This is a genomic window from Streptomyces sp. NPDC060205 (assembly GCF_042728395.1).
Classification (GTDB): domain Bacteria; phylum Actinomycetota; class Actinomycetes; order Streptomycetales; family Streptomycetaceae; genus Streptomyces.
Genome location: NZ_JBHWZP010000003.1, coordinates 1 through 57,219 on the forward strand (window position 1 = coordinate 1; position 57,219 = coordinate 57,219).

Genomic DNA, 57,219 nt, shown 5'->3' on the forward strand with positions numbered 1-57,219 from the left:
CCCGAGTCAGTGACGGGAAGGGTAGGGGCGGCGGGGGCGAAAACCCGTCCCTCCGACCCCGTCAGGTCACGTCAGGAAGTCCTGCGCGATGCGTTCCGCCACCCGTTCCAGGATCGGCCCCGCATCAGCGATGCACCGCCCGACATCCGGCTCGACATCCGTCAGCGGATACACCCGCCGAATCCCGGCCCGCCCCAGCGCCTCAGGAGCGAGCGCCAACCGCCCGCACACGGCGATGACCTCCTTGCCCGCGGCCCGCGCCGCCGCCGCAACCCCGGCGGGAGCCTTCCCGTGGAGGGTCTGCTCGTCCAGCGACCCCTCCCCCGTGATGACGAGCGTCGCCCGCGACAGCGCCGGCCCGAAGCCCAGCACGTCGAGCATCACCTCGATACCGGGCCGGAAACGCGCCCCGAGCCCCACCAGGGCCCCGTACCCGATACCCCCCGCGGCCCCGGCCCCCGGCGCGACCGCGTACTCCGCGGCCCTGCTCCCGATCGACTTCTCCAGGATCGCGGCGAAGTGGGCGAGCCCCGCGTCGAGCACGGCGACATCGTCCGGGGAAGCGCCCTTCTGCGGCCCGTACACCGCCGGCGCGCCCTTCGGCCCGGTCAGCGGATTGTCCACGTCGCTCGCGAGGACCACGTCGACGTCGGCGAGCCGGGGGTCGAGACCGGTCAGGTCCGCCGTGGCGAGTTCCGTGAGGGCCCCGCCCCCGGGGGGTACGGGCTCGCCGTGCTCGTCGAGGAACCGGGCCCCGAGCGCGGCCAGCATCCCGGCGCCGCCGTCGGTGGTCGCGCTGCCGCCGACGCCGAAGACGATCGTCCGCGCTCCGGCGTCGAGCGCGGCCCGCAGCAGTTCCCCGGATCCGTACGTGGAGGACGTGAGCGGCGCGAAGGTCCCGGCGGGCAGTCGCTGCAGCCCGCTGGCCTCGGCCATCTCCACGACCGCGGTCCCCTCGCGCAGGGCGAACGCGGCGGTGACCTCGTCACCGAGCGGCCCCGCGACCCGTACCTCGTGCCGTTCGAACCCGGCGGCGACCGCCGCGGCGACCGTGCCGTCGCCGCCGTCGGCCACGGGGAGCGACTCGACCTCGACCCGGGGCGCGATCCGGTGCAGTCCCGCGGTGACCCGCTCGGCGACCTGCACGGCCGTGAGCGAGCCCTTGAACTTGTCCGCGGCGATGAGCACGCGCTGGGTCTGGCTACCGGTCCGGTTCACTGCAGCGTCTGCCACCTTGTGTTCCCCTTGCTCTTCGGGCCTTGCGCATGTCAAGGCAGTCGCGCCGCTGCGACCCTAACCGCAGGAGGGGGCCGCTGCCCAGGGCGGTTCTCAGGACCCGGACAGCGGCGGGACAGGCTAGGACGGGCTTCGCGGGACGGCGGCGGGTCAGCCGGCGTCGGTGCCGCGGGAGTCGTAGAGCTGGTGCGTCAGCGTTCCCTTGTGCCCGAACGGGATGCTGATGTGCTCCAGCACATCCTCCAGCAGATCGAGGTCCCCGGTCCGCACACCGACGTCCCCGGTGGTGACCAGGGGCTCGGCGGGAGCGGCCTGGGCGACGGCCGCACCGGGGCCGGACAGGACGGCGGCGACCGCGACGGCGCCGGCCGCGAGGACGGTCGTACGACTCAAGGACTTCATGGGACTCCCAACGCGCAATACGAATAAAACCTGACGACCTTCTCATGTGGTGCGGTGCCGTACGTATGCAAAAAAGCTGAGACCGAGAGGAATTCGACAGACCGTGTGTAAGGCCTCCACGCGTTGACGATCTTGCGGAGCCTCCCGTCGATCTCGCTAGGCTGGCCCGATGACCACCCCTGACTACGCCACGTACATCGCGGGCCTGCCCCGCGTCCTCGTCGGCGCCGCCGCTCTCTTCCGTGACGCCGAGGGCCGTGTGCTGCTCGTCGAGCCCAACTACCGTGAGGGCTGGGCGCTGCCGGGCGGGACCGTGGAGTCGGACGACGGGGAGACTCCGAGGCAGGGGGCCCACCGCGAGACCCTGGAGGAGATCGGCCTGGACCTGGCGATCGGCAGGCTGCTCGCGGTGGACTGGGTGCCCGGCACGCAGCGGCCCCCGATCGTGGCGTACCTGTACGACGGTGGAGTCCTGTCGGAGGAGCAGTTCAAGTCGATCCGCCTCCAGGAGTCGGAACTGCTGTCCTGGCGCCTGGTGCCGCGCGAGGAGCTGACGCAGTACATGCCGGGCTCCCTGGGTCGCCGCGTGGTCGCCGCATTCGACGTCCTCACGGAGGGAAGGGGAACGGCGGAACTGGAGAACGGCGACCTGACCGGCTGAGCGCCACGCGCGGTGGGCCGGTGGTCGCCTCCGCCGCCGCGGTCTCAGAAGAGCGCCAGGTCCCCTTCTCGGCCCTCCCGCCGCTCTCGCCGCCCTCCCCGTTCGAAGTCCAGCAGTTGCCGCTTGCGTTCCAGGCCGCCGCCGTAGCCCGTCAGGCTGCCGTCGGCGCCCACCACGCGGTGGCAGGGCACGATGATCCCCAGCGGGTTCTTGCCGTTGGCGAGGCCCACCGCCCGCGACGCGTGCGGATTGCCGAGGGCGTCCGCGAGCTGACCGTACGAACGGGTCTCGCCGTACGGGATCCTGCGGAGCTGTGCCCACACGGAGCGCTGGAACGGGGTTCCCTGGAGGTGCAGTTGCACGGAGAAGTCCTTCAACTCGCCCGCGAAGTAGGCCCTTAGCTCCTCGGTCACCTCGGCGAACGGTGTGTCGTCCGGGTCGCCGGGGCCGCCGAAGCTCTCCTCGGGCGGGCGGTGGCGCTGGTCGGTCATGTACAGCCCGCTGAGGACGCCGTCGGTGGCGACCAGGGTGAGGGGGCCGTACGGGCTGTCGATGACGGTGTGCTGTTTCACTGGACGCCCTTCTCTGCATGAGCTGCTTACTCGGGTTACTCGGGTTTTTTGGGATGTTTGGGTTGTTTGGGTTGTTCCGGTTGTCCGGGAAGGAAGTTGACCGGGTGCGAGCCCGTCGCCCACAGGTACTGGACGGCGTACGCGCGCCAGGGCCGCCAGTCCGCGGCGCGTGCCGTCAGCGCGGCGGGCGTGGACGGCAGGCCCAAGTCCCGTGCCGCGTAACGGATTCCGAGGTCGGTCACCGGGAAGGCGTCGGGGTCGCCCAAGGCACGCATGGCGATGACCTCCACGGTCCAGGGTCCGAAGCCCGGCAGGGCGAGCAGCCGGGCCCTGGTCTGCGTCCAGTCGCCCTCGACGCCCAGCTTGAGGGCGCCGTCGGCGAGTTGGCCGACGAGCGTGGTGAGGGTGGTCCGGCGGGTGGCCGGCATGGCGAGGGCTTCGGGGTCGAGTGCCGCCAGGGCCTCGACGGACGGGAAGAGGTGGGTGAGGCCGCCCTCGGGGTCGTCGACCGTTTCACCGTGCGCGGCGACCAGGCGTCCCGCGTGCGTGCGGGCGGCGGCCGTGGACACCTGCTGCCCCAGCACGGCCCGTACGGCGAACTCGTCCTCGTCGACCGTACGGGGCACCCGGCGGCCCGGCGCCTTGTCGACGAGCGGCGCCAGCACCGGATCCGTACGCAACTGGTCGTCGACCGCGACCGGGTCGGCGTCCAGGTCGAGCATGCGGCGGCAGCGGCTGATGGCGACGGTCAGGTCGCGCAGGTCGCTGAGGGTGAGCCGGCAGCCGATGTGGTCGGGCTTCGGAGTGAGGGCGACGACCCCACGGCCGTACGGCAGCCGCAGGGTGCGCCGGTACGCGCCGTCGCGCCACTCCTCCACGCCGGGTACGGCGGTGGCGGCGAGGTGGCCGAAGAGGTTGTCGGGGTTGAGCGGGGCCCGGAAGGGGAGGCGGAGCGTCAACACGCCTGGCGTACCGGGCGAGTTGACGCGGTCGGCGCGGCTCTTCGGTGCCCTGGTGCGCAGTTCGCCCGGGGCGAGGGCGAAGACCTCACGGACCGTGTCGTTGAAGGTGCGGACGGAGGAGAAGCCGGCCGCGAAGGCGATCTCGGCCATCGGGAGCGGGGTCGTCTCGATGAGCAGACGCGCGGTCTGGGCGCGCTGGGCGCGGGCCAGGGCGAGCGGGCCCGCACCCAGTTCGGCGAGGAGCTGGCGTTCGATCTGCCGGGTGCTGTAGCCGAGGCGGGTCGCGAGCCCCGGCACACCCTCGCGGTCCACGATCCCGTCGGCGATGAGCCGCATCGCGCGGGCCACGAGGTCGGCGCGCTGGTTCCACTCGGGCGAACCGGGGCTCGTGTCGGGACGGCAGCGTTTGCACGCCCGGAACCCGGCCTGCTGGCAGGCGGCGGCGCTCGGGTAGAACGTCATGTTCTCCGGCTTCGGAGGCACGACGGGGCAGCTGGGCCGGCAGTAGATCCGCGTGGTCAGGACGGCGGTGAAGAACCATCCGTCGAAGCGGGCGTCCTTCGACTGGACGGCGCGCACACAGCGCTCGGTCTCGGCGTGCATCCCGTTCTGCATGCCACCAGCATCGCCCTCGGTCAGGGCGATGGCTGGCGGGAATGCGACATCTGCCTCAGCCCGGCTCCCTCTCCCGGGCCCCGGGGCTCACTCCTGCGCGGTGGGCCGCCGGGAGACCGCCGTCGCCCTGCCGACCTCGGTCAGGGGGCGCAGGCGGTAGGTGTAGGAGTAGTCCCGGTCGGCGAAGAGCTTGTACTCGTCGTGGGTGTGCGCGCCCCAGCTGTTGTCGCCGCCGATACCCATCTGGCGGTGGTTGACGCGCAGGACGACCTCGTCCCGGCGGGTCAGCTGGTAGTCGTGGCGCGTCCCGACGGACAGGTCCTCGGGGGTGAAGTGCGAGGCGTTGACCTCGATGAGCGGTTCGCCCGAGACGAGCAGCCCGGTGCCGTCGCGGCCGGTGAGGGCGGCCCAGCGGACGTCGGTCTTGTTGCCGTTCTCCTGGGGGCGGATGTAGGGCGTCCACTGCCCGGAGACGGTCCCCGAGTACAGCCCCACGTCGGTGCCGTCGTTGCGGTCCCAGTGGTTCTCCTCGGGTCCGCGGCCGTAGTAGTGCAGGTGCTCCAGCCGGCCCGGCAGGAACAGCAGGGTGCCGACCTCCGGAATGTAGGGCAGGTCCGCCGCGCCCGGGTGCAGGGTGTTGTCGACCTTGATCTCACCGTTGCCGAAGACGGTGTAGGTGGTGGTGTACGTGGATTCGGTGCTGGTGGGCAGCGTTCCGGTGACCTCGATCCGGACGGCCCGGTCGCGCAGGGTGCTCACGCCGACGTCCGTCACCTTGCGCAGGGTCCCGGCGTCGCGCCAGGTCTGGTTGCGGACGTGCTGGCCGTTGCCCCGGTCGTTGTCGGTCGGTGCCCGCCAGAAGTTCGGCACGGGCCCGGCGGTGAGGAGCCGGGCGCCACGGACCTCGTACGAGGTGATGACTCCCGTCCTCTTGTCGACGGTCACGGAGAAGTCCTCGCCCCTGACCGTGACGGACCGCTCGGCGTCCTGGTGGCGCAGGGCGGGTACGCGGGTCAGCGGCACGGGCCGCACGGCGGGGCTGTCGGCGTCCACCGGCAGCTGCTGGGCGGCGACTTCGAAGCCCGCCTCGGCCCATTTGGTGCGTTCCCTGGTGGTGAAGGACAGGCGCAGAAAGTACTCCGTGCCGGGCGCCGGGTCCGCGGGCAGCCTGACGGGCACGGTGATGTCCTTGCTGCTGAGCGGCTCCACATCCAGCTGGGCACGGGTCAGCTGTCCGCGCCGCACGGTCCGGCCGTCGGCGACGAGTGTCCAACTGCCGTCGAAGTCACGGAGGTTGGTGAACAGGTACTCGTTGGTGAGGGTGACCGCCGCTCCGGCGGCCCCGGCGGTGAGGGTCTTCCCGGAGGGTGCGGCGTTGACCGCCTGGTAGATCCGCTTGACCTGGGCGGCCTTCCCGGTGTGTCCGCGGTCGGCGGTGACGATGCCGTCCGCGACGAAGGCCCCGTCGTTCGGGTGGTCGCCCCAGTCGCCGCCGTACGCGAAGAAGCTGCGGCCTTCGGGGCGGTTCCCCGGTCGTTTCTCCGTCACCTTCACGGTGGCCGCGTCGAACCAGAACCGCACTCCGTCGTCACCGGGGCCACGCCCGTCCGAGGCGAGTTCGGCCGCGGACAGCGCGCGGGCGTAGACGCGCGCCCGCCGGATCGTGCCGCTGAACTCCCGGGTGGGATTGTCGACGTCGGTGGCGAGCGAGAGCGGCGCGGTGTTGACGGCGGGCCGCCGGGTGGTGCTGCGGGTGGCCTTCACCGCCCCGTCCACGTGGAGGGTCAGGGTGCCCGCCGCCGCGTCGAAGACGCCCGCGACGTGGTGTTCCCGGCCGGTCCAGTCGTCCGGCAGGGCCCAGCCGGCGCTGATCCACTGACCGTCGCCGTAGATGAAGAACTCCAGGTTCCCGCCGCTCTGCTTGAGGGCGTACTGGGTGTCGCCCTTGGCGATGAGCGGCTGGTGGTAGCCGGTCACCTGCGGGGTGACCCAGGCCTCCAGCGTCAGGGAGCCGGTGAGGTCGAGTCCGGGGTCGCGGGCGAAGACGGTGCTGCCGGACAGGCCCTTGCGCCGGTCGAAGGCCGCGCCGGCGGCCTGGATCTCGCCGCGCACCGCGCCCGGCCCGCTCTCCGTGAAGAGGGTGCGCGTGGGGATCGGCGTGGTCAGGGACTGGTCGACGAAGTCCCAGATCCAGCCGCCCTGCAGCACGTCGTGGCGGCGGATGAGGTCCCAGTACTTCTTGAGGTTGCCGGTCGAGTTCCCCATCGAGTGCGCGTACTCGATCATGACGTACGGGCGGGTGTCGGAGGTGTCCTCGGCACGGTCCTGGACGCGCGCGGGGCTGTCGTACATCTCCGAGCGGATGTCACTGATCTCCGGCCGGTCGTCGCCCTCGTACTGGATGACGCGGGTGGTGTCGTACGAGCGGATCCAGTCGTGCATGGCGACGAAGGTGCTGCCGCCGCCGGCCTCGTTGCCCAGGGACCAGATGACGACGGAGGCGTGGTTCTTGTCGCGGTGGACCATGTTCCGGGCGCGGGCCACACAGGCCCTGCTCCAGTCGGGGTGGTCGCCCGGGTACTCGTCGCGGATGCCGTGGGTCTCCAGGTTGGTCTCGTCCACGAGGTACAGGCCGTACTCGTCGGCCAGTTCGTACCAGTGGATGTTGTTCGGGTAGTGCGAGGTGCGGACGGTGTTGATGTTGGTCCGCTTGATGATCTCCATGTCCCGGACCAGGTCCGCGCGGGTGAGCGCGGTGCCGCGGTCGGGGTGCATCTCGTGCCGGTTGGTGCCCCGCAGCGAGACGGGCCGGCCGTTGATCCGCATCAGCCCGTCCTTCAGCGCGAACTCGCGCAGTCCCACCCGGTGCGAGAGCGTCTCGACGACCTTGCCCGCCGGATCGCGCAGCCGCAGCACGGCCGTGTAGAGGTACGGGTCCTCGGCCGACCACAGCTTCGGTGCGGGCACGGCTCTGGCGGCCTGTACGGTCACGTCCTCGCCGGCCGGGGCCGAGCCCAGGTCCACGGCCTGGTGCAGCGGCCGGGACCAGACGGCGTGGCCGTGCGCGTCGTAGAGCTGGGTCTCGACCGCGTACGAGCCGGTGGCGCCCTCGCCTTCGTCGCGGTCGCCGTAGTCGCGCACGCTCGCGGTGACCGACAGCTCGGCGGCCCGGTAGCCGTCGATGAGCGGGGTGTCCAGCTTGAAGTCGCGCAGGTGCACGACCGGCGTGGAGTAGAGGTGGACCGAGCGGAAGATGCCGCTCAGCCGGATCATGTCCTGGTCCTCCAGCCAGTCCCCGTCGGAGTAGCGGTACACCTCCACCGCGATCTGGTTGGTGCCGGGCTTCAGGTGCGGGGTGATGTCGTACTCGGCGGGGGTGTAGGAGTCCTCGTGGTAGCCGACCAGTTCTCCGTTGATCCACACGTAGTGGGCGGACTTGACCCCTTCGAAGTGCAGGAACGTCCGTCGCCCCGACCAGTTCCTCGGGACGGTGAAGGTGCGTCTGTACTGGCCGACGGGGTTGTAGCGGGTCGGGGCGGCCGGTGGCTGCGGCTCCTCGCCCAGGCCGTTGGGGCCCCAGTACGGATACGTGATGTTGATGTAGATCGGGAAGTCGTAGCCGTGCACCTGCCAGACAGAGGGGACGGGAATGGTGTCCCAGGAGCTGTCGTCGACGTCGGTGCGGTGGAAGTCGGGGTCCCGGTCGTCGGGGCGGTCGACGTAGGCGAACTTCCATTTCCCGTCGAGGCTCATCCGGTACGGAGAGCGGGTGCGGTCGCCGTCCAGCGCCTGGGCGACGTCCGCGTACGGGGTGAGGGTGGTGTGCGGCGGCTCGGTGCCGACCTGGAAGACGTCGATGGCGCCGTTCCACTCCGGGGAGGCGTCCGCCGCGGTGGGCCGGTCGGCGGCGTGGACCACGGAGGCGGACGAGGGAAGGGCGAGCGCGCCGAGGACGACGGCCCCTCCCTCAAGAAGTCGGCGACGGCTGACGGGAGTCGTGTGCGGAGGCAGGTGCGGGCGCGGGTGCGGCATGGCGGGGCCCTTCCTCGGTACGACAGTGGGGTGCGCGAACTGAGGGGCGTAAAGCGACTACTGGGCACAAAGGCATGTGGTGAGCCACAGAAACCCTAGAACCCGAACACAACAGCGGCAATGACCCTGTCGAACTCTGTGTGTTTCTGAGGGGTGTGTCGCGGGGGTGCCCGTGCGGGAGGGCGGGTGCCCGTGCGGGAGGGCGGGTGTCCGTCCGGGAGAGCGGGTGTCCGTCCGGAAGGGCGCCCGCCTTCAACAGCGCCCGCGAGGGCTCCCGCGGTCCGGTCGGAGGTCCGGTCAGCCGACCTGCGCCGCGAACGCCTCGTACGCCGGCTCGTCGAAGAGGACGAACCTGACCTCGGTCACCGACGTCGGCGCATCCCGCACGGTCCCGACCGCGACACGCGCCGCGTCCTCCATCGGCCAGCCGAAGATGCCCGCGGAGATGGCCGGGAACGCGACGGTCCGCGCGCCCAGCTCGTCGGCGACCCGCAGGGATTCCCGGTAGCAGGAGGCCAGCAGTTCGGACCTGTCCTCGCTGCCGCTGAAGACGGGCCCGACGGTGTGGATCACCCAGCGCGCGTCGAGCCGCCCGGCGGTGGTGGCGACGGCCTGTCCGGTGCGCAGGCCCTTGCCATAGTGCGAGGCGCGCAGCTTTCGGCACTCGGCCAGGATCTCGGGGCCCCCGCGCCGGTGGATGGCGCCGTCCACGCCTCCGCCGCCCAGCAGGGAGGAGTTCGCCGCGTTCACGATGGCGTCCACGCTCTGCCCGGTGATGTCTCCCCGGACGAGTTCGATACCGGTCATGTCTGGCGCAGCCTCTTCCATACGGCCTTCGCCGCGTTGTGGCCCGACATGCCGTGCACGCCGGGGCCGGGCGGGGTCGCCGAGGAACAGATGAACACCGCAGGGTGCGGAGTGTTGTACGGGAACGCCGACAGCGTCGGGCGCAGCAGCAGCTGCAGGCCGGAGGCCGCGCCGCAGCCGATGTCGCCGCCCACGTAGTTGGCGTTGCGGGCGGCGAGTTCGGGCGGGCCCGCCGTGGCACGGGCGAGGACCCGGTCGCGGAAGCCGGGCGCGAACCGCTCCAGCTGGCGCTCGATCGTCTCGGTGAGGTCTCCGGTCCAGCCGCTCGGGACATGCGCGTAGGCCCAGAACACGTGCTTTCCGGCCGGTGCGCGGGACGGGTCGACGACGCTGGGCTGCACGGTGATCAGGAACGGCGCGTCGGGAGCGCGCCCCTCCCGGGAGGCCGCGCGCAGGGCGGTCTCGATCTCCTTGCGGTCCGCGCCGATCTGCACCGTGCCTGCCGTGCGGGCCTCCTTCGCGGTCCACGGCACCGGTCCGTCGAGCGCGTAGTCGATCTTGAAGACGCCCGCTCCGTACCGGTACCGGTCGTAGTGGTTCCCGAAGCCCGCGATCCTGCTCAGCGCGGTGGGCGAGGTGTCGAAGACGTACGCCCGCGCGGGCGGCAGGTCGTCGAGGCGCTTGACCTCGTAGTCCGTGTGGACGGCGCCGCCCAGGTCCTTGAGGTACGCGGTGAGCGCGTCGGAGATCGACTGGGAGCCGCCCCGGGCGACGGGCCAGCCCCTGGCGTGCGCGGCCAGCGCGAAGACGAGACCGACGGCGCCGGTGGCGATTCCGCCCAGCGGCGACATGACGTGGGCGACGAGTCCCGCGAACAGCGCCTTGGCCCGCTCGTCGCGGAACCTGCGCATCAGCCAGGTCGAGGGCGGCAGTCCGACCAGCCCGAAACGGGCGAGGGTGACCGGGTCCCGGGGCAGCGCGCTGAGCGGCAGGGACATGAAGTCCTGTACGAGGGTGTCCCATCGGTGGGTGAAGGGCTCCACGAGCCTGCGGTACGTGCCCGCGTCCCGGGGGCCGAACGAGGCGGCCGTCTCGGCCACCGACCGCGACAGCACGGCCGCCGTGCCGTCCAGGAAGGGGTGGGCCATGGGCAGTTCGGGCTGCAGCCACTCCAGTCCGTACCGGCTCAGCGGCATCGCGCGGAAGGCGGGTGAGTTGATCCCCAGGGGGTGCGCGGCCGAGCACGGGTCGTGCCGGAAGCCGGGCAGGGTCAGCTCCTCGGTGCGGGCACCTCCCCCGACGGTGTCGCGCGCCTCGAAGACGGCCACGGAGAAGCCGCGGCGGGCCAGCTCCACGGCAGCCGTCAGTCCGTTCGGCCCCGCACCCACCACGACGGCATCGAGCATCGACGGCACCTTCGGACTCCTTTGTCAGCCGATGGCCACTGACGGTCAGGATAAGCCGGGCCTCCGACAGCGCCCCTCCCAGCCCCTCGCCGACTCGGCAGCCGGCCCCGATCGGCCCCGCGCAGGCGCTGTTCAGGCACCGCCCGACAGCAGTTCCAGCACTCGGCGGGCCGTGGCCGCGTCCCGCGCCGCGGTGAAGGGAAGGGTGTTGCCGCCGGTTATGCGGAACGGCTCCCCCGTGAGGGTCAGGTGCGTGCCGCCCGCCTCCTCGACGAGCAGGAGGCCCGCCGCGTGGTCCCAGGCCGCTTCCCAGCTGAACGCGACGGCGTCCAACTCGCCGCGCGCGATGGCCAGGTACTCCAGCCCGGCGGAGCCGCACGGGCGCGGACTGACGCCCTTCGTACGCAGGCCGAGCAGTGCCCGCTTCTGGTCGTCCGTCGTGTAGTCCGGGTGGGACGTGGCGACTTCGAGGTCACGGCCGGGGTCCGGCGCGCCCGCCGGGAGGCGTTCCCCGTCCAGCACGGCGCCCCGGCCCCGTACGGCCACGGCGAGTTGGTCGCGGGCCGGGGCGTACGTCCAGGACGCCAGCACGACACCGCGCTGCGCGAGCGCGACCAGCGTGCAGAAGCCGGGGTCGCCGTGGACGAACTGGCGGGTGCCGTCGACGGGGTCGACGATCCAGACGGGCGCCTCGCCCTGCAGTGCCTCGTACGACGCCGGATTGGCGTGGACCGCCTCCTCGCCGACCACGACCGAGCCGGGCAGCAGCTTGCCGAGCACCTCGGTGAGGTACTGCTCGGCCTTGCGGTCGGCGTCCGTGACGAGGTCGTGCGGGCCGCTCTTCTGGTCGATCTCGTGTGCCGCGAGCTGCCGGAAGCGCGGCATGATCTCGGTGGCAGCCGCCTCGCGGACGGCCCGCTCGACGTCGGCGGTGCGGTGTGCGAGAAACTCGTCGATGGTTTCCATGTGTTCGATCATGCCTCCATGAGAGCACGCGCCACTGACAATCCCCACCCGGTGGGTGCATCACGGGTGGAATCGGCATGAACAACGAGTGCGCCGAGGCCGGCGCCCGCTTCGGTGACCGACACCCGCCTCAGCTGTCGGCGCCGACATCAGCGGCCGACCGCATACCCCTGCATCCCGCGCGGGTTCGCCGCCGCCGACAGGATCCCGGTCCGCGGGTCCCGGGCGACCGCGCACAGCCGCCCCTCCGACCAGGCGTCCCCGACCTCGACGTCGTGACCCCGCCCGCGCAGGTCGGCGACCACCTCGGGGTCCGTGCGGGACTCGACCGTCACGCTGCCAGGGCGCATCCCGCGCGGGTAGAAGGAGCCGGGGAAGCTGTCGTTGTGCCAGTTGGGGGCGTCGATCGCGCCCTGGAGGTCGGGGCCGCCGCGGACCTCCGCACGCAGGGCGACGGCCAGGAAGAAGTGCAGCTGCCACTGGTCCTGCTGGTCGCCGCCGGGCGTGCCGAAGGCCAGGACGGGGACCCCGTCCCGCAGGGCGAGCGACGGGGTGAGCGTCGTGCGCGGACGGCGGCCCGGTGCCAGGGAGTTGGGCAGTCCCTCGTCCAGCCAGGCCATCTGGAGCCGGGTGCCGAGCGGGAAGCCCAGCTCGGGCACGACCGGGTTGGACTGCAGCCAGCCGCCGCTGGGCGTGGCCGCGACCATGTTGCCCCAGCGGTCGACGATGTCGAGGTGGCAGGTGTCGCCCCGGGTGCCGCCGTCCGCCGAGACGTCCGGCTCACCGGGCACGGGAGACGTCGGCGGCTTGGCCACGGTCGGTTCGCCGGCCCCTTCGCCTCCTCGCGTCACGGCCCCTTCGCCCCCTCGCGCCACGGTCGGTTCGCCCGCGCCCGGCGTCGCGAGCACGTCGAAGCCGGCCTCTCCGGACGCCACCACGCGCGCGTGCCCGCTGAGCCGCGGGGTCCGGCCACCGGGGCTCCCCGGCCGCAGCTCGTGCGAGGCCTTCTCCTCGATCAGCGCCCGCCGTCCGGCGTTGTACTCCGGAGACAGCAGCTCCGCCAGGAGTCCCGCCGGGGGCACCTCGCCCGCGTCCCCGTACCAGGCCTCCCGGTCGGCCATCGCGAGCTTGCAGCCCTCGATCAGCAGGTGCGTGTACGCGGCGGAGCCGTACCGGGGCAGCTCGGGCGGCAGCAGGGCCAACTGCTGCAGGAGCACCGGGCCCTGGCTCCAGGGCCCGGCCTTGCACAGGGTCCAGCCCCGCCAGTCGTAGGTGGCCGGAGCTTCGTAGGACGCGGACCAGGAGGCCAGGTCGGCGGCGGTGAGCGTGCCGGAGTGACGCTCGCCGCTGGTGTCCCGCGTGGGCCGGCCGGACTGCCGGACCAGCGCCTCGGCGATGAAGCCCTCACGCCAGATCCGCCGCGCGGCCTCGATCTGCGCGACTCGGGGGTCGCCCTCCTGGGCCTCGGCCGCTTCGTCGGACTCCGTGATCAGCCGCTGCCAGGTCGCGGCCAGCGCCGGATTGCGGAACAGCTCGCCGGGCCGCGGAGGCTCCCCGCCCGGCAGGTACACCTCGGCCGACGACGTCCACTCGGTCTCGAAGAGTTCCCGTACGGTCTCCACGGTCTGGCCGACGCGCTCCACGGGCGCGTGCCCGTCCCGCGCGTACCCGATGGCGTACTTCAGGACGTCCGCCAGGGATTTCGTGCCGTGGTCGCGCAGCAGCAGCATCCACGCGTCGAAGGCGCCGGGCACGGCGGCGGCGAGGGGTCCGGTGCCGGGGACGAGGTCCAGGCCCAGTCCCCGGTAGTGCGCGACGGTGGCCCCGGCCGGTGCCACGCCCTGGCCGCACAGGACCCGCACCTCGCCGCCCGCCGGGGCGAGGATGATCGGGACCTCGCCAGCGGGCCCGTTGAGGTGCGGCTCGACCACGTGCAGCACGAATCCCGCGGCGACGGCGGCGTCGTACGCGTTGCCGCCGCCCTCCAGCACGGCCATCGCCGACTGCGAGGCGAGCCAGTGCGTGGAGGACACCATTCCGAAGGTGCCCTGGAGCGTGGGTCGGGTCGTGAACACGGGGGAACTCCTCACTGCGGGGCAGGCCGCGGGCCGCGAGGCCGGCCTTCGGGCCGCTGGGGCCGGGGCATCCGGCGATGGTACGCAGGCCTGTTGCTAACGGGCTTGCGAGGGCTGCCAGGCCGTCGTCCCGAGGACGTTCTCCGGGCCGATGTCGAGCGGGTACGGCGGCCGTACGGTCACGGTGTCGTCGCCCTTCTTCGGAGCGACGCGCAGGTACACGCCGCTGGTGTTGTTCATCCGCCAGTACAGGGCCGCGTGAGCGGACTCCCCGGGCGCGAGCGTCAGCGAGCGGGGGCCGGGGTCCTCCGGAGCCATGGACACCTGGTCCGTGCCCTCGACGGTCTTCACTCCGGGGAACGGGTCGCCCGATCCGTCCAGGACCGTGACGGCCGGATAGCCGTTCAACTCGTACGGCTCGTCGCCGCAGTTGGTGACGTCGAGGCCCATCGCGCGCAGCCCCATCGCCGCGTCGCCCTGATCGGCCGCGAAGCGCAGACCGGACGCGGGGCAGCCCTCCGCCTGCTGACCGGGGACGGTCGGAGAGGGGGTCGTGGGGGTCACGGGCGCGGGAGTGGGCGCGGGCGGCACCACCGCGAGGGTCGGCGTCGGCGTGGGCCTGCGTTCGGGGTTGCTCTCCCGGTCCAGTTCGGCGGAGAGCCCGCACCCGCTCGCCCCCAGCGCCGGCGTCAGCACCAGCAGGCAGACGAGGGCGGCACTGCGGAACGGGCCGGTACGTGTCGCGATCACCTGCCGATCATCACACGAGCCCTCGGTGGAAGCCCTCACTCCGTCCGTCCGCGTGCGGTGACCAGCCCCGACTCGTAGGCAAACACCACCAGTTGGGCACGGTCCCGGGCACCCAGTTTGGTCATGGCACGGCTGATGTGGGTCTTGGCGGTGAAGGGGCTGATGACCATGTGGGCGGCGATCTCCTCGTTGGTGAGGCCGCGCGCGGCGAGCGCGGTGACCTCGCGCTCCCGGCGGGTCAGACACTCCAGGCCCGGTGCCTTCGCCCGGTCCGGCGGCCGGGAGACGAACTCCCCGATGAGCGTGCGGGTGACGGACGGCGACAGCAGGGCCTCGCCGCGTGTGACGACCTCGATGGCCTGGAGCAGATCGGCGGGCTCGGTGTCCTTGAGGAGGAAGCCGCTGGCCCCGGCCCGCAGGGCCTCGAAGACGTACTCGTCGAGGCCGTAGTTGGTCAGCATCACCACGCGCACGCCGGACAGCCGTGGGTCGGCGGCGATGCGGCGGGTCGCCTCGATGCCGGTCATCACCGGCATCTGCACATCGACGAGGGCGATGTCGGGCACGCGCTCGCGCACCAGCGCCACGCCCTGCTCGCCGTCGGCCGCCTCGCCGACCACCTCGATGCCGTCCTCGGCGTCCAGGAGGGCCCGGAACCCGGCCCGCATGAGCGCCTGGTCGTCGATGAGCGCGACCCGGATCACGCGTGCTCCAGCGGCAGGCCGGCCCGTACCGAGAAGCCGCCCTCGTCGCGCGGGGCGGCGCGCAGGGTGCCGCCGAGCGCCGTGACGCGTTCGCGCATACCGGTGAGCCCGGTGCCCTCGGCGGGCGGACAGGACGGTTCGGCGGTTCCGTCGTCGTCGACGCGTATCGTCAACTCCCCCTCTCCGTAGTCGAGTCGCACGGCTATCTTGGCGGGTCCCGCGTGTCTGGCGGCGTTCGTGAGGGCTTCCTGGACGATGCGGTACGCGGCACGGTCCACGGTCGCCGGCAGCGGGCGCTCGCGGCCCGTCACGGTCAGGTCGACGGCGAGGCCCGCCGCGCGGGCCCGCTCCACGAGCAGCGCCGGTGTGCCGGTCGGCTCGTCCGTGCGCAGGATGTCCAGCGTGGCGCGCAGTTCGCGCATGGCCTCCCCGCCGGCCTCCTGGATGGCGAGCAGGGCCGGGGGTATCTCCTCGCCGCGCTTGCGCGCGAGGTGCACGGCCACCCCCGCCTGGAGCTTGACGATGGAGATGCTGTGGGTGAGGGAGTCGTGCAACTCCCTTGCTATACGCAGGCGTTCCTCCCCCGCGCGGCGCAGGGCCGCCTCCTCGCGGGTGCGCTCGGCCTCCAGGGCACGCTGCTCGGTCTGGCGCAGATACGCCTGCCAGTTGCGGCCCGCGAGGCCGCTGACCACGGCGCACAGGAACCAGCCCGCGAGCAGCGCGGTCCGTTCGACGGTGCTGTGCGTGACCGGGCCCGCCACGAGATACGCGCCGAGGAATACCGCGCCCGCCGCCGCGCCGACGGCCCGGTGTCCGGCCTGCGCCGCGATGTGGACGGCGGCCACCACGGGCAGGGCGGCGACCGGCCCCGGCTGCGCGTGCAGCGCGTGGGCGCTCAGGGCCGCCGTCGTCACGGCGAGCACCACCCGGGGTGCCTTGCGGTAGGCGGCAAGCGCGAGCGAGCCGGCCACGATCAGGGCGAGGTCGAGCGCCGTGCTGTCCTGGTCCAGGGCCGCCGCGGACACGGTGACGGCGCCGATCACTACGGCGAGTGCCACGTCGGCGAGCCGCTTGAGGAGTGCCTGGTCCGCGCTCATGTCCGTACCGTAGACCGCCGCACGGACAGCGGCGTCAGCCCTGTGGACAACTCCCGCACTACTCCCTGCGCAGTAGTGGCAGGGGCCGGGCGGTCGGACCGGCGCACCGCCGACTGCCTCCGGCCGTACGACGCGTGGGGGCGTCCCGGGGAGCCAGGGTTCTCCCCATGACCCCAGCCTTCCTGACTTCGCCGTTCACGACCGCGCCGTTCACGACCGCGCCCTTCCGGCACACCGATCCCCTGCCGCCCAGGTCCGCCACCGGCCGCACCGCCGAGGTGTACCGGCAGCTCGCGGAGGACTTCGGCATCGAGAACGCCTCCACCTTCGTCGTCCTGTCCTCCTCGCCGGAACTGATGGCCGCCGCCTGGGCGCTGATGCGGGAGTCGCTGCTCGCGGGCGAGGGCAGCCGCACCGGAAAGGAACTGGCCGCGTTCGGGGTGTCCCGGGCCAACAAGTGCCCGGTCTGCGTGGACGCGCACACCCTCCTGCTGCACGCGACCGGTGACCATGCCCTCGCGGAGCGGCTGGCCCGCGGCAAGGCCCCGGAGAGGGAGGCCCAGGCGCGCATGGTCGCCTGGGGCGAGGCGACCCGGGTGCCGGGCAGTGCGGACCTCACCCCGCTGCCGTTCTTCGTCCGGCACACCGCCGCGTACGTGGGCACCGCTCTGTCCTTCCACTTCATCAACCGGATCGTCTCGGCCCTGCTGACCGAGAACCTGCTGCCGGGCAACGTCCAGCGGTTCAGGCCGGTCCGCAGCCTCGTCGGCCGTTCCGTGGCGAGGACCGTGCGCCGGCGGCTCGTCCCGGGCACGAGCCTGGCCCTCCTCGACGGCGACGCGGGCCCCGGCCCTGCCTGGGCGGCCGGCACGACGGTCGGCCCGGCCTACGCGGCACTGCGGGCCACGGCCATGGCGGGCTCCGCGCTGCTGACCGAGGCCGACCAGCAGCTCGTACAGGACACGGTCGCGCTCTGGGACGGGACGCATCAACCGGTGGTCTGGGACGCCCTGCCGGGACGCGCGGACCGGCCCGGGGCGCGGCTGGCGCTGCTGGCCGCGCTGGCTCCGTACCGGATCACCGACGAGGACGTGGCCGCCTGGAAGAAGCCGCCGTACACGGACCACTGCCTGGTCGAGCTGATCGCGTACGGGGCGTTCACCGCCGTGGACCGTATCGAGCGCGCGCTGCCCCTTCAGGCCGCGGTGGGCGACTCCGTGGGCCAGGTGACGCAGTAAGTACTGTCACCGCGCGGACACGGGCGGGCACGGAGCGAGTTCGCACTTCCGCCCCACAGCGACGCGTGTGACACTGGCGTCCCGTCCGCAGTGCGGACCCCTCCGCACCGTCCCCCACGAAATGTGCGCCGTGCGATCTCTTCCTCTCGCTCTCACCGCGCGTCTGGCGCCGGTCGTCGTGCTTGCCACGGCGGGCTGGGCGCTGTCGTCCGGGCCGCTCGCCGCGCCTGCGGCCACGGAGAAGAAGGCCGCCCCCGACGGCGAGAGATCCCCGTCGGCGCCCGCGACCGCCGCCGCGGTCCGCACCTACCGCGACTCCCCCGCGCCCTGCGAGGGCGTCACGAAGAAGACGGTGAGCGCGCTGGTGCCCGGCGCCAAGACGGCCGGCAAGGAGATCCCCTCGACCGACGAGTCGCTGCGCCGCACCTGCTCCTGGAACGCGCTCAAGTCGTTCGACTACCGCTGGCTGGACATCTCGTACGAGATCAAGAAGTCGGACGAGACCGCCCTCGCCGCGTACAAGCAGCGCACCAAGGAGAAGAGCGGCGGCGGTGAGGTGCCCGGCGTCGGCGACGAGGCGTACTCGGTGGTGAACCTCACCACCGACGACAAGCAGCAGACCCGCGAGGGCATGGTGATCGTCCGCGCGTCCAACGCCCTGGTGGTCGTGACGTACAACGGCAGCAACTTCGAGACGAAGAAGGCGCCCGCCACGGACGAGATCAACAAGGGCGCGATCAAGGCCGCCAAGGAGGGGATGGCCGCGCTGGAGGCCGCCAGGTAGCGGGCGGCTCCCGGCGCGGCCGGCCCCGTCAGGTGGCCTTGCGCACGGCCTCCTCCCGTTCGGCCCGTGCCACGGGTGCCATCAGGGCGACGTACAGGACGAGCGACGAGGCGACGCCGACCGCCCAGCCGTAGTCCGCGAGCGGCTTGAGGAACGGGATGAGTCCGTCGACGGGGAACGGGCCGAGCTTCGCGCCCTTGTCGTCGACGTTCGAGTACGAGCCGCCGACGGCCAGGACACCGCCGATCACGAAGGCCAGCACCGCCCGCCAGTTCCAGCCGTTGGTGTACCAGTAGCGTCCGCCGGGCGTGTAGAGGTCCGCGAGGTGCAGGACCGTACGGCGGACGATCCAGTAGTCGGCGATCAGGATGCCCGCGACCGTGCCGAGCAGCCCGCCGACCACTCCGAGCCAGGTGAAGATGTAGAACTCCGGGGTGGAGATCAGCTTCCAGGGGAAGATCAGGATGCCGATGACACCCGTGATGAGCGCCCCGGTACGGAAGTTGATGAACTTGGGCGCCAGGTTGGACAGGTCGTACGCCGGTGAGACCACGTTCGCCGCGATGTTCACGGAGATCGTGGCGATCAGCACGATGAAGAGCGCGAAGAGCAGTCCGAAGGCGCTGTCCGTCTTGGCGGCGAGGGCGACCGGGTCCCAGATGGCCTCTCCGTAGACGGCCTCCGAGCCGGAGGTGACCAGCACGGCGAGGATCGCGAAGAGCGTCATCGTCGTCGGCAGCCCGAGGCTCTGTCCCCAGGTCTGCGCCTTCTGGCTGGCGCCGAAGCGGGTGAAGTCGGGGATGTTCAGGGACAGCGTCGCCCAGAAGCCGATCATGCCCATCAGGGCGGGGAAGAAGACCGTCCAGAAGTCGGGGCCCCAGCCGAGCTTCGAGGGCTGGTCGAGCAGCGCGCCGAAACCGTCGGCCTTGACGGCGATCCAGATCAACAGCACGAACGCGCCGACGATCACGACGGGCGCGGCCCAGTTCTCGAAGCGCCGCAGGAAGTCCATACCGCGGTAGATGATCGCGATCTGCACGGCCCAGAACAGCAGGAAGCACAGCCACAGCGGCCAGGGGTTGCCGGCGATCTGCCCGGCCTTCTCCCACTCCCCGCCGGTCAGCTTGGAGCCGAGGGCGAAGATGCCGCTGCCGCCGATCCAGGTCTGGATGCCGAACCAGCCGCAGGCCACGGCCGCCCGGATCAGCGCCGGGACGTTGGCCCCGCGCAGCCCGAAGGAGGCGCGGGCCAGGACGGGGAAGGGGATGCCGTACTTGGGTCCGGCGTGTCCGGTGGCCAGCATCGGCAGCAGCACGATGACGTTGGCCAGCGCGATCGTGAAGACGGCCTGCTTCCAGTCCATCCCGAGGGCGACCAGACCGGAGGCCAGGGTCCAGCTGGGAATGCAGTGCGCCATGGAGATCCACAGCGCCGCGAAGTTGTACGTCGTCCACTTGCGCTCGGCGACCGGGACGGGACGCAGATCCTCGTTGGCGAAGGGGCTGCTCGCGGGGAAGGCCCCGGGGCTGAGTTCGATCCGCCCCTCGGTGTCGGCGGACTGGGATATCGGTGGCCCCGTGGGGACGGTTTCGGTCATGAGCAGGCCAATCAATGAGGTGGGACGGGAAAGGCCGTGCGGGTGGAGTACTCGGGGTGCCGTCAACAGTCGACGGCGTCGGGCGACCGTCAACCGTCGACGGCGCGCGCGACCGTCAATGGCTGACCGCGAAGGATGACCGTCGACAGTCGACGGCGGAGGATGACCGTCAGCTGTTGACGGCGGGGATGACCGTCGATCCGTACGCCTCGATGACCTCCTCCTGCGCGTCGTGCATGTCGTACAGGGCGAACTGGTCGACGCCCAGCTCCCGCAGGGCGTTCAGCTTCTCGATGTGCTGCTCGGCGGTGCCGATCAGACAGAACCGGTCGACGATCTCGTCGGGCACGAACCGGGTGTCGGGGTTTCCGCTGCGCCCGTGGTGGGAGTAGTCGTAGCCCTCACGGGACTTGATGTAGTCGGTGAGTTCGTCGGGGACGGCGGCCGAGTGCTCGCCGTACTTGGAGACCAGGTCGGCGACGTGGTTGCCGACCATGCCGCCGAACCAGCGGCACTGCTCCCGCGCGTGGGCGAGCGCCTCGGGCGAGTCGTCCTCGGTGACATAGGCGGGCGCGGCGACACAGATCTTGACGTCCGCCGGGTCGCGGCCGGCCTCGGCCGCCGCCGTCTTCACCGCCTTGACCATGTACTCGGTGAGATACAGGTCGGCGAGCTGGAGGATGAACCCGTCCGCCTCCTCGCCGGTCATCTTCAGGGCCTTGGGCCCGTACGCGGCCATCCAGACGGGCAGTTCGGCGCCCGGCTTGATCCACGGGAATTTGATCACCGTGCCGCCGAGGTCGGCCTCGTCGCCGCGCCCCAGCGCCCGGATGACCTTCATGGCCTCGCTGATCCGCGCGAGGGTGTTGGGCTTGCGGCCCGCCACCCGCATCGCCGAGTCGCCGCGGCCGATACCGCAGACCGTGCGGTTGCCGAACATGTCGTTGAGGGTGGCGAAGGTCGAGGCGGTGACCTCCCAGGTGCGGGTGCCCGGGTTCGTCACCATCGGGCCGACCTTCAGCTTCGTGGTGTGGGACAGGATCTGGCTGTAGATCACGAACGGCTCCTGCCAGAGCACGGCGGAGTCGAAGGTCCAGCCGTACGTGAAGCCGTTGCGCTCGGCCCGCTTCATCAGGCTGATGACGCGGGAGGCAGGTGGGTCTGTCTGCAGGACGAGTCCGAAGTCCATGCGCCACTCCTGGTCGCTCGGAAAGGGTTCTGAGGAGGTACTGGCAGTCACAGGAGGTACTGACAGGTGGAGCGGGGTGTGTACATGCCGTGCCCAGCGCGGCCGGTGAACTTCCGGTCGGTGATGACGTCCTCGCCGCGCGACAGGACCGTCTCGACGCGGCCGGTGGTGCGCCTGCCCTCGTACGCCGAGTAGTCGACGTTCATGTGGTGGGTCTCGGCGGACATGATCTGCTCGGCGTGCGGGTCGTAGATGACGACGTCCGCGTCGGCGCCCGGCGCGATCGTCCCCTTCTTCGGGTACAGGCCGAACATCCGGGCCGGGGTCGCGCAGGCGATCTCGATCCAGCGGCGGCGCGAGATGTGCCCGTCGACCACGGCCTGGTGCAGCAGGTCCATCCGGTTCTCGACGCCCGGCAGACCGTTGGGGATCTTCGAGAAGTCGCCCCGGCCCAGCTCCTTCTGGCCCGTGAAGCAGAAGGGGCAGTGGTCGGTGGAGACGACCTGGAGGTCGTTGGTGCGCAGGCCCCGCCACAGGGCGGCCTGGTGTTCCTTGGGCCGCAGCGGGGTCGAGCACACGTACTTCGCGCCCTCGAAGTCCGGCTCCGCGAGGTTGTCCGTCGACAGGAACAGGTACTGCGGACAGGTCTCGCCGAAGACGTTCAGGCCCTCGTCGCGGGCCCGTGCCAGTTCGGCGACGGCCTCCGTGGCCGAGACGTGCACGACGTACAGCGGGGCGCCCGCGACCTGGGCGAGCTTGATGGCGCGGTGGGTGGCCTCGGCTTCGAGGAGGGCCTTGCGGACCTCGCCGTGGTAGCGGGGGTCGGTCTCGCCCCGGGCGAGTGCCTGCTCCACGAGCACGTCGATCGCGATGCCGTTCTCGGCGTGCATCATGATCAGGCCGCCGTTCTCGGCGGAGCGCTGCATGGCGCGCAGGATCTGGCCGTCGTCGCTGTAGAAGACGCCGGGGTAGGCCATGAACTGCTTGAAGGAGGTGACGCCCTCCTCGACCAGCAGGTCCATCTCCTTGAGGGTGTCCTGGTTGACGTCGGAGACGATCATGTGGAAGCCGTAGTCGATGGCGCACTTGCCGTCGGCCTTGGCGTTCCAGGCGTCGAGGCCCTCGCGCAGGGAGCGGCCGACGCTCTGGACCGCGAAGTCGATGATCGTGGTCGTGCCGCCCCAGGCGGCGGCGCGGGTGCCGGTCTCGAAGGTGTCGGAGGCGAAGGTGCCGCCGAAGGGCAGCTCCATGTGGGTGTGGGCGTCGACTCCGCCCGGGATCACGTACTTGCCGGTGGCGTCGATGGTCCGCTCGGCGGTCCAGGCGTCCGCGGCGGAGGTGCCGGTTGCCGCGATCGCGGCGATGCGGGTGTCCTCGATGAGGACGTCCGCGTGCAGTTCGTCCGACGCGGTGATGACCAGACCACCGCGGATGACTGTACGGCTGCTCATGTGTTCCTCTCCTGTCTGTCCCGACGGGGACCCCCGGGGTGGGGCGGTCGACACAGTGCGGGTCGCGTGTGGCTGGTCGCGCAGTTCCCCGCGTCCCTTACGGGGCCCCGGCCGGGGAGACCTTCACGGGGCCGTCAGGGGCTCGTACGCGTCCGGGCGGCGGTCGCGGTAGAACTGCCAGCGGTCCCGGACCGTGCGGAGTTTGTCCATGTCCAGGTCGCGGACGACGAGTTCGGGCTCCTTGTCGCTCGCCACCTCCCCGACGAACTGTGCTTCCGGGTCCACGAAGTACGAGGTGCCGTAGAAGTCGTTGGAGCCCAGTTCCTCCACGCCCACACGGTTGATCGCGCCCACGAAGTACTCGTTGGCGACGGCCGCGGCCGGCTGCTCCAGCTGCCAGAGGTAGGCGGACAGACCGCGCGAGGTGGCCGAGGGGTTGAAGACGATCTCGGCCCCGGCGAGCCCCAGGGCGCGCCAGCCCTCCGGGAAGTGCCGGTCGTAGCAGATGTAGACGCCGACCTTGCCGACCGCGGTGTCGAAGACGGGCCAGCCGCTGTTGCCGGGACGGAAGTAGAACTTCTCCCAGAACCCCTCGACCTGCGGGATGTGGTGCTTGCGGTACTTGCCGAGGTACGAGCCGTCGGCGTCGATCACCGCCGAGGTGTTGTAGAGGACGCCGGGCTGCTCCTCCTCGTACATCGGCAGGACGAGGACGATGCCCAACTCGGCTGCCAGGGACTGGAATCTGCGGACGATGGGGCCCTCGGGGATCTGCTCGGCGTACTCGTAGAACGCCTTGTCCTGGACCTGGCAGAAGTACGGGCCGTAGAACAGCTCCTGGAAGCAGAGGACTTGAGCTCCCTGGGCTGCGGCGTCGCGGACCGCCTGCTCGTGGACCTGGATCATCGATTCCTTGTCGCCCGTCCATGCGGTCTGGAAGACGGCGGCGCGGATCACTCTGCTCATCGGGACCTCCGGTCGCTGGGTGTCCGGCGAGCTTAGGAAGCCGTAGGAGGGACTTTGAGTTGCAACGTGTCACGTCTGCGGGCGTGTGGCGTTCCACGGTGTCACCCTTGCCAAGGCCCATGTTTCACCACCGTTTTCCCAGGTCGTTGCATGTTTCAGCGTTGTTGCGCGTCGTGCGCGAGGAGGGCGATGTGGATGGAGGCGGCCTGTTCGAAGTCGTCGAGGTCGACCCCGAGCCGCGCCTCTATGGATTCGAGCCGCCGGTACAGCGCGGGCCGCGAGACATGGTGGAGCTGCGCGGTGCGCGACTTGTTGCGGCCGGTGGCCAGATACGTCCGCAGCACCGGCAGCAGCTCAGCCTCCGCGTCGGCGCCGCACAGCAGCCCGTCCAACTCCCTTTCCGCGAAGGACTGGACGTGCGGATCGTCGCGCAACAGCCGTACCAGCCCGCGCAGATGTACGTCCCGCAGCCGCACCACGGCCGGCAGATCCAGGTCGGCCGGGCTCTCGGCCACCGAGTCGGCCACGTGCCGGGCCTCGCGCAGCCCCGCGGGCACGTCGTCCCAGCCGGTGCGCGCGTCCGCGGCGGCGACGACGGCCGCGAGCTCCTGTCCGCCCGCGACACCGCCGTCCGGTTCCGTACGCAGCCGGGTGGCGAAGTGTGCGGCGAGGGCTTCGGCGTCCTGGTCCCTGGCGAGGCTCAGCAGGACGGCAGTGACCCCGTCCGCCAGTTCGGCGACGAGCCCGGGAAGGCCCAACAGCCGTAGCACGCGCGCCAGTCGGGCCGCTCCCGCGCCTCGTACGGCCAGGGGCACGAACGTCCGCCGGTTGACCGGCAGTCCGGCCGCGCGGGCCCTGGGCAGCAGGTGCCGGGCCGGTACGGCTCCCGAGACGAGGTCGGTGAGCAGGCTCTGCGCGGACTGCTCCTCCCAGGAGTGCGCGGGGCCGCCGAGCATCCGGTGCAGGACGAGCGCCTCGGCGGCGCGGTCGGCCAGGAGCCGCCCGGTGGCGGTGTCGCCGCGGTAGCCGCAGAGCACGATGCGGCCCCAGTGCTCGCCGCGTCCGCCCAGTTCGGCGCGGACCCAGCCGTCGCCCTCGCTGCCGCCCGCCTGCCGGGCGATCCGCTCCCAGTCGCGCAGCACGTCGTCGACGGCGGACCGCTCCCCCGCCGTGGCGAGGACCCGGTGGGCGAGGTTGGTGACGACCACCGGGCAGGCGCTGTGACCGGCGATCTCGTCAAGCAGCCGCTGCAGCGGGGCGCCGGCCGTGATGAGTCCGGTGAGCGCGGTCCGTACGGCCTCCGAGAGGCTGACGGCCGCGAACTTCCGCCGTACGAGCCGGGACTGGACCTCCTCGGTGAGTTCGGCGAAGGGGAACGGGCGGTGCAGGACCACCATCGGCAGCCCGCACCGCTCGGCGGCCCTGCGCATCACCTCGGGCGGCGCGGGAAAGGCCCGGCCGAGTCCGAGGACGACGGCCGAGGCCTCCGCGCGGTGCAGGGAGCGGATGTACTCGGCCTGCGCCTCCCGGTCGCCCGCGAGCAGCACACCGGTGGTGAGGACCATCTCGCCGCCGCTGAGCATCACCCCGACGTCGGCGGCCTCGGCGACGTGCACCCAGCGCACGGGCCGGTCGAGCTGGCCCGCGCCCGCCACCACCTCGGGCTCTCCGGCGAGCACCCGTTCCAGGGCGAGGATCTGCCGGACGGACAGGGCGGGTTCCGAGGCGGTCGTCATCAGGGCGAACCTTCAATCTCGCGGTGCCGAACACTCCTCGGAGCCGACGCCGGCCGGGGCTGACAGCGGCTCAGCGGCTCAGCGCCGCAGACCGCTCCGCAGGGCGCGCTCCAGCATCGCGGCGCCCTCCTCGGCCTCCGCGACGGTGAGGGACAGGGGCGGGGCGATCCGCAGGACGCTGGTGCTGTGACCGCCGCCCTTGCCGATCAGCAGGCCTTCCGCGCGGGCCGCTTCGAGCACGGCCGCCGCCGCGTCGGGATCGGCCTCGTCGGTGCCGGGCCTGACCAGCTCGACGCCGATCATGAGTCCGCGGCCCCGGACCTCCCGTACGCCCGGAAGCTGTTCGGCGACGGCGCGCAGTCGCTCGATGAGCAGTCCGCCGACCCTGCGGGCGTTGCCCTGGAGGTCGTGTTCCAGGAGGTACGTGAGGTTGGCGAGGCCCGCGGCCATGGTGACCTGGGTGCCGCCGAAGGTGGAGATGGAGTTGGCGTCGAGGCAGTTCATGATCTCGGCGCGGGCGACGACCCCGCCGATGGACATGCCGTTGCCGATGCCCTTGGCGAAGGTGAGGAGGTCGGGCGGGCCGTGCTGTCCGTGGGCCTGCCAGCCCCAGAAGTGGTCGCCGGTCCTGCCCCAGCCGGTCTGCACCTCGTCGGCGATCCACAGGATGCCGCGCGCGGCGAGGACCTCGCGGAACGCCGCGTACAGGCCGTCCGGCGGTGAGGTGAAGCCGCCGACGCCCTGGACGGGTTCGGCGATCAGGGCGGCGGGCGCGCGGACGTGCCCGAGCAGGTCCTCCAGGTCGGCGACGCAGGCTGCGACGAAGGCGGCGTCGTCGAGACCGGCGTACGGGCCGCGGGTGCGGACGCCGCCGTGCACGTACAGCGTCTGGAGGGGTGACAGGCTGGTCGGTGACCAGCCCTTGTTGCCGGTGATGCCGACCGCGCTGAACGAACGCCCGTGGTAGCTGTTGCGCATCGCCAGGATCTGGTTGCTGCGGCGGTACGCGGTGGCAAGGAGCAGCGCGGTGTCGTTGGCCTCGGTGCCCGAGGTGGTGAAGAAGACGCGCGCGTCCGGGATGCCCGACAGCTTCGCGATCCGCTCGGCCAGGTCGACCATCGGCCGGTTCAGGTAGAGCGTGGAGGAGTGGTTGATGCGTCCGGCCTGCTCGCTGACGGCCTTCGTGACCTCGGGCAGGGCGTGCGCGGTCATCGTGGTGAGGATGCCGCCGAAGAAGTCGAGGTACTTGGTGCCCGCGGCGTCCCAGACGTGGCGGCCCTCGCCGTGGGTGATCTCCATCGGGTTCGCGTAGTAGAGGGCGAGCCAGTCGGGCAGCACGGCCCGGTGACGGCCCAGCAGGTCCTCGGTCACGGCTGCACCAGCCCTTCGTACGCGTCGGGGCGGCGGTCCCGGTAGAACGCCCACTGCTGCCGCACTTCCTCGATCAGGTCCAGATCCAGGTCGCGGACGACGAGTTCCTCGCTCTTGTCGCTCGCGGGCTCGCCGACGAACTGGCCGCGCGGGTCGACGAAGTACGACGTCCCGTAGAAGTCGTTGTCCCCGTACTCCTCCTCGCCGACCCGGTTGATCGCGGCGATGAAGTACTCGTTGGCGACGGCCGCGGCCGGCTGCTCCAGCTGCCACAGGTGGGCGGACAGGCCGCGGGAGGTCGCCGAGGGGTTGTAGACGAGCTGGGCGCCGTTCAGGCCGAGCTGCCGCCAGCCCTCGGGGAAGTGGCGGTCGTAGCAGATGTAGACGCCGACCTTGCCGACCGCGGTGTCGAAGACGGGCCAGCCGAGGTTGCCCGGCTTGAAGTAGTACTTCTCCCAGAAGCCCTTGACCTGGGGGATGTGGTGCTTGCGGTACTTGCCGAGATACGTGCCGTCGGCGTCGATGACCGCGGCGGTGTTGAAGTAGAAGCCGGACTGTTCGACCTCGAAGACCGGGACCACGACGACCATGCCGGTCTCGCGGGCGAGCTCCCGCATCCGGGTGACGGTCGGTCCTTCCGGTACGGGTTCCGCCCAGCGGTAGTGCTCGGGTTCCTGGACCTGGCAGAAGTAGGGGGCGTTGAAGACTTCCTGGAATCCGATGATCTTCGCGCCCTGACGGGCCGCCTCGCGGGCGTGCTCCTCGTGCTTGGCGACCATGGATGCGGTGTCGCCGGTCCAGGTGGCCTGGACCAGAGCGGCGCGTACGACGTGGGCCATGAGCTGCTCCTTCGACGTGACGTCAGAGAGCTTCTACGCCCGTAGACACTGGGCGTAGAGCCCTGAAAGTAAGCCTCGGCGCTGCCCTGGGCAAGACCATCGTCGTTAACCGGCGGAGTCGATCATGTTTCACACCCCTGTGGGTGAGCGGGACGGCGTCCGGCGCCTCAGGCCGTGTAGCCGGCGACGCGCAGGGCGTGGATCAGATCCCAGTAGCGCTGCTCCGAGACCTCGCGCGCCGCCTCCAGGAGGAGCGGGGCGAGGAACTGCGGGTCGGCGTCGATGCTGCGGGCTGCTTCCTCGGGGGTGCGGACGCGGACGTACGCGTCCAGCAGCGCGCGGACCTCTCGGTGTCGCCCCTCCTCGACGAGGCCCAGGACCGCCTCGCCTATCTCGGGGGCGGGGCGTGCGACGCCCTGGCGCAGCATCTGCCGGCCGTCCGCGGTGCGTCCGGCGGCCACCAGCGCGTCGGCCGCGGCGACCAGCCGGTCGGCGGGCAGCGAGACCGCCTCCCACAGGAGGGAGGCCCAGTCGGCGTCGAGTCCGGCACGGTGCAGCTCGGCGGCGAGGAGCGGGAAGCGGGCGGCGGGCCAGTGCGCGGCCTCGACCAGCACGGCGTGCGCCTCGCCGGTCCGGCCTTCGCCCCGCAGCCGGACCAGCGTGGCGACGGTCTCGACGGTGGTCCGCCGCGCCTCGTCGTCCAACGGCTCGCGCCGCGGCGCCCGCTGCCCCCCGCTCGCCTCGACGCCTCCGGCGAACCGGGCGCCGCGGGGAGTGTGGTCCGCGGGCCGCGACACGCCCGGAACAGGGGGTACGGGGCTGCCCTCGCCCCCTGCCGTGCCCGCGTCCGCACCTGACCCCGTACCGGCGCCCGCGCCCGTGTGCGCAGCCATGTTCCCGTCCGTGTTCGCGTCCGTCATGCCGGCGAAACGGGCGCTGCCCCGCGCGCCTCCCCTCAGGCGGCGCTTGGAGCGCTGCTTGGGCGCGGGGGCTTCGGGAGGGGCAGGGTGCTCGGCGGCTCCGGACACCTCGGAAGCGTCATGCACGTCATGCGCGTCAGGCACCTCGGGGGCCTCGTGCGCGCCGGGGGCTTCGTGCAGGCCGGGACGGGCCGCCGCGTCCTGCCGTGCGGCCCGGTCCGCGGACGCGTCGCGCCAGAGGCCGGGCCAGTCGTCCTCGTCCGGCGCCGAACGCCGCACGCCCGGGCCGGCTGCCTGGCCGGGCGTGCGGACGGGGTCACGGCCGTCGTTCCCGCCCCCGGCGTGCGCGTCCCTCACGCGCCGGTCCAACGCGTCGATACGGGAGCGGATTTCGGCGCAACGGGCGGTCGCACGCTCGTGGTCGTCGCGGGCCCAGGCCAGATCGAGACGGAGGGAGTCGCCCTCCTCCTGGGTGGTGGCCGCGGGAAGCGAACGCCCCAGCTCCGAGAGCCGTTCGGCGGCGTAACGCTGTTCGCGGAGCATGACGTCGAGCCGGTCGCCGAGAGCATCACGGCCGCCGGGCCGGGCGTCGTACGCGGCGAGGGAGGCGGCGTGCAGGACCCTGGCCCGCTCGCTCTCCTGCGCCGCGGCCCGGTCGCCGTACTCGGCGCCCAGATCCTGGAGGATGGCCTCCACGACGTCCCAGGGCGGCACTTCCCAGCCGTCCAGGCAGGCCCGCATCCCGTCGGGGTCGCGCTGCCAGAACACACCGCACCAGCCGCCGCCCTGATCGAGCCGGGACAGCAGGCCGTTGAGGTAGTGCGCGAACTCCCGTACCTGGTCCGGGAGTTGTTCCACCGTCATTGCGTTCACCCCACGCCGGACCGGAGTACTCCAATCTGCCAGAAAACACCATTGGTGTTACGGAAACACTACGACGAGTTTTCGACCTGGACGCAGCGTGCGGTTACCACCCCGGAACGTGATGGGAGAATGAGGCGCCCTCAAAGGGCACGGGACGGCCCGAAAAGCCTCACCGACCCGCGGCACACGCCCCGTCCCATGCACCTAGGAGCTCCAGCGATGGCACGTCGACTTCCCATGGGGCCGCGTGTCGTGGCAGCCGCCGCGCTCGCGTTCTGTGCCGCCTGCACGACCGACGGGGCGGATGCCGCCCGCACCCCGGTGCCGACCGCGCCCAGCGCATCGGCGCCCGCGGCGGCACCGGGTCCCGCCCGGGACACGGTGAGTTCGCCGCCCGAGCTGGACGGCACCGGGACCACCGCCGGCCGTCGGGCCGAGACCCGTGGCGGCGGCACCCTCGCATTCCGCGCCGGCCAGAAGGGCGATGACCTGATCCTCGCCGTCCGGTGCCGGGGCAAGGGGGAGATCCAGGTCTCCGTGAAGCCGCTGAACGTCGACTTCACGGTGACCTGCGTTCCCGGTCGAACGACCACCGTCCACCACCAGGTCGGTGTCGCGGGAGCGGAGAGGAGGGGCAGCGTCTCGGTCACCGGCCCCTCCACCGTGCGCTGGTCCATGACGGTCGGCCGGGACGAGCCCGCCGGCCGAACGGACCTCTAGGGCGCGGGTCGCACCACCATCGCCGAACCGCCGCCCCTGCGTACGGTCTCCGCGGCTGCCAGCCATTTGCCGTTCGGGAGGCGTTGGACGCCGGTGGCCGCGCCGATCTCCGGGTTCTGCCGGAAGCCGTGGCCGATGCCTTCCAGCTGGGTCCTCAACGGGCTGTTCCACAGGCCCGGTTCGAGTTCGGTGGTCGTCTGGTTGCGCTGGCTGGCCCGCGGTGCGGCGATCGCGTCGACGAGCGGCAGGCCCCGGTCGAGGAAGCCCGTCAGGGTCTGCAGCACGGTCGTGACGATGGTCGCGCCACCGGGCGAGCCGAGCGCCACCACCGGCTTCGCGTGGCGGTCGAGGACGATCGTCGGCGAGATCGACGAGCGCGGGCGCTTGCCGGGCCCGGGCAGGTTCGGGTCGTGCACGGCCGGGCTCGCCGGGGCGAAGGAGAAGTCGGTCAGCTCGTTGTTCAGGATGAACCCGCGGCCCGGGACGGTGATCCCGCTGCCGCCGGTCTGCTCGATGGTGAGCGTGTAGGCGACGACGTTGCCCCACTTGTCGGCCGCCGTCAGATGGGTCGTGTTCTCGCCCTCGTACGTCGTCGGCGCGGCCTCGCCTCCACTGGCGCAGGCCGCCGGGTCGCGCGGGTCGCCGGGTGCCAGCGGGCTGGTGAGGACCGCGTCGTCCTTGATCAGGCACTCGCGCGAGTCGGCGAACCGCTGCGACAGCAGTTCCTTCGTCGGTACGTCCTCGAAGGCGGGGTCGCCCACCCAGCGGCCCCGGTCGGCGAAGGCGATCCGGCTCGCCTCGATGTACCGGTGCAGGTACTGGACGTCCGAGGCCTTCGAGAGGTCGGTGTTCTCCAGGATGTTGAGCGCCTCACCGACCGTGGTGCCACCGGAGGAGGAGGGCGCGATGGAGTAGACACCCAGACCGCGGTACGAGGTCTTCGTGGGCGCCTGCCGCTTCGCCCGGTACGTCGCCAGGTCCTTCAGCGTCAGGTCGCCGGGCCGGGCGTTGTATCCCGAAGCGGGGTCCACCGGCGGCTCGTTGACCGTGTCGACGATGTCCGCGGCCAGTTCGCCGCGGTACAGGGCGCTCACGCCCTTGCGGCCCAACTCCTGGTACGTACGGGCCAGATCGGGGTTCTTGAACGTCGAGCCGACCACCGGAAGCGCGCCGCCCGGCAGGAACAGGTCGGCCGTGTCGGGGAAGTTCCTGAACCGTGCCTCGTTGGACGCGGTCTGCGAGCGGAACGTGTCGTCGACGGTGAACCCGTCCCGCGCCAGCCGCTCCGCGGGCCGCAGCAGCGACCCGAGCCGCTTGCTGCCCCAACTGTCCAGCGCCGTCTGCCAGGTGGCCGGTGTGCCGGGCGTGCCCACGCCCAGGCCGCTGGTCACCGCGTCGGCGAACGGGATCGGCTGGCCGTTCTCCAGGAAGAGCCCCGAGTCGGCCGTCAGGGGCGCCGTCTCCCGCCCGTCGATCGTGTGCACCGTACGGGACCTGGCGTCGTAGTAGACGAAGTAGCCGCCTCCGCCGATGCCCGACGAGTACGGCTCGGTGACGCCGAGGGCCGCCGCCGTGGCGACGGCCGCGTCCACCGCGTTGCCGCCCTTGCGGAGGATCTCCACACCGGCGGCGGAGGCGTCCGCGTCGACGCTCGCGACGGCTCCGCCGTAGCCGACGGCCACCGGCACCTTCTCGGCCGGCTCCGACCCGTTCCCGCCGGTCCCCGAGGAGGGCGGTGCCGCCCCCACCGACACCACAGCGGCCGACACCGCCAGCACAGCAAGTCTCCGCGCGACCGAGCGCCCCATCAGTACCTCCAGTCAGCGATTCCCCGCGCAGCGTAACTTCCTCAACATGGCCGCGTCAGGTGCCTCTCGAACACGGATGCGCTTGCCCGCTAACATGCGCGCCCATGAATGACGACGTGCGCAACATCGTCCTCGGAGTGATCGCGGCGGGCCTCAGCGCCTCGCTGGGCTGGATCGCCCGGACCTACCTGTGGAAGCGCAAGCTCCGCCGCAAGCAGGCCTTCTTCGGGCTGCCCGACCACTCCGAGTCGCTGCTCGTGGTCAACCGCGACGCCGGCAGCCCCGATCTGGCCGTGCACCGCTACGACGTGTTCGCGCTCCTGGAGCTGTCCGCGCTCATCAAGGACTGCAACGCGCACGCCGACGTGATCACCCAGGACGCGGCCAGGCAGGGCTTCGGGGAGCGCACGGAGTTCTGTGTCGGCGGGCCGGGGTCCAACCGCCGTATGGCCGCCCATATGCAGGCCATGCTGCCGGGCGTGCGCGTGAACGTCGATCCGGAGCCGGGTCCGGACCGGCTGGCGTTCCAGATAGGCGCCGACCGTCACCGTATGCAGCCCGGGGTGGCCGAGTACGTCCTGCTCGCGCGGCTCACCGCGGGGCAGCAGGGGCCCAGCAGGCCCGTGTTCCTCTTCTGCGGGCAGCGCGCGATCACCAACCAGGCGGCGACCCGCTATCTGGCCCGCAACCACGAGCGGCTGTACCGCAAGCACGGCGACAGCTCCTTCGCGCTCCTTCTGAAGGTCGTGAACTCCCAGGCGTACGGGCCGGATGTCGTCGAGCTGGTCGCCGATGTCACCCGCGCCGCGCAGACCGCCCTGCCCGAGGGCGCCACCCGGACCACCCATCGTGCCGGGCAGTAGGGCGGTGGCGAGGGGAGCACAACCCGACCGGCGCAGCTGACCTTCTGCTCACCAGCGGCCGACGTACGTGTCGGTCCCGCTGCGCGAGCAGTGATCCCCGGCTGCCGCCGGACGGGCCATTGCCCCTCGCTACCGCGTGCCCGGCAGCAGCGTCCCTGGGTCGGCCGAGGCGCCTTCGACAGCCTCTGTCACCGCGGGGATGAACGACAAAGCGTAGTCGAGACCGGGCGCGGCCCGTCCCCCGGCATGGCGGAAGCCCTCACCGGCGCCGGGGCCCGCGGCCGACGCGGGGTCAGGGCGTGCACGTGCCGCACGTGCCGTACGGGTCATGGTCACGCTCCCCCGGTCAGTGTGTGAGGATCTTGGAGAGAAAATCCTTGGCACGGTCGCTGCGTGGGTCGGTGAAGAACTCCTCGGGGGTGCGGTCCTCGACGATGCGGCCGTCGGCCATGAAGACGACGCGGTCGGCCGCCGAACGCGCGAAGCCCATCTCGTGGGTGACGACGACCATCGTCATACCGTCGCGCGCGAGCTGCTGCATGACCTCCAGAACCTCGTTGATCATCTCCGGGTCGAGCGCCGACGTCGGCTCGTCGAACAGGAGGGCCTTGGGATCCATCGCGAGGGCGCGGGCGATGGCCACGCGCTGCTGCTGACCGCCGGAGAGCTGCGCCGGGTACTTCGGCGCCTGCGCGGCGAGTCCCACCCGGTCCAGCAGTTCGAGCGAGCGCTGGTCGGCCTGCGCCTTCTTCCGGCCGCGTACCTTCGTCTGCGCCAGTGAGACGTTCTGCAGGACCGTCTTGTGCGCGAAGAGGTTGAAGGACTGGAAGACCATCCCGATCTCGGCACGGAGTCTCGCGAGTTCCCTGCCCTCCTCGGCCAGCGGCTGTCCGTCCAGCCTGATCTCACCCGATGCGATGGGCTCCAGACGGTTGATCGCCCTGCAGAGGGTCGACTTGCCCGACCCCGAGGGGCCGATGACCACGACCACCTCCCCCTTGGCGACGGTGAGATCGATGTCCTGGAGGACATGCAGTTCCCCGAAGTACTTGTTGACGTGACGCAGCTCGATCAACGGATCGACGGCCATGCTCAGCCCTACCCACTCTCAGCAGTGTCGCGATTGCGGCAAACTATCCAGACGAGGATGGACTTAATACACGACACGCACTTTTCGGGCATTAGCCGTATTTACTCCGCCGGCGCAGGCCAGGGCTTCACGCCTCGGCGACCTCGGCGTACAGCTGAGAGAGTTCGGGAACTCCGCTGGCCGCCCAGTCGCGACCCGATACGACCACGTCGATCTCCCGGCCCGAGACCAGCCGCACCACCGGCCGGCCGTTCGGCCACACCTCCCAGAGCGCGCCCGGCACCGTACGCACGATGACCGTGCCGAGGTAGAGGCCGGCGTCGTTGCCGAGCCAGGGCAGGCTCTCCTCGTCGTCGCGCCAGCGTGGCAGCAGCTGGTCGAGCGCCTCCAACGAGGCGGCGGTGTCGTCCAGTTCGATCCCCGCCTGCTGGGCCTGGGAGCGCAGCAGTTCGCATTCGGAGAGCAGTTCGGCCACCCCCTCGTGGTCGGCCTCGCTGTCCGAGAAGACCGCGATCCCCTCGGCGGGACCCCGCTTCTTGCGCCAGTTGCCCAGGAAAGGGATGTTCATACACCCAGCCTTTCATCCGTATCGCCCACCGCACCACAGGGCGCGCGGAACGCCTGTTCCCGGGGAGTTCGCACGCAGTTCGGGCCTGCCTCATTGACGGGACCCTGTCGTCTCCTTAGCTTCACGGTGCATCCTGAGCGGGAGGAGTCGGTGTGCGCCGACGCGTGTGGAGTACCGCCGTTGCTCTGACCGTGCTGTCCGTACTGACGGCCGCGGTCCCGGCGACGGCCGCGGTCCCGGCGGCGGACGCGGTCGCTCCGGCGGAGGCGGTCCGTGCGACGGCCGCGTCACAGGCCAGGGACCGGCCGCTGTCCCTGGAGCGGCTCTTCGACAACACGGCCGTGAGCGACGACACGCGGCCCGCCGGGGCGGACTTCGACGGTTCGGGCCGTTCCCTGTCGGCGCAGGACCTGACCGCCGCCGGCTGGACACCGGGACGCACGCTGACGGTCCAGGGCGCCCGGCTGACCTGGCCCCGCCGGACACCGGGTGAGCCCGACAACGTACGCGCGGACGGCCAGTCCGTACGGGTACGCGGCCACGGTGACGCGCTCGCCTTCCTGGTCGCCGGCACGGGCGGCGGCGAGGAGAGCGGCACGGGCGTCGTGCGGTACCTCGACGGGTCCAGCTCCTCCTACCGGCTGAACGCCTCGGACTGGCGCGGCGGCCCGCTCGCCACCAAGGCCGTGGCCCTCCCCCATATCAACACCCCCGGCGGTCAACTCGCCGAGAAGCCACGGCTGTACGTGGTGACCGTGCCGCTCGCCCGAGGGCGCTCGGTGAACTCGGTGCAGCTGCCGGACAACGGCGACCTGCATGTGTTCGCCCTGTCGGTACGCCCCGACAGCCCCGGTTGGACGGGGAGTTGGGCCGCGTCGACCTCCGGCTATCCGGCTGTCGGACCGTGGACGGACCGGACACTGCGTCTGGTGGTGCACACCTCGGCGGGCGGGCCGCGGGTACGGATCCGGCTCGACAACACCTTCGCCGCCGCGCCCGTACGGATCGGGAGCGCGACGGTCGCCGTGCAGGCGTCCGGGGCGGGTCCGCGCGGCGCGCCCGTACCACTGTCCTTCGGCGGGTCCGGGAGCACCGAGATCCCCGCGGGGGCGCAGGCGTTCAGCGATCCGCTGAGCTTCGACGTGCCCGCGGACGGCAACCTCCTGGTGAGCTTCCACCTGCCGGGAACGGTGGCGGCGGCACCCGTGCACAGCCTGGCCGTGCAGCAGTCGTACGTCAGCGAGCCCGGCGACCATGCCGGGGACGCCGCCCCGGACGCGTACACCTCGACGATCCTCAACTGGCCGCTGCTGACCGGTGTCGACGTGGGGGACGCGTCGGGCGGCGGGCCCGGGTCCGTCGTGGTGCTCGGGGACTCGATCACCGACGGCGAGAAGTCGACGCGGGACGCGAACCGGCGCTGGCCCGACCTGCTGGCCGACCGGCTCCGGGAGCAGAGTGTGGTGCCGCACTATGGGGTGCTCAACCAGGGGATCTCGGCGAACCGTGTGGTCACGGACCGGTACGTCGGTGACGGCGTCTCCGCCGACACGGGTGGGGTGAGCGCGCTGCACCGCCTCGACCGGGATGTCCTCGCGCAGACGTCGGCGCGTACGGTCGTCGTCTTCCAGGGGATCAACGACGTGCGCTGGGGCGCGAGCGCCGAGGAGGTCGTGGAGGGGCTGCGGGAGGTCACCGAGCGGGCGCGCGGGCGGGGGCTGCGGGTGCTGGTCGCGACGATCGTGCCCTGTGCGGGGGAGGCTCGGTGCACCGCTGATGTCGATGCTCGGCGGAGCGCGGTGAACCGGTGGATCCGGGCGGCGGGGGTGTCCGATGGCGGGGTCGACGGGGTGCTCGACTTCGATGCGGTGTTGCGGGATCCGGGGGATCCTGCGCGGATGCTTTCCGTCTATGACAGTGGGGATCATCTGCATCCTGGGGATGCGGGGCTTGCTGCGCTGGCTTCGTCTGTGGATCTGGGGTTGTTGTAGGGGGTTTCTTTGGGGCGGGGGATTCTGGGCAGGTCCGGTCGCTGTTCGGGTGCGGGCCGGATGTGGCTGGTCGCGCAGTTCCCCGCGCCCCTGAAAGGCGTGGTCGGGTGCGGGTGCGATGTGGCTGGTCGCGCAGTTCCCCGCGCCCCTCGTGGGGCTAGACGTCCAGGTTCACTACCACCGGGGCGTGGTCCGAGGCTCCCTTGCCCTTTCGTTCCTCTCGGTCCACGTAGGCGTCCGTGACCGCCTTGGTGAAGGGGGCGTTGCCGTAGACCAGGTCGATGCGCATGCCGCGGTTCTTGGGGAAGCCGAGCTGGCGGTAGTCCCAGTACGTGAACGGGTGGTCGTACTTCAGGGGGCGCGGGACCACGTCCGTCAGGCCCGTGCCGCGCAGGGCGGTGAGCGCGGCGCGCTCGGGTTCCGTGACGTGCGTGGCGCCCTCGAAGAGGGTCCGGTCGAAGACGTCGTCGTCCGTCGGAGCCACGTTGTAGTCGCCCATCACCGCGAACGGGCGGCTGCCGGCCGCGTCGCCCGCGACAGCCGTCTTCAGGGCCTCGAACCACTGCAGCTTGTACGCGTAGTGCGGGTGGTCCACCTCGCGGCCGTTCGGCACGTAGACCGACCAGACGCGGACCGGGCCGCAGGTCGCGGAGACCGCGCGGGGCTCCTCGACGCCCTCGTAGCCGGGGTCGCCGGGCAGGCCCCGCACGATGTCCTCCAGGCCCACCCGGGAGACCACCGCCACTCCGTTCCACCGTCCCGTCGCGTTCACCGCCGACTCGTAGCCCAGCTCGCGGAGCTCCTCGGTGGGGAACTGCTCGGCGGTGGTCTTCGTCTCCTGGATGCACAGCACGTCCGTGCCGCTGCTCTCCAGCCAGGCCAGCAGCCTCGGGAGACGGGCTGTGATCGAGTTCACGTTCCAGGTGGCGATACGCATGCCCCACAACCTACCGGGCGCCTCTGACAGTCAGCGGCCGGGCGCTCGGAGACCGGGCGCTCAGGGATCGTGCGCTCAGAGGTCGGCGGTCTCGCCCGGCGCCAGCCTCAGGTGCTCGGAGCCGCCCAGGGTGCCGATCTGGCGGTCGTAGGCGGGGCGCGCGAGGTCCGTCAGCAAGGCGTCGTGGATGTCGTAGGCACGCTGCGGCTTGACCTCCCTGACGTAGTCGATGACCTCGGAGATCTTGCTCCAGGGGGCCTGGACGGGCAGGAGCAGCGTCTCGACCGGGTGGTCGGGGAGGGTCAGGGCGTCACCGGGGTGGAAGACGCGTCCGCCGTCGACGAGGTAGCCGACGTTCGTGATGCGCGGGATGTCCGGGTGGATCACGGCGTGCAGTTCGCCGTGGACCTGTACGTCGAAGCCCGCGGCGGTGAACGTGTCACCGTGACCGACGGTGTGCACCCGGCCCGGGAACGCGGCCGAGAGCTGGTCGGCGACCGACTTCAGGGTCCAGATCTCCGCCCGGGGGTTGGCATCGAGCCCCGCCCGCAGGTGCCCTTCGCTGAAGTGGTCGGGGTGCTCGTGCGTGACGAGGATCGCGTCCGCGCCGACCGCGGCGTCCTCCTCGGTGAAGACGCCGGGATCGATGACGAGTGCGCGGCCGTCCTTCTCCAGGCGGACACAGGCATGCGACTTCTTTGTGAACCTCATGCCTTCCATCCTGCCTCCGCCCGTCGGCGCGGCCCACCCGAGGGGGCCCTTTCCCGCCGCTCACTCCTGCGGAGTGGTCTCCTCACGGATGACCTGCTGGGCCACCTTGAAGGCGCTGTTCGCGGCCGGTACGCCGCAGTAGACGGCCGCCTGGAGGAGTACTTCCTTGATCTCGACGGGGGTGAGCCCGTTGCGGAGGGCGGCCCGGGTGTGGAAGGCCAGCTCGTCGAGGTGGCCGCCCGCGACCAGTGCGGTGAGGGTCACACAGCTGCGCGAGCGCCGGTCGAGGCCCGGCCGGTCCCAGATCTCGCCCCACGCGTAGCGCGTGATGAACTCCTGGAAGTCCCCGGAGAACTCGTCGGCCTGGGCCAGCGCCCGGTCCACATGGGCGTCCCCGAGCACCTCGCGGCGGACCTTGATGCCCGCGTCGTACGGATCGGCTCGGCCGGTCAGCGCTTCTGGCTGCGGGGCCGGGGCGATCTCGGCGACGGGTGACGCCTGCTGCGGCACGGAGAGCACGGGGCTCGCCTGCGGGACCACGACCGACATCTGCCCGGTGGACGAGTCGTAGGCGGGCTGCTGCCAGGCCGTGGAGAAGTGCCGTACGAGGAGGTCCGTGACGGCGGCGGGCTGCTCCACGGGGACCAGGTGGGAGGCGCCGGGCACGACCGCGAGACGGGCGTCGGGTATCCCGGCGACGAGGGTGCGGGCCTCGGCGGGGCCGGTCACCTGGTCGTCCGAGCCGACCAGGACGAGCGTGGGCACACCGATGCGGCCGAGGTCGGCGCGGATGTCGAACGCGGCGAGCGCCTCGCAGGCGGCGATGTAGCAGCCCGGGTCGGTGGTGCGCACCATCTGTACGGCCCACTCGGTGATCGCGGGCTGCGCCGCGGCGAACCCGGTCGTGAACCAGCGCTCGGGGGACGACCGCGCGATGGGGTCCAGGCCGTTCGACCGGACGATCACACCGCGCTGCCGGAACTCGTCGGCCGTGCCGAAACGCGGGGAGGCGGCGATCAGCGTGAGCGAGGCGACGCGGTCGGGGCGGCGCAGGGCCAGCTCGGCCCCCACGGCTCCGCCGAGCGCGCAGCCCGCGTAGCCGAACCGCTGGACGCCGAGCCCGTCGAGGGTGGCGAGCAGCCGTTCGGCGAGCTCGGTGACCGAACCGGTCGGGTGCGCGGGCGCGCCACCGTGTCCGGGCAGGTCGAAGCGGAAGACCCGCCACTGCTTGGCCAGCTCGGGGACCTGCCGGTCCCACATGTGCCAGGTGGTGCCCAGTGAGGGACCCAAGATCAGGACTGGTGCGTCTTCTGGCCCGTCAAAGCGGTATTGAAGGGTGTTGGTCTGTGCGTCGCTCACCCGACTCACGCTCCCACATCTCACGATTTCTCACGCACTTGGGTCGGATCCCCGTGCAAGGCGTCCCACGTTGTGGCAGCCTCGCGAAGATCCTCCGCGCCGGCCTTCACATCTCGCCGAGCGGCATGGAAGGCCGCCGGCCGCGCCGCGCGTCATCGTACAGAGGGAGCCTGAGAGGCTTCGGGGGCTCGGAGCGGTTGCAGGGCCTCCCAGTGGACCGTGCGACGGCACCAGCGCTTCAGGAGTGTCCGGTCGTGGCCGACGGCGAGCAGGCCCGCGCCGGTGGTGGACCTGTAGGCCTCCACCGCGGCGACGAGCGCGGCGCCGGTGGAGGCGTCGAGCATGGCGGTCATCTCGTCGCAGATCAGCCAGCGGGGGCGCAGGACGAGGGCGCGGGCCAGGCAGGCGCGTTGCAGCTGGCCGTCGCTGACCTCGTGCGGGCGGCGGGTCAGCAGGTCGGGGGTCAGGCCGACGGAAGTGGCCAACTCCGCCACGCGGTGCGGTATTTCGCCCCGTCGGCCGGTGGCGTGCAGGGGTTCGGCGATGAGCTGGGCGAGGCGCAGCCGAGGGTCCGCGGCGAGTCTGGGCTGCTGGAGGACGACCCCGAAGGCGGTGCGTTGTGCGCGCGGGGCGCGGTGGCGCCAGCGGCGTACGGGTTCGCCGTCGAGGTACAGGGTTCCGGAGTCGGGGCGGTGCAGCAGGGCGGCGACGCGGGCGAGGGTGGATTTGCCGCAGCCGCTGGGGCCGAGGAGTCCGACGGCCTCGCCGGGCTCGACGGTCAGGGAGAAGTCGCGTACCACGGGGTCGTGGTGTCGGTATCCGGCAGTGATGGCCCGCAGTTCAAGCATGGCTGTCCTCCGGTACGTACGGGTGGTGGCAGGCGACCGTGGCCGTCATCGGCGGGCGGATGGCGCAGGTGTCGGCGGCCCGGTCGCAGCGGGCGGCGAAGGCGCAGCCGTCGGGGAGGTTCCCGAGTTCGGGGGGCATGCCGGGGATGGGGGTGAAGGCGCGGTCGGGCAGGGCTCGCAGGAGACCGCGGCTGTAGGGGTGGCGGGGGCCGGGGGTGCCGAAGAAGGCCTGGGCGTCGGTGAGTTCGACGATGCGGCCCGCGTACATGACCGCCACACGGTCGGCGATGCGCTCGGCCGCCGCGAGGTCGTGGGTGATGACCAGCAGGGCCCGGCCGGCGGTGTCCACAGGGCGGCGCAGTTCGTCGACGGTGTGGTCCACCAGGTCGCGGTCGAGTCCGGTGGTCGGTTCGTCGGCCAGCAGCAGGGGCGCGTCGCCGACGAGGGCGAGGGCGGTGGCGGCGCGCTGGGCGAGGCCGCCGGAGAGTTCGTGCGGGTGGCGGTCGAGGTGGTCCGCGGGGAACGCGGCACGCCCGGCGGCCTCCTCGGCGGCCGAGCTCAGGGCCGCCCGGCCCCGGACACCGGTCAACTGGGCGACTGTCTCCTCCAGTTGGGAGCGGATGGTGCGGACGGGGGTCAGGTGGGCGGCCGGGCTCTGCGGTATGAGGCCGATCCGGCGGCCCCGGACCGTGCGGGCCAGGGTGCGTTCGTCGGCCGCGAGCAGGTCGAGGTCGCCGAGGCGTGCCTCACCGGCGGCCTGGGCGTTGGCGGGGAGCAGGCCGAGGAGGGCGGAGACGAGGACGGACTTGCCGCAGCCGCTCTCGCCGACCAGGGCCAGGCACTCCCCCGCCGCCACGTCGAAGTGTGCGTCGGTGACGGCGGCGACCCGGCGTCCGCCCGGCATGAGGAAGCGCACCGACAGGCCTCGTACGGACAGCGTCGTCACAGCATCAGCTCCGATCGGCGGCGCGGGTTGATGCGCTCGCGCCAGGCTCCGGCGAGGCCGGCGAGGGCGAGGGTGGGGACGATGAGGAACAGGCCGGGGAAGAGGGTCGGCCACCACTGTCCGGCGAGCAGTGAGCCGCGGGCGGTCTGGATGAGGTTGCCGAGGCTCGCGAGGTGGGAGGGCAGTCCGAGGCCGAGGAAGGAGAGGGCGGACTCGTGCCACATGGCGTGCGGCACCATGAGGACTGCGGCGAGCGCGGCCTGGGGCAGCACGGCGGGCAGCAGATGGCGTACCGCGATCCGCAGTCGCGACGCGCCGCCGGAGAGCGCCGCGTCGATGTACGGGCGTGCGCGCAGGGACAGCACCTCGGCGCGGACGATCCGGGCGGTGGACAGCCAGTGGGTGAGGCCGACCGAGACCACCACGGGCCAGACTCCGGGGCGGAACATGGCGACGATGAAGATGCCGAGGAGCAGGTGCGGGACGGACGAGAAGGTGTCGACCAGCCGCATGACGGCCCGGTCGGCCCAGCCGCCCAGTGCTCCGGCCGTGGCACCGACGGCCGTGCCGATGACGGTCGCCGTCAGGGCCGCCGTCACTCCGATGAGCAGGGAGACCCGCAGGCCGTACACGCAGCGCAGCAGCAGGTCGCGGCCGACGTCGTCGGTGCCGAACGGGTGTGCCCAGGAAGGTGGTTGAAGCTTTGCGCCCAAGTCGACTGCTTGTTGGTCGAGTTGAACCAGCGGCGGGACGAGCAGGACCGCGAGGACCGTCACGGCGACGAGGGCAGCGGAAGCACGTACCCGGAGGGTGCGGGTGGAGCGGCGGCGGGTGCCGTACGAACGCCACTTGGGCTCAACTGCCGTGTCAGCCATGGCGGTCCGCTCCGGTCCTGGGAGTCGGGGGATCACATTTCACCGATATTCACCCTCGGGTCGAAGAGTCCGTAGAGCAGGTCCGCGAGCAGGTTGCCCGCCAGGACGGCGACGGTGGCCAGCGCGGTGAGGGCCGCGAGGAGCGGGAAGTCGACGGCGGTGGCCGCCTCCACGGTGGCCGCCGCGATGCCCGGCCAGCTGAAGACGCTCTCCACCAGCAGGGCGCCGGTGATGAGTTCGGGCAGCCGGGAGCCGATCAGGGTCAGGACCGGGAGCAGTCCGGAGCGCAGGGCGTGACCGAGCAGAACGGTGTGTTCGCTCAAGCCCCGGGCACGGGCGCCGCGTACCGGATCCTCCGCGAGGGCGTCGGCGACACCCTGGCGGACGTACAGGACGAACCAGGGGAGTTGGGAGACCGCGAGGACTCCGGCGGGCAGCACGAGGTGGCTCGCCACCTGGGCCGCGGTGACCTGTTCACTGGCGGTGTCGGTCAGGCCGCCCGCCGGCAGGAGGTCCAGCCGGAGGGCGAACAGCCAGATGGCGAGCAGGGCGGTCCAGAACACCGGGGCGGCCGAGAGGGTGTAGGCGAGCGAGGTGACCGTCCGGTCGAGCCATCCGCCCTGGCGGCGGGCGGCGAGCACCCCGAGCAGTGTGCCCGCCAGGACGGCCGCGGCGAACGCGACCGTGCACAACAGCGTGGACCACACGAGGCGTTCGCCGATCACCTCGGCCACCGGCTGGCGCATCACGCTGGACTGGCCGAGGTCGCCGGTGAGCGCGGAGGTCAGCCAGTCCCACCAGCGTTCGGCGAAGGGCCGGTCCACACCGAGGTTGGTCCGGAGCCGGTCCAGGGTCTCCCGGTCGGCGCCGAGGGCCGCGGTGCCCGCGTAGGCCCGTACCGGATCGAAGGGGGAGGCGGCGGCGATCGCGAACATGCCGAAGGTGACGACCAGCAGGACCGGGGCGGCGAACAGGGAGCGCCGCCCGGCCAGCCGGGCCATGGCGCCCCAGGGCGGTCGGCTCACTGCTCGGGCCGCCAGTCCTCGATGTTCCACCAGGGGCCGCCGGCGAATCCGTGCTCGTGCGGCTCCAGTTGCGTGGTCGGGCCCCGCCAGCGGTCGGCGAGGACGTACACGTGGTCGATGTGGGTGAGGAAGGTGGCACCGGGGTCCTTCACCAGCTCCCGCTGGAGCGTGTCGTACGCCGTCCTGCGCGTCGACTCGTCCCGGCTGCGGCGGCCGGTGTCGAGGGCCTTGTCCACGGCCGGGTTGTCGTAGTGACCCATGTTGTTGAAGCCGTTGCCGGCCAGCGAGGAGTGCAGGAGTGTGTAGAGGCCGAAGTCGGGGTCGCCGGTGCTGCCGCCGCCCGCGAGGACCGCGTCGTCCTTCATCCGCGGCTCGATGACCTCCCAGGTGGCGCTCTCGGCCGTCACGTCGATACCTGCCTTCTTGGCGTCGGAGGCGTAGGCGAGGGCGTGCTCCTGGCGGACCTTGTCGCCGGAGGGATAGAGGAGGGTGAAGGCGGCGCGCCGGCCGCTCCTGGTGCGGACGCCGTCCGGACCGGCCCGCCAGCCCGCCCGGTCCAGGATCCGCGTGGCCGTGTCCAGGTCCTGGGAGCGTTCGATGCCCTTCGCGAACCAGGGGTCGTCGACGGGCAGCGGCCCGTACGCCGGGCGGCCCGCGCCGTCGAGGATGTGGGCCGCCATGGCCTCGCGGTCCACGGCGGCGTCCAGGGCGCGGCGGATCGCCCGGTCGCCGGTGACCTCGTTCCCCGTGGGCAGGGTGACGGCGCGGAAGTCGTACGACCTGGCCTCGTAGGTCCTGAGATCGCGGGACTTCCCGCCGCTGCCGTTCCTGTAGGCGGCGGCGAGGTTGGGCGGGAGGATCGCGCCGTCCAGGTCGCCGGAGCGCAGCCGGGTGGCGCGTACGTCGTCGTCCTCGACGACCGCCATGGTGACCGTCCTCACCTTCGGCGCGCCGCCCCAGTACCGCGGATTGGCCTTGAACGTGAGCTTCTCGCCCTTGCTCCAGGCGGCGAGGACGTACGGACCGGTGCCGACGGGCTCGGTGTTGAAGGAGCCGGTGTTGGGGTCCTGGTCGCCGGCCACGTGCTCGGGGACGATGGGCAGGACCGTGCGGCCGGCGAAGGGCGCGTAGGGGTACTTGAGGGTGAAGACGACCCGGTCGTCGCCGTCGGCCCGCACCTCCTCGATGGCGTCGAGCTCGCTGCGGGAGGTGTTGTTGGTCCTCTCGTCGAGGACGGTCTCGTACGTGAAGACCACGTCGGCGGCGGTGAGCGGCTCGCCGTCGCTGAACTCGACCCCGGCGCGCAGGGTGTAGGTGTACGTCAGGCCGTCGTCGTCGATGTCGGGGAGCGCCTTCGCCAGCGCGGGCCTGAGCTTCAGGTCGGCGTCCCGGGCGAGCAGGCCGTCGAAGATCTTGGAGTTGCCGTCCTTGCCGTAGCCGAGCAGGGGGCTGAGGGTGTCCGGCTCCGAGGCCACCCCGATCACCACCGAGTCGGCGGACCCGCCACCGCCGGGCCCGTCACCGGGCGCGGAGCACGCGGCGGCCCCGCAGGCCAGCGCCGCGGCGACCACTGTGCCGCGTATCCATCGGCTCGTCATGAACCCACCCCTTGACCTTGTTGCCGTCATGATGCTCTTGCGCATCACATGCAACTGGGGGATACCCACGTCCCTCGCACATCAGTCCACGACGTGCTGCGCCGGCGGCCGGGCATGGGTGGCAGGGCACGGGAGGGGGCCTGAAGGCGGGCGTGGACGGGGCTCGGAGGCGGGTGTGGAAGTGGGCTTGGGGGTGGGCGTGACACAGCCCCCGGCCTGCGTCCGGCCGAGGGCTGGTGTCCGGCCGCTCCACCGGCCGGTGACGGACGATCACACGGCTTGGACCGGGTGACGGACGACCGCGTCGAAGAGGTAGCCCTGCGTGTTGTGGACGGTGGTCTCCGGCTGCGTGCGGCCCGTGGTGTCGGTGGCACGGGCCAGGAGCGTGTACGCCCCCGGGGCCGCCGGACGCCAGTCGGCGGACCAGCGGACCCAGTCGGCGCGGCGCGGGGCGTCGTGCAGCCGGGCGCGCCGCCAGCTCGAACCCCCGTCGGTGCTCACGTCGACGCGCGCCACGGCACCCGCGCCCGACCAGGAGCGGCCGGTGAGACGGTGCTCGGCGGCGGCCTCCAGGCTTGCTTTCCACGGGAGTTCGAAGGCGGACTTGAGCGTCTGCCGGCTGAGCGGGGCGCTGCCTCCCGCCGGATACGCGTCGCCGAACAGCCGGTAGAAGTCGGTGTTCCACGGGGAGTACAGCGGCCGGGCGGAGACCTCGATGTCACCGACCCACTTGATCGACGCGATCCCGACCCAGGACGGCACGAGGACCCGTACGGGACCGCCGTGGTCCGGCGGGAGCGGCTCACCGTTCATCTCGTACGCGAGCAGCACGTCGTCCAGGGCCTTCGACAGGGGCAGCGGGCGGCGGACCCGGCCGAGGTTCGTGCCGTCCGCCGTGACGTAGTCGGCGTCCAGGCCGCGGGGCAGGACGTCCACGGCGCCGCGGCTCAGCCCGGCGCGGCGCAGCACCTCGCCGAGCCGTACGCCACGCCAGCGGGCCACGCCGATCGCGCCCAGCGTCCATGCCGTGCCGGACACGGTCTGGCCCTGCTGTGTCGTGAAGAAGCTGCGGCCGTTGCCCGCGCACTCCACGAACGCGCTGCGTGTGGTGGCGGGCAGGCGCTTCAGGTCGTCGAGCGTGAACTCGGCGGAGCCGCCGCCCGCGAGACCGTCTCCCCAGACGGAGACACTCCAGGCGTTCGCGTCCAGGACGGGGGTGGCGGTGTGGTTGCGGACGAAGAAACGGTCCGTGGGGGTGTGGTGGCCGGTGCCCGCCAGGGCCTCGAACTTCGTCTCGGCGTTCGTACCGCGGGAGGTGAACCAGGCGTCGGGAAGGGGCTTGACTATCCCGGGGACCGCGGCGGCGGACGTGCGGTCGGTCGTCGCGGTAGCTGTACCGCTGCCGGTGACACTGCCGGTGCCGCTGCCGGTCGTGGAAGCGGCCAGGGCCGGTGCGGCGAAACCGGTGGTGGCCGCGGTGGCCGCGGTGGCCAGTCCGGCGGCGGCCAGCAGCCGGAGCATGTCGCGCCGCTCGACGCCGTCGGCCCGGGCCTCACCCGCGAGCCACTGGCGGAGTCTGCGACGGTCGTAGGCGGACTCGTCATGGGACGTACTGGTACGGGACATGGGTGGGCTCCTGCCTGTCGGGGGTTCACGGGCACGGGTGGGGAGGCGGTGCGACGGCCTCGGGCCTGCGGGTACGGCAGAGCTCGCCGGGCCCGCGGGCCCGGGGGTGCGGACGGGCCGCGGGAAGAGGAGCGCGGCCGGCAGCGCGGTGCCGGGCTCGGCGAGTCGCTCGGCGAGCCGCTCGGCGCGCTTGGTGCGGCGCTCGGCGTAGATCAACAACAGCCGTGCGGTGTACGCACGTTGAACCGCGGGGCAGGGCGGCGCCGGTTGAGGATCATGGACGCCATGGTACGAGGCCGCGCGCCGACCCGCCGGTGAATCGCGGGAGTCGGGCGCACTCAGACGTCGGTCGGCGAACCAAGGCCGGTGAGGGCGCCGACCGGATCCAGGTCGGGGGTGCCGCGCGGCCACCAGTCGTCGTGGCCCGGTTCCGACTCGTACGCGTACCAGAGGCCGTCGTGGCCCAGGCGGAGCTGTATGTGGCCGTGGGGGTGGGTGAGGTGGTTGTGCCAGGGCCGGAAGGCGGGGAAGTCGGCGGCGAGGAGGAGCGGGCGGGCCCTGTCGAAACGGCCCGCCGGTGGGTCCCAGGCCTCTTCGAGGACGGCGAGTCCTTCGAGCCCGCCCTGGCGCCACGCGGCGACCGCGCGGGCCAGGTCTCCCGGGGTGCGACGCGCGGCGGTGGCCAGATCCGCGTAGAGGGCGCGGGTGGTCGCCGTGAGGCCGGAGCCCGGACGGGTGGCGGCGAGCCGGACGGCGTCCTGCCAGAGTGTCAGCTCGGCGAGGGGGTCGCGGCCGGTGGTGAGCAGGGCGTGCGCGCGGGCGGCCGCGTCGGTGGCCAGCTGGTCCAGCGCGAACGGGTCGGGGCCGCCGGGCGAGGCCGGGTAGGCCGGGGGCTGTTCGGGATGCGGGGGCGGCGGCAGCGGGGCCGGCAGGGGTGCCCGTACGCGGCGCTCGACGGCTTCGCGGGCCGGGACTCCGGGGAGCGCCGGTTCCTCGGCGGCGCGGGCCGAGCGGGCGGCCAGGGTGGCGTTGCGCCGGGACAGTTCGTCCAGCAGTTCGCGCTCGCCCCGGCCGCGCAGCAGGAGGAGCACGAACGGGTCTTCGTCCAGCAGCCGCGCCGTCTGGTAGCAGAGGGCTGCCGCGTGCTTGCAGGGGTGACCGGAGTCGGGGCAACTGCAGCGCGGGACGAGGTCGCCGGGGCCGGGCAGCAGTTCCACCCCGCAGTCGGCGAGGGTCTGGGGCAGTTCCTTGTCGAGCAGCGCGGCGATGTGGGCCGGACGTTCGGCGGCGGCGTCGAGGAAACGCTCCCAGTCGTCGTCCGGGAGCGTACGCATCCGGATCTGCACGCGGTACGGGCGCGGACGGCTCCCGTGCACATACGCGAGCACGAGCCCCGGTGTGACCGTCACGGCGTCCACGTGCCCCTCCCCCGCGTACGCCTTGCCCCGCCCGAGCCGCGCCGCGTCGAGCGCCATCTCCTCCAGCGCGGCGACCCACGCGTTGCCCCACCACGTCTCGGCGAACCCTCCGCCCGCACGCCGCGCCGACGCCGCCGGCGGCGGGAACGTACGCCGCAGCTCGCCGTCCCGGGCAGGGGCGGCCATGGAACGCCCGGCGGACGCGCCGCGCTGTTCGGGGGCCGGGGGGTCGCTGGGGGCGGCGACGGCGGGCTCGGTACGGGCCTGCGGACGGTCATGCAGATGGACTTGGGCATGGGCGGGCTGGGAGCCGAGGGGGCCGACGTCTGTACCGGCAGTGACATCGGTAGGGGCATCAGCACCGGCAACGGCACCGGTAACCGCACCGGCTTCCGCGTCCGTGGCGTCGCTCGCGTGCGCGGATCCCGGCCCGGTGTCGGACTCGTCCGCCTGCTCCTCCCTCTCCAGCCGGGAGGACAGGTCGAGATTGTTGCCCAGCATCTCGGCCAGTTCCCTGACCTGGGCCGCCGCCTCACGGCTCGGCCCGGTGGGACGGGCGGGACGGGAGCCGGGGCCGGTGACCGCGGCGCCCCCGCGCCGCTTCCTCACCGCCCCGACCCCCTTGTCGCGCGCGGCGGTTCGCTCCCGCTCCGCCTGAACGCGCGCGGCCCGTAGCGCCTCCCGGGCCACGTCGCCGGGCCGCGGGACTTCGGAGGGGGCGCCGGGCCGGCCGCCCGCGGCCGACGCGGAGACCTGATCGGACGGGTCGGCCGCGGCCTCCTCAGAGCCCGCGCCGGGCCGACCGTTCCCCTCGGCCTCGGGGGCCGCACCGGACAGCTCCGCCGCCATCGGGGCGCAGCTCCCGCCAGATGCCCCGGCGCCCCCCGAGTCGGAACGACTCTCGGCCGCCACCGGCGCACGGGAACCCCTGCCGGCCGCCCCAGTCGCCTCGGAGCCCTCGCCGGACGATCCCGCTGCCGTCGCACCCGGGACTGTGCCGGCTCCCGCGACCGTCGCAGCCGAAAACCCGTCGGGCAGCCCCGTCTCCGCCGCCTCGGAGCCGCCGCCGGACGATCCCGCCGCCGCAGCATCCGAGGCCCGCGCCGACGACCTGCCCACCGGCGCACGGGAACCCCTGCCGGCCTCCCCCGTCGCCTCGGAGCCCCCGTCGGTCGATCTCGCCGCCGTAGCACCCGGGACTGTGCCGGGCCCCGTGCCGGTCTTACCCGGGACCCCGTCGGGCAGCCCCGTAACCGTCACGTCAGCGGCCCTCTCGGGTGCTGCCGTCATCGGCGCGACGGAGCGCCCGTCGGGCGGCGCCGTCTCCGCCGTGTCGGAGCGCGGGCGTGAGCCACGTGCCTCCGGCCTTACGGCGGTTGCGAAGGCCGATGCCCCTGCCGTGTCCTCGCTCTCCGCTGTGGTGGCACCGTTGGTACGGCCCATCGCCCGCCGGAGGGCCTCGCGCGCGGCGTCTCCCGGGCGGGGCCCCGGTGCCGTGGTTGCCTCGGGGGTTCGGCGCCTCGGCTGTGCGGACGCCGGGGACGCCTTCGAGGCCGGGCTCGGATGCGGTCGCGGCGATGGAGCCGGTGAGGACTCCCCCGCGTTCGCCTCGGCTCGGCGGGCTTCCCGCAGGGCCCGTCGGGCGGCGTCGGCGGGGCGCGCCCCATCGGCCGCCGGACGGGAACCGTCCGCCGAGGACGCCGCGTCGCCGTGGTCCTGGGCGTCGGCGCCGGTCCGCGGCGTCTCGTCGTCCGCGGCCCGGCCTGCCGCGCGGGACGCAGCCGGCGCGGCCGGCGGGCGCTCGTCCGTCCCGTCGCCGCCCGTGCCCGGCTGATCCGTCGGAGACATCATGTGGACCTCCGCAGGGACACCAGGTCGGACAGGTCGCGGTCGGTCAGTTCCGTCAGGGACGCCTCGCCGGAGCCGAGGATCGCGTCCGCCAGGGCCCGCTTGGAGGCGAGCATGTCGGCGATACGGTCCTCGACGGTGCCCTCGGTGATGAGGCGGTGCACCTGGACGGGCTGGGTCTGGCCGATGCGGTAGGCGCGGTCGGTGGCCTGCTCCTCGACCGCCGGGTTCCACCAGCGGTCGAAGTGGATGACATGGCCCGCGCGCGTGAGGTTGAGGCCGGTGCCGGCCGCCTTCAGCGACAGGATCAGGATCGGTGTGGCGCCGCTCTGGAACCGGTCCACCATGTGTTCGCGCTCGAACACCGGCGTGCCCCCGTGGAGCAGTTCGACGGGCACCGCGCGCGCCGTGAGGTGGTTCGTGATCAGCCGGGCCATCCCCACGTACTGCGTGAAGACGAGGGCTGAGCCGTCCTCGGCGAGCAGCGTGTCCAACAGCTCGTCGAGCAGGGCCAGTTTGCCGGAACGGGCGGCCTGGCGAGCCGCTTGCGAGCCGCTGGGGAGCCCGTCCGGCTCCTCCTTCAGATACAGCCCCGGGTGGTCGCAGATCTGCTTGAGCGCCGTGAGGAGCTTGAGGACCAGGCCCCGCCTGGCGATGCCCTGCGTGGTTTCGATGGCGAGCATCGACTCGCGGACCACGGCCTCGTACAGGGAGGCCTGCTCGCGGCTGAGGGGGACGGGGTGGTCCGTCTCCGTCTTGGGCGGCAGTTCGGGGACGATGCCCGGGTCGGACTTCTTGCGCCGCAGGAGGAAGGGCCGGATCAGCCGGGCGAGGCGGGCCACGGCCTCCTCGTCCTCGCCGTTCTCCACGGCGCGCGCGTGCCGGGCGCGGAAGGACTTCAGGGGGCCCAGCAGCCCCGGGGTCGTCCAGTCGAGCAGGGCCCACAGCTCGGAGAGGTTGTTCTCCACCGGTGTACCGCTCAGGGCGACCCTGGCCGGGGCGGAGATCGTCCGCAGGGCCTTGGCCGTCGCCGAGTACGGGTTTTTGACGTGCTGGGCCTCGTCCGCGACGACCATGCCCCAGGTCTGCTCGGCGAGCCGCGGCGCGGTCGAGCGCATCGTCCCGTAGGTGGTCAGGACGAAGCCGCCGGCCATGTCCGCCAGGGAGCGGTCGGGTCCGTGGAAGCGGCGCACGGGCACGCCGGGGGCGAACCGCTCGATCTCCCGCTGCCAGTTGCCGAGCAGCGAGGCGGGGCAGATCACGAGGGTCGGCTCGGTGCGTGCCCGCTTCAGGTGGAGGGCGATGACGGTGATGGTCTTGCCGAGTCCCATGTCGTCGGCGAGGCAGCCGCCGAGGCCGAGCGAGGTCATGAGGTCGAGCCAGGCCAGCCCGCGCAGCTGGTAGTCGCGGAGGGTGGCCCTCAGGCCGGGCGGCGGTTCGGCGGGCCGCAGTCCGGCCGTGAGGCGGTCGCGCAGCGCGGCGAGCGCTCCGACGGGCACGGCCTCGACGCTCTCCCCGTCGACCTCCACAGTGCCGCTGAGCGCCGCGGAGAGGGCGTCGACCGGGTCGAGCAGTCCCAGTTCACGCTTGCGGGCCTTGCGGACCAGGGCCGGGTCGACGAGCACCCACTGGTCCCGCAGCCGGACGACGGGGCGGTGCGCCTCGGCGAGGGCGTCCATCTCCGCCTCGCTGAGCGGGTCGCCGCCCAGGGCCAGCTGCCAGCGGAACTGGAGCAGTTCCTCGCTTTCGAAGAAGCCCGTCCCGTCCGTGGCCGAGCCGGGTGCGGGGCGGACGACCGCCGCCGCGCTCAGGTCCTGGGCGAGGTCGCGCGGCCAGTGCACGGCGACCCCGGCCGCGCCGAGGCGGGTGGCCGCCACGCCGAGCAGGTCCGACAGCTCGTCCTCGGACAGGGCCAGCACGTCCGGCACGTCCTGTCCGGCCAGCCGGTCCAGAGGGGGCCAGACACGGGCCGCGCGACGCACCGCCAGGGCCGCGTCGACCCGGGCGCGCGGGCCGAACGTGGCGTCCGCCGTGCCCGCCCACAGGCCCGCCGCGTCGACGACGAGGGTGGGGTCGGCGAGGCTGTGCACCTGGACGACGGCCGCGCCCGCCCGCCGCGCGTCCTCGCTGTCGTCGAAGAGCTCGTACGCGGACAGGTCGAGACGCAGGGAGATCCGGACCCCGGCGTCCATGCCCGCGGCGACCTCCGCCGCCCAGTCCTGGGCGCCGGGCAGCCGCTGGGCCCCGCTCGCCGCGAAGGGCCTCCCCGCCGCGTACGGAGCGGCCGGGGTGCGGGGCAGGGCGTCGGCGACCGCGTCCAGGAAGGCGCGCGTCAGTGCTTGTGGCTCGGGCAGCCTGAGCGGGCCGCGGCCCGGCAGCGGGACGGCGTGTCCCTCGTACGGAAGGGCCGCCGCGATCGCCCTGAGGTGGGCGATGTCGTCCGGGTCCAGGGGGCCCGCACGCCACGCGTCGAACCCGTCGGGTGTCAGACCGGGCAGCAGCCGGCCGCGCGCGACGAGCCGCAGGGCGTGCAGGGCGGCGGCTCCCCAGCAGGCCGTGGCGGGATGGGCGGCGGGGTCGCGCCTGGCCCGTACCAGGAGGGGCAGGGCCTCGGTGACCGGCAGGGTCAGCGCGGGGACCGTGTGCCGCCGCGTGCCCGGACCGTGCCGTCGTACGACCGTCAGTTCGGTGTCCGGGGCAGGGAGCGGGAGGTCGCCGTCCGGGTCCCAGAAGGCCATCCGGCCGCCGCGGGGCAGTGCGGCGGGCAGGAACACGGCGGCCAGCCCGAGGGACACCTCGGCCGTCGCCCCGGCGCCGGAGCCGGCCTCGGCGCGCGGCTCCCCCGCGCTCGTGCCCTCACCCGTCCCCGTACTCGGACGTGTCCCCGCGCTCATGCTCCCGGCCACCTCCCTCGCCTGCTCCCGCCCCGGTCGGATCGATCGTCTTCGACTCTACGGGCCGGGTCTGACAACGCGGCCCGTCGACCGGACGAGGCGGGGATGGGGGCGTGGTCAGGGTGTGGTCGGGGCGTGGTCAGGGGGTCGTTCGGGAGACCACGTAGACCATGGGGTGGCCCGGCTTCGCCCAGTCCACGACGATGTGGTGGGTGGGCGTCGGGTTCTTGCGCTCGTGGTTCAGGCCCGACCAGGGGCCGGGGCCGGTGAACTCCCAGCCGACGACACGCCGGTCGCGTGCGCTGATGGCGAAGTCGTCCTTCTCCAGGGCGTCGAGGCTGGTCCCGATGGTCTTGAGGAACTTCTCCAGGCCCTCGTCGCTGGTGAGGAACTGGACGTAGAGACGGCTGGTCTTCCAGTTGTTCGTCTCGTAGTACGCGACCTCGGCCGAGTAGCCGGGGATGGGCACCTGGTACAGGCGGCGCTGGACCCGGGAGGGCCAGCCGGGGGTGAGCCCGGTCGCCGAGTACTTGGCCTCCTTGTCCTTGCCGCTGTCACGGCTCTGGTTGGCGGAGATCACCAGATAGCCGGCCGGGACACCGATGAGCAGCACGATGATCAGCAGGGTCAGGGCGCGGCGGCGGATCCTGTGGCCCGGTTCCTCGGGCGGGCGCGGCGGCTCGTCCGGGGGTGAGGCCTGGCGCGGCAGCGAGGCCGTCATCACAGCGTCTCCTGCGCCTCGCGGCGCGACTCGGCGTACCGCTCGTAGCGCTCGTACCGCTCGACGCGGCGCCGGTTGGCGCGCCGGAAGCGGCGGGCCACCAGACGGGCGAGGTCCGCTGCGCCGACCATGCCGGCCTCGGGGCCGAGCTGGGCGCGGGCGATCCGGGCCTCGGGGCGGTAGCCGCGGCCGGTCAGATGACGGCGGAAGGCGTCGCGCGCGGGGCCGATCAGGAGGTCGTCGGCCGCGCTGACGCCGCCGCCGATGACGAAGCAGGAGGGGTCGAGGGCGGCCGCGAGGTTCGCGATGCCGACGCCCAGCCACTGGCCGATGTCCTGGAGCAGCTCGATGCACATCGCGTCGCCCTCACGGGCCAGCTCGGTGATCATCGGGCCGGTGATCTCGGCGATGTTGCCCTTGACGTGCTCGATGATGCCGTAGGCGACCGGGGAGTCGGCGGCGGCGAGTTCGCGGGCCTCGCGGACCAGCGCGTTGCCGGAGCTGTACTGCTCCCAGCAGCCGCGGTTGCCGCACGGGCAGCGGTGGCCGCCGGGGACGACCTGCATATGGCCGAACTCGCCCGCCACGCCGAACTTGCCGCGCTTGACCTGCCCGTCCTCCAGGATGGCGCCGCCGATGCCGGTACCGAGCGTGATCATGACGAGGTGGTCCTCGCCGCGGCCCGCGCCGAAGCGCCACTCCGCCCAGGCGGCGGCGTTCGCGTCGTTGTCCACCAGGACGGGGACGGCGAGGCGGCCCGCGAGACGGTCCCGCAGGGGTTCGTTGCGCCACGAGAGGTGGGGTGCGAACAGGACCCGGTTGCGGTCCGCGTCGACCCAGCCGGCCGCGCCGATGCCGACCGCGTGCACGTCGTGGCGGTCGGAGAGGTCCAGAACCAGTTCGAGGATGGTGTCCTCGACGACCTTGGGGCTCTTGGACTTGTCGGGGGTCTCGGTGCGGACCTTCTCCAGGATGTTGCCGTCCGCGTCCACGACGCCCGCCATCACCTTCGTGCCGCCGATGTCGATGCCGACGGTGGGGACGCGCGGTGCCGTCAGGTGGGAACGGCGCTCGCGCGTGCCCACGGTACGCAGGGCGGTGGCACGGCGGGAGCCGATGGGGGCGCCCGCGGCTCTGGCGGAGCCGAGCGCCCTGGGCAGGGCGAGGTCGCGGTAGGTGCTCATCGCGCCGATTCTGCCCCACGCTGCCGCTTCGCTGCACGGCGGCGTCCTTCGCTGCGCTCGGGCCGCTCCGGGGTGGTGCCGGTGATTCGCCGCCTGCGGGAGCGTCGTGGCTGGTCGCGCAGTTCCCCGCGCCCCTGAAAGAAGCCGCCGCCGGGCGTGCCCGCGCGGCGAAGCCGCACATCGGCACAGCCCCGCGCCCCTGCGGGGCACCACCCGGGGCCCCTACGGGGCGCTGCCCTCCAGTTCGTGGCGGAGGTCGTCCAGCTCGTTGCCGCCCGCCATTTGGCGGGTCAGTTCGTCCAGGGTGATTTCCTCACGGGTGTGGTTGCCGACCATCGTGCCGCGCTTGAGGAGGACGAAGCGGTTGCCGACGAGGTACGCGTGGTGGGGGTTGTGGGTGATCAGAACGACGCCCAGGCCCGCGTCACGTGCGGCGGCCACATATTTGAGGACCACACCGGACTGTTTGACGCCCAGCGCCGCGGTGGGCTCGTCGAGGACGAGGACCTTCGCGCCGAAGTGGACGGCCCGGGCGATCGCCACGCACTGGCGCTCGCCGCCGGAGAGCGTGCCGATGGGCTGGTCGACGTCCCGCAGGTCGATGCCCATGCGCAGGAGTTCCGCATGGGTCGTGCGGCGCATGTGGTCGACGTCCAGGCGCTTGAAGGGGCCCGATCCCTTGCGAGGCTCGGAGCCGAGGAAGAAGTTGCGCCAGACCGGCATCAGGGGGACGACGGCGAGGTCCTGGTAGACCGTGGCGATACCGCGGTCCAGGGCCTCCCGCGGGGACGCCGGACGGGTGTCCTCGCCCTCGACGCGGAAGGTGCCCGCGTCGTGCTGGTGGAGCCCCGCGATGATCTTGATCAGGGTCGACTTGCCGGCGCCGTTGTCGCCGAGGACGCAGGTGATCTCCCCCGCGTGGACCTCCAGCGATACGCCCTCCAGGGCGCGGACGTTGCCGTAGTACTTACTGACGTCGTCGAGCTCGACCAGGGGCGTGCGCCCGGCGGACGTCGTCGTGGCGGGCTGCGTCATGCCGTGGCCTCCGCGCGCTTGCGGACCCAGGCGTTCAGCAGGGTCGCGAGGAGCAGCATCGCTCCCAGGAAGAACTTGAACCAGTCGGGATTCCACTCGGCGAACACGATGCCCTTGTCGGTCATGCCGAAGATCAGCGCGCCGACCGCCGAGCCGATGGCGGAGCCGTATCCGCCGGTGATCAGACAGCCGCCGATGACGGCCGCGATGATGTACGTCAGCTCCTTGCCGACGCCCTCTCCCGACTGCACGGCGTCGAAGGAGAAGAGCAGGTGCTGTCCGGCGATCCAGGCGGCGAAGGACACCCCCATGTAGAGGCCGATTTTGGTCGCGGCGACGGGCACGCCCACCGCGCGGGCCGCTTCCTTTCCGCCACCGACGGCGAAGATCCAGTTGCCGACGCGGGTGCGCAGCAGGACCCAGGAGGCGAGGGCCACCAGGCCGATCCACCACAGGATGGTGACCTTGAAGTCGACGCCACCGACGGTGAGGACGGACGCGAAGAGGGTCTTGGCGGAGGCGAAGCCCTCCATGTCGGCGATCGTCTTGGTCGAGACGGTGCCGCTGATCAGCTTGGTGAAGCCGAGGTTCATGCCGGTCAGCATGAGGAAGGTGCCGAGCGTGATGATGAAGCTGGGCAGCTCGGTGCGGGTGAGCATGAACCCGTTGAAGAAGCCGATCGCGAGGGTCACCAGGAGCGAGACACCGACGCCCACCCAGACGTTCGCGGTCATCTGGTAGCTGAACATCGACGAGATCAGCGCGGACGACGTCACCATGACGCCCGCGGACAGGTCGAACTCGCCGCCGATCATCAGCAGGGCGACGGGCACCGCCATGATGCCGATCGTGGAGGCCGCGTACAGCACGGTGGCCAGCCCCGCGGCCCGTACGAACCCGTCCGCGACCAGCGCGAAGAAGAGGAAGACGGCGAGCGCGCCGACCACCGAGCCCAGTTCGGGGCGGCCCAGCAGCCTGCGCAGCGGCGAGATCCGCAGCAGCCGGTCGTCCGCCGTGGAGCCCGTGGGCGGCGTGGAAGGCGTAGGAGTCGTCGCGGTCATCGGGTGCCCCGGTCCGCGTAGGTCTCCAGCTCCGCGGCCTGGTCCTTGGTGATGATCTGCGGGCCGGTGAGGACGGGGCGTCCGCCGCCGAGCGTGTCGGCGTTGTAGCGGTACAGCCAGAGCAGGTCCACGGCCTCGTGCCCCTGGAGGTACGGCTGCTGGTCGACGGCGAAGCCGAGGGTGCCGTCCTTCAGCGCGGCGGCGACCTTGGCGTTCAGGTCGAAGGTGTCGATCTCGGCCTTGCTGCCCGCGTCCTCCTTGGCCTTGACCGCGGTGTCCGCGTAGGGCGCGCCGAGGGTGACGACGGCGTCGACGGACCGGTCGGCCTGGAGCTTGGCGCCGATGGAGGACTGGACGGCCGACATGTCGGTGCCCTCGACGTAGATGTTCCGCACGGTGCCGTCGAAGGTCTTCTTCACGCCCGCGCAGCGCTGCTCGTGGCCGACATTGCCCTGTTCGTGGAGGACGCAGAGGGCCGTTTTCCGGCCACGCTCGTTCAGCTCCTCGCCGACGGCCTCGCCGGCGATCGTCTCGTCCTGGCCGACGTGGGTGAGCGCGCCGAACTCCTTGGACTTCTCGGATCCCGAGTTGACGGTGATCACGGGGATGCCGGCCTTCACCGCGCGCGCGACCGCGCTCTTCATGGCGTCGGGCTTGGCGAGGGTGACGACGATGCCGTCGACGCCCTTGTCCACGGCGGCGTCCACGAGCTGCGCCTGCTGCTGCCCCTCGTCGTCGTGGGAGTACAGGAACTTGATGTTGTCCTTGTCGGCGGCCTGCTGGGCGCCTTTCTGGACGATGTCCCAGAAGGTGTCGCCATCACCCGAGTGGGTGACCATCGCGACGGTCCAGC

General features: G+C 72.2%; 45 protein-coding genes (1 of these 45 only partly in view). 6 read left to right on the forward strand and 39 right to left on the reverse strand.

The features are described from left to right. Positions 1-66 precede the first annotated feature (66 nt). Entirely contained in the window at positions 67-1,233 is a 1,167-nt protein-coding gene (locus ACFWGJ_RS00860; protein WP_387320069.1) for a glycerate kinase, read from the reverse strand. 153 nt (positions 1,234-1,386) lie between these two features. Then, the gene (locus ACFWGJ_RS00865) at positions 1,387-1,638 is read right to left on the reverse strand and encodes a hypothetical protein (RefSeq protein ID WP_387320070.1); all 252 of its coding nucleotides are present in this window, start codon (positions 1,636-1,638) and stop codon (positions 1,387-1,389) included. A 169-nt stretch (positions 1,639-1,807) separates the two neighbouring features. Here ACFWGJ_RS00865 and ACFWGJ_RS00870 point away from each other — a divergent pair, with 169 nt between their 5' ends. Further along, positions 1,808-2,299: an NUDIX domain-containing protein gene (locus tag ACFWGJ_RS00870; protein ID WP_387320071.1), complete on the forward strand. Its 492-nt coding sequence runs from the start codon at positions 1,808-1,810 to the stop codon at positions 2,297-2,299. Between the two features lie 44 nt (positions 2,300-2,343). Here ACFWGJ_RS00870 and ACFWGJ_RS00875 read toward each other — a convergent pair whose 3' ends face one another. From ACFWGJ_RS00875 to ACFWGJ_RS00920, 10 genes are all read right to left on the reverse strand, one after another. Beyond that, positions 2,344-2,871 carry a methylated-DNA--[protein]-cysteine S-methyltransferase gene (locus ACFWGJ_RS00875; RefSeq protein ID WP_387320072.1) on the reverse strand — a complete coding sequence of 176 codons (528 nt, stop codon included), beginning with the start codon at positions 2,869-2,871 and terminating at the stop codon, positions 2,344-2,346. 35 nt (positions 2,872-2,906) lie between these two features. Continuing rightward, on the reverse strand, positions 2,907-4,448 hold the full coding sequence (locus ACFWGJ_RS00880) for an AlkA N-terminal domain-containing protein (RefSeq protein ID WP_387320073.1): 1,542 nt from the start codon (positions 4,446-4,448) through the stop codon (positions 2,907-2,909). A gap of 87 nt (positions 4,449-4,535) precedes the next feature. Beyond that, positions 4,536-8,480: a glycoside hydrolase family 2 TIM barrel-domain containing protein gene (locus ACFWGJ_RS00885; protein WP_387320074.1), complete on the reverse strand. Its 3,945-nt coding sequence runs from the start codon at positions 8,478-8,480 to the stop codon at positions 4,536-4,538. A gap of 297 nt (positions 8,481-8,777) precedes the next feature. Next, entirely contained in the window at positions 8,778-9,287 is a 510-nt protein-coding gene (locus tag ACFWGJ_RS00890) for an O-acetyl-ADP-ribose deacetylase (RefSeq protein ID WP_387320075.1), read from the reverse strand. Continuing rightward, on the reverse strand, positions 9,284-10,693 hold the full coding sequence (locus tag ACFWGJ_RS00895; protein ID WP_387320076.1) for a phytoene desaturase family protein: 1,410 nt from the start codon (positions 10,691-10,693) through the stop codon (positions 9,284-9,286). Before ACFWGJ_RS00895 ends, ACFWGJ_RS00890 begins: the two co-directional genes overlap by 4 nt. 132 nt (positions 10,694-10,825) lie before the next feature. Next, the gene (locus ACFWGJ_RS00900) at positions 10,826-11,671 is read right to left on the reverse strand and encodes an inositol monophosphatase family protein (RefSeq protein ID WP_387320077.1); all 846 of its coding nucleotides are present in this window, start codon (positions 11,669-11,671) and stop codon (positions 10,826-10,828) included. 137 nt (positions 11,672-11,808) lie between these two features. After that, a complete protein-coding gene (locus ACFWGJ_RS00905; protein WP_387320078.1) occupies positions 11,809-13,734 on the reverse strand; it encodes a gamma-glutamyltransferase family protein in 1,926 nt (641 codons plus the stop codon). Positions 13,735-13,830: 96 nt separating this feature from the next. Then, on the reverse strand, positions 13,831-14,484 hold the full coding sequence (locus ACFWGJ_RS00910; protein WP_387320079.1) for a DUF4232 domain-containing protein: 654 nt from the start codon (positions 14,482-14,484) through the stop codon (positions 13,831-13,833). A gap of 35 nt (positions 14,485-14,519) precedes the next feature. After that, on the reverse strand, positions 14,520-15,188 hold the full coding sequence (locus ACFWGJ_RS00915; RefSeq protein ID WP_387320080.1) for a response regulator: 669 nt from the start codon (positions 15,186-15,188) through the stop codon (positions 14,520-14,522). Beyond that, complete coding sequence (locus tag ACFWGJ_RS00920) at positions 15,185-16,285, reverse strand: sensor histidine kinase (RefSeq protein ID WP_387320081.1); 1,101 nt, start codon at positions 16,283-16,285, stop codon at positions 15,185-15,187. Before ACFWGJ_RS00920 ends, ACFWGJ_RS00915 begins: the two co-directional genes overlap by 4 nt. 167 nt (positions 16,286-16,452) lie before the next feature. On the opposite strand from ACFWGJ_RS00920, the gene ACFWGJ_RS00925 reads away from it, so the two are divergent. Then, positions 16,453-17,523 (forward strand): carboxymuconolactone decarboxylase family protein, encoded by a 1,071-nt coding sequence (locus ACFWGJ_RS00925; RefSeq protein ID WP_387320082.1) that lies wholly within the window; start codon positions 16,453-16,455, stop codon positions 17,521-17,523. 121 nt (positions 17,524-17,644) lie between these two features. Next, a complete protein-coding gene (locus tag ACFWGJ_RS00930; RefSeq protein WP_387320083.1) occupies positions 17,645-18,307 on the forward strand; it encodes a hypothetical protein in 663 nt (220 codons plus the stop codon). Positions 18,308-18,335: 28 nt separating this feature from the next. Here ACFWGJ_RS00930 and ACFWGJ_RS00935 read toward each other — a convergent pair whose 3' ends face one another. From ACFWGJ_RS00935 to ACFWGJ_RS00970, 8 genes are all read right to left on the reverse strand, one after another. Beyond that, positions 18,336-19,904, reverse strand: a complete 1,569-nt coding sequence (locus tag ACFWGJ_RS00935; protein ID WP_387320084.1) for an NCS1 family nucleobase:cation symporter-1 — start codon at positions 19,902-19,904, stop codon at positions 18,336-18,338. 169 nt (positions 19,905-20,073) lie between these two features. Continuing rightward, complete coding sequence (locus tag ACFWGJ_RS00940; protein WP_387320085.1) at positions 20,074-21,093, reverse strand: TIGR03842 family LLM class F420-dependent oxidoreductase; 1,020 nt, start codon at positions 21,091-21,093, stop codon at positions 20,074-20,076. A 47-nt stretch (positions 21,094-21,140) separates the two neighbouring features. After that, on the reverse strand, positions 21,141-22,544 hold the full coding sequence (gene hydA / locus ACFWGJ_RS00945; RefSeq protein ID WP_387320086.1) for a dihydropyrimidinase: 1,404 nt from the start codon (positions 22,542-22,544) through the stop codon (positions 21,141-21,143). 123 nt (positions 22,545-22,667) lie between these two features. After that, entirely contained in the window at positions 22,668-23,510 is an 843-nt protein-coding gene (locus tag ACFWGJ_RS00950) for a nitrilase-related carbon-nitrogen hydrolase (protein ID WP_387320087.1), read from the reverse strand. Between the two features lie 155 nt (positions 23,511-23,665). Then, positions 23,666-25,246: a PucR family transcriptional regulator gene (locus ACFWGJ_RS00955; RefSeq protein WP_387320088.1), complete on the reverse strand. Its 1,581-nt coding sequence runs from the start codon at positions 25,244-25,246 to the stop codon at positions 23,666-23,668. Between the two features lie 78 nt (positions 25,247-25,324). After that, on the reverse strand, positions 25,325-26,617 hold the full coding sequence (locus ACFWGJ_RS00960) for an aspartate aminotransferase family protein (protein WP_387320089.1): 1,293 nt from the start codon (positions 26,615-26,617) through the stop codon (positions 25,325-25,327). After that, on the reverse strand, positions 26,614-27,456 hold the full coding sequence (locus ACFWGJ_RS00965) for a nitrilase-related carbon-nitrogen hydrolase (protein WP_387320090.1): 843 nt from the start codon (positions 27,454-27,456) through the stop codon (positions 26,614-26,616). The genes ACFWGJ_RS00960 and ACFWGJ_RS00965 overlap by 4 nt, the downstream gene beginning before the upstream one ends. 167 nt (positions 27,457-27,623) lie before the next feature. After that, entirely contained in the window at positions 27,624-29,240 is a 1,617-nt protein-coding gene (locus tag ACFWGJ_RS00970) for a hypothetical protein (RefSeq protein WP_387320091.1), read from the reverse strand. Positions 29,241-29,459: 219 nt separating this feature from the next. On the opposite strand from ACFWGJ_RS00970, the gene ACFWGJ_RS00975 reads away from it, so the two are divergent. Beyond that, positions 29,460-29,960: a hypothetical protein gene (locus ACFWGJ_RS00975; RefSeq protein ID WP_387320092.1), complete on the forward strand. Its 501-nt coding sequence runs from the start codon at positions 29,460-29,462 to the stop codon at positions 29,958-29,960. On the opposite strand, the gene ggt is transcribed toward ACFWGJ_RS00975, so the two are convergent. Beyond that, a complete protein-coding gene (gene ggt, locus ACFWGJ_RS00980; protein ID WP_387320093.1) occupies positions 29,957-31,768 on the reverse strand; it encodes a gamma-glutamyltransferase in 1,812 nt (603 codons plus the stop codon). The genes ACFWGJ_RS00975 and ggt overlap by 4 nt on opposite strands. 104 nt (positions 31,769-31,872) lie before the next feature. Here ggt and ACFWGJ_RS00985 point away from each other — a divergent pair, with 104 nt between their 5' ends. Beyond that, positions 31,873-32,631, forward strand: a complete 759-nt coding sequence (locus ACFWGJ_RS00985; RefSeq protein WP_387320094.1) for a hypothetical protein — start codon at positions 31,873-31,875, stop codon at positions 32,629-32,631. A 346-nt stretch (positions 32,632-32,977) separates the two neighbouring features. Here ACFWGJ_RS00985 and ACFWGJ_RS00990 read toward each other — a convergent pair whose 3' ends face one another. Together ACFWGJ_RS00990 and ACFWGJ_RS00995 are read right to left on the reverse strand one after the other, a co-directional pair. Further along, entirely contained in the window at positions 32,978-33,721 is a 744-nt protein-coding gene (locus ACFWGJ_RS00990; protein WP_387320095.1) for an amino acid ABC transporter ATP-binding protein, read from the reverse strand. Between the two features lie 127 nt (positions 33,722-33,848). Continuing rightward, positions 33,849-34,289, reverse strand: a complete 441-nt coding sequence (locus ACFWGJ_RS00995; RefSeq protein ID WP_387320096.1) for a DUF6278 family protein — start codon at positions 34,287-34,289, stop codon at positions 33,849-33,851. 152 nt (positions 34,290-34,441) lie between these two features. On the opposite strand from ACFWGJ_RS00995, the gene ACFWGJ_RS01000 reads away from it, so the two are divergent. Continuing rightward, positions 34,442-36,280 (forward strand): SGNH/GDSL hydrolase family protein, encoded by a 1,839-nt coding sequence (locus ACFWGJ_RS01000; protein WP_387320097.1) that lies wholly within the window; start codon positions 34,442-34,444, stop codon positions 36,278-36,280. Positions 36,281-36,437: 157 nt separating this feature from the next. On the opposite strand, the gene ACFWGJ_RS01005 is transcribed toward ACFWGJ_RS01000, so the two are convergent. The 16 genes from ACFWGJ_RS01005 to ACFWGJ_RS01080 all read right to left on the reverse strand — a co-directional run. Beyond that, a complete protein-coding gene (locus ACFWGJ_RS01005; protein ID WP_387320098.1) occupies positions 36,438-37,217 on the reverse strand; it encodes an exodeoxyribonuclease III in 780 nt (259 codons plus the stop codon). A 75-nt stretch (positions 37,218-37,292) separates the two neighbouring features. Next, positions 37,293-37,928: an MBL fold metallo-hydrolase gene (locus ACFWGJ_RS01010; RefSeq protein WP_387320099.1), complete on the reverse strand. Its 636-nt coding sequence runs from the start codon at positions 37,926-37,928 to the stop codon at positions 37,293-37,295. Between the two features lie 60 nt (positions 37,929-37,988). Continuing rightward, positions 37,989-39,287 (reverse strand): 4-carboxymuconolactone decarboxylase, encoded by a 1,299-nt coding sequence (pcaC, locus tag ACFWGJ_RS01015; protein ID WP_387320100.1) that lies wholly within the window; start codon positions 39,285-39,287, stop codon positions 37,989-37,991. Positions 39,288-39,439: 152 nt separating this feature from the next. After that, positions 39,440-40,135, reverse strand: coding sequence for an ABC transporter ATP-binding protein (locus tag ACFWGJ_RS01020; protein ID WP_387320101.1), 696 nt, complete (start codon positions 40,133-40,135; stop codon positions 39,440-39,442). Then, complete coding sequence (locus ACFWGJ_RS01025) at positions 40,128-41,039, reverse strand: ABC transporter ATP-binding protein (protein ID WP_387320114.1); 912 nt, start codon at positions 41,037-41,039, stop codon at positions 40,128-40,130. The genes ACFWGJ_RS01020 and ACFWGJ_RS01025 overlap by 8 nt, the downstream gene beginning before the upstream one ends. A gap of 38 nt (positions 41,040-41,077) precedes the next feature. Beyond that, positions 41,078-41,956, reverse strand: coding sequence for an ABC transporter permease (locus ACFWGJ_RS01030; protein WP_387320102.1), 879 nt, complete (start codon positions 41,954-41,956; stop codon positions 41,078-41,080). Between the two features lie 32 nt (positions 41,957-41,988). Further along, positions 41,989-42,957 carry an ABC transporter permease gene (locus ACFWGJ_RS01035; protein ID WP_387320116.1) on the reverse strand — a complete coding sequence of 323 codons (969 nt, stop codon included), beginning with the start codon at positions 42,955-42,957 and terminating at the stop codon, positions 41,989-41,991. A gap of 20 nt (positions 42,958-42,977) precedes the next feature. Next, complete coding sequence (locus ACFWGJ_RS01040) at positions 42,978-44,579, reverse strand: ABC transporter substrate-binding protein (RefSeq protein ID WP_387320103.1); 1,602 nt, start codon at positions 44,577-44,579, stop codon at positions 42,978-42,980. 270 nt (positions 44,580-44,849) lie between these two features. Further along, positions 44,850-46,205: a sulfite oxidase gene (locus ACFWGJ_RS01045; RefSeq protein WP_387320104.1), complete on the reverse strand. Its 1,356-nt coding sequence runs from the start codon at positions 46,203-46,205 to the stop codon at positions 44,850-44,852. 338 nt (positions 46,206-46,543) lie between these two features. After that, positions 46,544-48,472, reverse strand: a complete 1,929-nt coding sequence (locus ACFWGJ_RS01050) for an SWIM zinc finger family protein (RefSeq protein WP_387320105.1) — start codon at positions 48,470-48,472, stop codon at positions 46,544-46,546. 998 nt (positions 48,473-49,470) lie between these two features. Then, entirely contained in the window at positions 49,471-52,365 is a 2,895-nt protein-coding gene (locus tag ACFWGJ_RS01055; protein ID WP_387320106.1) for an SNF2-related protein, read from the reverse strand. Positions 52,366-52,504: 139 nt separating this feature from the next. Beyond that, complete coding sequence (locus tag ACFWGJ_RS01060) at positions 52,505-53,086, reverse strand: sugar kinase (protein WP_387320107.1); 582 nt, start codon at positions 53,084-53,086, stop codon at positions 52,505-52,507. After that, on the reverse strand, positions 53,086-54,270 hold the full coding sequence (locus tag ACFWGJ_RS01065; RefSeq protein ID WP_387320108.1) for an ROK family glucokinase: 1,185 nt from the start codon (positions 54,268-54,270) through the stop codon (positions 53,086-53,088). Before ACFWGJ_RS01065 ends, ACFWGJ_RS01060 begins: the two co-directional genes overlap by 1 nt. 222 nt (positions 54,271-54,492) lie before the next feature. Then, on the reverse strand, positions 54,493-55,305 hold the full coding sequence (locus tag ACFWGJ_RS01070) for an ATP-binding cassette domain-containing protein (RefSeq protein WP_387320109.1): 813 nt from the start codon (positions 55,303-55,305) through the stop codon (positions 54,493-54,495). Further along, positions 55,302-56,366 (reverse strand): ABC transporter permease, encoded by a 1,065-nt coding sequence (locus ACFWGJ_RS01075; protein ID WP_387320110.1) that lies wholly within the window; start codon positions 56,364-56,366, stop codon positions 55,302-55,304. The genes ACFWGJ_RS01070 and ACFWGJ_RS01075 overlap by 4 nt, the downstream gene beginning before the upstream one ends. After that, positions 56,363-57,219, reverse strand: partial view of a sugar ABC transporter substrate-binding protein gene (locus ACFWGJ_RS01080; RefSeq protein ID WP_387320112.1) — the 3' portion only. Its footprint extends 148 nt past the window's final position; 857 of the gene's 1,005 nt are visible here — the last part of the coding sequence; the start codon falls outside the window, past its right edge; its stop codon occupies positions 56,363-56,365. Before ACFWGJ_RS01080 ends, ACFWGJ_RS01075 begins: the two co-directional genes overlap by 4 nt.

Coding starts and splice junctions, on each gene's coding strand:
- ACFWGJ_RS00865 (WP_387320070.1), bottom strand. CDS start 1,638: ATGAAGTCCTTGAGTCGTACGACCGTCCTCGCGGCCGGCGCCGTCGCG.
- ACFWGJ_RS00870 (WP_387320071.1), top strand. CDS start 1,808: ATGACCACCCCTGACTACGCCACGTACATCGCGGGCCTGCCCCGCGTC.
- ACFWGJ_RS00880 (WP_387320073.1), bottom strand. CDS start 4,448: ATGCAGAACGGGATGCACGCCGAGACCGAGCGCTGTGTGCGCGCCGTC.
- ACFWGJ_RS00885 (WP_387320074.1), bottom strand. CDS start 8,480: ATGCCGCACCCGCGCCCGCACCTGCCTCCGCACACGACTCCCGTCAGC.
- ACFWGJ_RS00890 (WP_387320075.1), bottom strand. CDS start 9,287: ATGACCGGTATCGAACTCGTCCGGGGAGACATCACCGGGCAGAGCGTG.
- ACFWGJ_RS00895 (WP_387320076.1), bottom strand. CDS start 10,693: ATGCTCGATGCCGTCGTGGTGGGTGCGGGGCCGAACGGACTGACGGCT.
- ACFWGJ_RS00900 (WP_387320077.1), bottom strand. CDS start 11,671: ATGATCGAACACATGGAAACCATCGACGAGTTTCTCGCACACCGCACC.
- ACFWGJ_RS00920 (WP_387320081.1), bottom strand. CDS start 16,285: ATGAGCGCGGACCAGGCACTCCTCAAGCGGCTCGCCGACGTGGCACTC.
- ACFWGJ_RS00925 (WP_387320082.1), top strand. CDS start 16,453: ATGACCCCAGCCTTCCTGACTTCGCCGTTCACGACCGCGCCGTTCACG.
- ACFWGJ_RS00930 (WP_387320083.1), top strand. CDS start 17,645: ATGTGCGCCGTGCGATCTCTTCCTCTCGCTCTCACCGCGCGTCTGGCG.
- ACFWGJ_RS00935 (WP_387320084.1), bottom strand. CDS start 19,904: ATGACCGAAACCGTCCCCACGGGGCCACCGATATCCCAGTCCGCCGAC.
- ACFWGJ_RS00940 (WP_387320085.1), bottom strand. CDS start 21,093: ATGGACTTCGGACTCGTCCTGCAGACAGACCCACCTGCCTCCCGCGTC.
- hydA (WP_387320086.1), bottom strand. CDS start 22,544: ATGAGCAGCCGTACAGTCATCCGCGGTGGTCTGGTCATCACCGCGTCG.
- ACFWGJ_RS00950 (WP_387320087.1), bottom strand. CDS start 23,510: ATGAGCAGAGTGATCCGCGCCGCCGTCTTCCAGACCGCATGGACGGGC.
- ACFWGJ_RS00955 (WP_387320088.1), bottom strand. CDS start 25,246: ATGACGACCGCCTCGGAACCCGCCCTGTCCGTCCGGCAGATCCTCGCC.
- ACFWGJ_RS00965 (WP_387320090.1), bottom strand. CDS start 27,456: ATGGCCCACGTCGTACGCGCCGCTCTGGTCCAGGCCACCTGGACCGGC.
- ACFWGJ_RS00970 (WP_387320091.1), bottom strand. CDS start 29,240: ATGACGGTGGAACAACTCCCGGACCAGGTACGGGAGTTCGCGCACTAC.
- ACFWGJ_RS00975 (WP_387320092.1), top strand. CDS start 29,460: ATGGCACGTCGACTTCCCATGGGGCCGCGTGTCGTGGCAGCCGCCGCG.
- ggt (WP_387320093.1), bottom strand. CDS start 31,768: ATGGGGCGCTCGGTCGCGCGGAGACTTGCTGTGCTGGCGGTGTCGGCC.
- ACFWGJ_RS00985 (WP_387320094.1), top strand. CDS start 31,873: ATGAATGACGACGTGCGCAACATCGTCCTCGGAGTGATCGCGGCGGGC.
- ACFWGJ_RS00990 (WP_387320095.1), bottom strand. CDS start 33,721: ATGGCCGTCGATCCGTTGATCGAGCTGCGTCACGTCAACAAGTACTTC.
- ACFWGJ_RS00995 (WP_387320096.1), bottom strand. CDS start 34,289: ATGAACATCCCTTTCCTGGGCAACTGGCGCAAGAAGCGGGGTCCCGCC.
- ACFWGJ_RS01005 (WP_387320098.1), bottom strand. CDS start 37,217: ATGCGTATCGCCACCTGGAACGTGAACTCGATCACAGCCCGTCTCCCG.
- ACFWGJ_RS01010 (WP_387320099.1), bottom strand. CDS start 37,928: ATGAGGTTCACAAAGAAGTCGCATGCCTGTGTCCGCCTGGAGAAGGAC.
- ACFWGJ_RS01020 (WP_387320101.1), bottom strand. CDS start 40,135: ATGCTTGAACTGCGGGCCATCACTGCCGGATACCGACACCACGACCCC.
- ACFWGJ_RS01025 (WP_387320114.1), bottom strand. CDS start 41,039: ATGCCGGGCGGACGCCGGGTCGCCGCCGTCACCGACGCACACTTCGAC.
- ACFWGJ_RS01030 (WP_387320102.1), bottom strand. CDS start 41,956: ATGGCTGACACGGCAGTTGAGCCCAAGTGGCGTTCGTACGGCACCCGC.
- ACFWGJ_RS01035 (WP_387320116.1), bottom strand. CDS start 42,957: ATGGCCCGGCTGGCCGGGCGGCGCTCCCTGTTCGCCGCCCCGGTCCTG.
- ACFWGJ_RS01040 (WP_387320103.1), bottom strand. CDS start 44,579: ATGACGAGCCGATGGATACGCGGCACAGTGGTCGCCGCGGCGCTGGCC.
- ACFWGJ_RS01045 (WP_387320104.1), bottom strand. CDS start 46,205: ATGTCCCGTACCAGTACGTCCCATGACGAGTCCGCCTACGACCGTCGC.
- ACFWGJ_RS01050 (WP_387320105.1), bottom strand. CDS start 48,472: ATGGCGGCGGAGCTGTCCGGTGCGGCCCCCGAGGCCGAGGGGAACGGT.
- ACFWGJ_RS01055 (WP_387320106.1), bottom strand. CDS start 52,365: ATGAGCGCGGGGACACGTCCGAGTACGGGGACGGGTGAGGGCACGAGC.
- ACFWGJ_RS01060 (WP_387320107.1), bottom strand. CDS start 53,086: ATGACGGCCTCGCTGCCGCGCCAGGCCTCACCCCCGGACGAGCCGCCG.
- ACFWGJ_RS01065 (WP_387320108.1), bottom strand. CDS start 54,270: ATGAGCACCTACCGCGACCTCGCCCTGCCCAGGGCGCTCGGCTCCGCC.
- ACFWGJ_RS01070 (WP_387320109.1), bottom strand. CDS start 55,305: ATGACGCAGCCCGCCACGACGACGTCCGCCGGGCGCACGCCCCTGGTC.
- ACFWGJ_RS01075 (WP_387320110.1), bottom strand. CDS start 56,366: ATGACCGCGACGACTCCTACGCCTTCCACGCCGCCCACGGGCTCCACG.